52 protein-coding genes and 1 tRNA gene (2 of these 53 only partly in view) are annotated in these 57,549 nt (G+C 61.9%); 27 read left to right on the forward strand and 26 right to left on the reverse strand.

The window, feature by feature from the left end; all coding sequences use genetic code 11:
• From SOP85_RS03690 to SOP85_RS03705, 4 genes are all read left to right on the forward strand, one after another.
• Positions 1-764, forward strand: partial view of an amidohydrolase gene (locus tag SOP85_RS03690; RefSeq protein ID WP_323626146.1) — the 3' end only. 1,084 nt of this gene lie to the left of the window's left edge; only the last 764 of its 1,848 coding nucleotides appear in the window; its start codon lies beyond the left edge, outside the window; the stop codon is at positions 762-764.
• 221 nt (positions 765-985) lie between these two features.
• Positions 986-1,849, forward strand: a complete 864-nt coding sequence (locus SOP85_RS03695) for a LysR family transcriptional regulator (protein ID WP_323626101.1) — start codon at positions 986-988, stop codon at positions 1,847-1,849.
• A gap of 178 nt (positions 1,850-2,027) precedes the next feature.
• Complete coding sequence (locus tag SOP85_RS03700) at positions 2,028-3,179, forward strand: sterol desaturase/SRPBCC family protein (protein ID WP_323626102.1); 1,152 nt, start codon at positions 2,028-2,030, stop codon at positions 3,177-3,179.
• A complete protein-coding gene (locus tag SOP85_RS03705; protein ID WP_323626103.1) occupies positions 3,176-4,267 on the forward strand; it encodes an SMP-30/gluconolactonase/LRE family protein in 1,092 nt (363 codons plus the stop codon). The genes SOP85_RS03700 and SOP85_RS03705 overlap by 4 nt, the downstream gene beginning before the upstream one ends.
• Positions 4,268-4,390: 123 nt before the next feature.
• Here SOP85_RS03705 and SOP85_RS03710 read toward each other — a convergent pair whose 3' ends face one another.
• Together SOP85_RS03710 and SOP85_RS03715 are read right to left on the reverse strand one after the other, a co-directional pair.
• Positions 4,391-4,633 (reverse strand): hypothetical protein, encoded by a 243-nt coding sequence (locus tag SOP85_RS03710; RefSeq protein WP_323606387.1) that lies wholly within the window; start codon positions 4,631-4,633, stop codon positions 4,391-4,393.
• Between the two features lie 97 nt (positions 4,634-4,730).
• Positions 4,731-4,961, reverse strand: a complete 231-nt coding sequence (locus SOP85_RS03715; RefSeq protein ID WP_274075923.1) for a DUF465 domain-containing protein — start codon at positions 4,959-4,961, stop codon at positions 4,731-4,733.
• A gap of 218 nt (positions 4,962-5,179) precedes the next feature.
• On the opposite strand from SOP85_RS03715, the gene SOP85_RS03720 reads away from it, so the two are divergent.
• Positions 5,180-5,701, forward strand: coding sequence for a DUF4142 domain-containing protein (locus SOP85_RS03720; RefSeq protein ID WP_274075922.1), 522 nt, complete (start codon positions 5,180-5,182; stop codon positions 5,699-5,701).
• Positions 5,702-5,761: 60 nt separating this feature from the next.
• Here SOP85_RS03720 and SOP85_RS03725 read toward each other — a convergent pair whose 3' ends face one another.
• Positions 5,762-5,950 (reverse strand): hypothetical protein, encoded by a 189-nt coding sequence (locus SOP85_RS03725; protein ID WP_274075921.1) that lies wholly within the window; start codon positions 5,948-5,950, stop codon positions 5,762-5,764.
• Between the two features lie 213 nt (positions 5,951-6,163).
• On the opposite strand from SOP85_RS03725, the gene SOP85_RS03730 reads away from it, so the two are divergent.
• From SOP85_RS03730 to SOP85_RS03755, 6 genes are read left to right on the forward strand one after another with little or no spacing between them, the layout of a single operon-like run.
• The gene (locus SOP85_RS03730; protein WP_274075920.1) at positions 6,164-7,015 is read left to right on the forward strand and encodes an STAS domain-containing protein; all 852 of its coding nucleotides are present in this window, start codon (positions 6,164-6,166) and stop codon (positions 7,013-7,015) included.
• Between the two features lies 1 nt (position 7,016).
• Complete coding sequence (locus SOP85_RS03735) at positions 7,017-7,379, forward strand: STAS domain-containing protein (RefSeq protein ID WP_274075919.1); 363 nt, start codon at positions 7,017-7,019, stop codon at positions 7,377-7,379.
• Positions 7,376-7,780 carry an anti-sigma regulatory factor gene (locus tag SOP85_RS03740; protein ID WP_323606389.1) on the forward strand — a complete coding sequence of 135 codons (405 nt, stop codon included), beginning with the start codon at positions 7,376-7,378 and terminating at the stop codon, positions 7,778-7,780. Before SOP85_RS03735 ends, SOP85_RS03740 begins: the two co-directional genes overlap by 4 nt.
• The gene (locus SOP85_RS03745) at positions 7,777-8,787 is read left to right on the forward strand and encodes an ATP-binding protein (protein WP_323626147.1); all 1,011 of its coding nucleotides are present in this window, start codon (positions 7,777-7,779) and stop codon (positions 8,785-8,787) included. The genes SOP85_RS03740 and SOP85_RS03745 overlap by 4 nt, the downstream gene beginning before the upstream one ends.
• Positions 8,780-9,655, forward strand: coding sequence for a sensor histidine kinase (locus SOP85_RS03750; RefSeq protein ID WP_323626104.1), 876 nt, complete (start codon positions 8,780-8,782; stop codon positions 9,653-9,655). The genes SOP85_RS03745 and SOP85_RS03750 overlap by 8 nt, the downstream gene beginning before the upstream one ends.
• Positions 9,645-11,588 carry a response regulator gene (locus SOP85_RS03755; protein WP_323626105.1) on the forward strand — a complete coding sequence of 648 codons (1,944 nt, stop codon included), beginning with the start codon at positions 9,645-9,647 and terminating at the stop codon, positions 11,586-11,588. Before SOP85_RS03750 ends, SOP85_RS03755 begins: the two co-directional genes overlap by 11 nt.
• Positions 11,589-11,672: 84 nt before the next feature.
• Here SOP85_RS03755 and SOP85_RS03760 read toward each other — a convergent pair whose 3' ends face one another.
• The 3 genes from SOP85_RS03760 to SOP85_RS03770 all read right to left on the reverse strand — a co-directional run bounded on the left by SOP85_RS03760 (position 11,673) and on the right by SOP85_RS03770 (position 17,443).
• On the reverse strand, positions 11,673-14,306 hold the full coding sequence (locus tag SOP85_RS03760) for an excinuclease ABC subunit UvrA (RefSeq protein ID WP_323626106.1): 2,634 nt from the start codon (positions 14,304-14,306) through the stop codon (positions 11,673-11,675).
• 128 nt (positions 14,307-14,434) lie between these two features.
• Complete coding sequence (locus SOP85_RS03765) at positions 14,435-16,546, reverse strand: hybrid sensor histidine kinase/response regulator (RefSeq protein WP_323626107.1); 2,112 nt, start codon at positions 16,544-16,546, stop codon at positions 14,435-14,437.
• Between the two features lie 207 nt (positions 16,547-16,753).
• Positions 16,754-17,443 (reverse strand): GntR family transcriptional regulator, encoded by a 690-nt coding sequence (locus tag SOP85_RS03770; protein ID WP_323626108.1) that lies wholly within the window; start codon positions 17,441-17,443, stop codon positions 16,754-16,756.
• Between the two features lie 140 nt (positions 17,444-17,583).
• On the opposite strand from SOP85_RS03770, the gene SOP85_RS03775 reads away from it, so the two are divergent.
• From SOP85_RS03775 to SOP85_RS03805, 7 genes are all read left to right on the forward strand, one after another.
• On the forward strand, positions 17,584-18,669 hold the full coding sequence (locus tag SOP85_RS03775; RefSeq protein WP_274075913.1) for an ABC transporter ATP-binding protein: 1,086 nt from the start codon (positions 17,584-17,586) through the stop codon (positions 18,667-18,669).
• A 1-nt stretch (position 18,670) separates the two neighbouring features.
• Entirely contained in the window at positions 18,671-19,588 is a 918-nt protein-coding gene (locus tag SOP85_RS03780) for an ABC transporter permease (protein WP_323626109.1), read from the forward strand.
• Positions 19,585-20,373: an ABC transporter permease gene (locus tag SOP85_RS03785; RefSeq protein ID WP_274075911.1), complete on the forward strand. Its 789-nt coding sequence runs from the start codon at positions 19,585-19,587 to the stop codon at positions 20,371-20,373. Before SOP85_RS03780 ends, SOP85_RS03785 begins: the two co-directional genes overlap by 4 nt.
• Before the next feature lie 18 nt (positions 20,374-20,391).
• Complete coding sequence (locus tag SOP85_RS03790; protein WP_323606393.1) at positions 20,392-21,444, forward strand: extracellular solute-binding protein; 1,053 nt, start codon at positions 20,392-20,394, stop codon at positions 21,442-21,444.
• A 131-nt stretch (positions 21,445-21,575) separates the two neighbouring features.
• Entirely contained in the window at positions 21,576-22,772 is a 1,197-nt protein-coding gene (locus SOP85_RS03795; RefSeq protein WP_323626110.1) for an amidohydrolase family protein, read from the forward strand.
• On the forward strand, positions 22,769-24,256 hold the full coding sequence (locus SOP85_RS03800; protein ID WP_323626111.1) for an amidohydrolase family protein: 1,488 nt from the start codon (positions 22,769-22,771) through the stop codon (positions 24,254-24,256). Before SOP85_RS03795 ends, SOP85_RS03800 begins: the two co-directional genes overlap by 4 nt.
• Positions 24,257-24,268: 12 nt before the next feature.
• A complete protein-coding gene (locus tag SOP85_RS03805) occupies positions 24,269-24,931 on the forward strand; it encodes a flavin reductase family protein (protein WP_323626112.1) in 663 nt (220 codons plus the stop codon).
• A 133-nt stretch (positions 24,932-25,064) separates the two neighbouring features.
• On the opposite strand, the gene SOP85_RS03815 is transcribed toward SOP85_RS03805, so the two are convergent.
• The 5 genes from SOP85_RS03815 to SOP85_RS03835 all read right to left on the reverse strand — a co-directional run bounded on the left by SOP85_RS03815 (position 25,065) and on the right by SOP85_RS03835 (position 31,866).
• Positions 25,065-28,163, reverse strand: coding sequence for an error-prone DNA polymerase (locus SOP85_RS03815; protein WP_323626114.1), 3,099 nt, complete (start codon positions 28,161-28,163; stop codon positions 25,065-25,067).
• Complete coding sequence (locus SOP85_RS03820; RefSeq protein ID WP_274075904.1) at positions 28,139-29,554, reverse strand: Y-family DNA polymerase; 1,416 nt, start codon at positions 29,552-29,554, stop codon at positions 28,139-28,141. Before SOP85_RS03820 ends, SOP85_RS03815 begins: the two co-directional genes overlap by 25 nt.
• Positions 29,555-29,561: 7 nt before the next feature.
• The gene (imuA, locus tag SOP85_RS03825; RefSeq protein ID WP_323606398.1) at positions 29,562-30,179 is read right to left on the reverse strand and encodes a translesion DNA synthesis-associated protein ImuA; all 618 of its coding nucleotides are present in this window, start codon (positions 30,177-30,179) and stop codon (positions 29,562-29,564) included.
• A complete protein-coding gene (gene lexA / locus SOP85_RS03830; protein ID WP_274075902.1) occupies positions 30,179-30,796 on the reverse strand; it encodes a transcriptional repressor LexA in 618 nt (205 codons plus the stop codon). Before lexA ends, imuA begins: the two co-directional genes overlap by 1 nt.
• A 119-nt stretch (positions 30,797-30,915) precedes the next feature.
• Positions 30,916-31,866: a LysR family transcriptional regulator gene (locus tag SOP85_RS03835; protein ID WP_323626115.1), complete on the reverse strand. Its 951-nt coding sequence runs from the start codon at positions 31,864-31,866 to the stop codon at positions 30,916-30,918.
• 103 nt (positions 31,867-31,969) lie between these two features.
• Between SOP85_RS03835 and SOP85_RS03840 the strand changes: the two genes are divergently transcribed.
• Positions 31,970-33,712: an amidohydrolase gene (locus tag SOP85_RS03840; protein WP_323626116.1), complete on the forward strand. Its 1,743-nt coding sequence runs from the start codon at positions 31,970-31,972 to the stop codon at positions 33,710-33,712.
• 126 nt (positions 33,713-33,838) lie between these two features.
• A complete protein-coding gene (locus tag SOP85_RS03845; RefSeq protein WP_274075899.1) occupies positions 33,839-34,576 on the forward strand; it encodes a TorF family putative porin in 738 nt (245 codons plus the stop codon).
• A 154-nt stretch (positions 34,577-34,730) separates the two neighbouring features.
• Here SOP85_RS03845 and SOP85_RS03850 read toward each other — a convergent pair whose 3' ends face one another.
• The 9 genes from SOP85_RS03850 to SOP85_RS03890 form a co-directional block, all read right to left on the reverse strand.
• A complete protein-coding gene (locus SOP85_RS03850) occupies positions 34,731-35,009 on the reverse strand; it encodes a DUF971 domain-containing protein (RefSeq protein WP_323626117.1) in 279 nt (92 codons plus the stop codon).
• Positions 35,006-35,968: a HEAT repeat domain-containing protein gene (locus SOP85_RS03855; RefSeq protein WP_323626118.1), complete on the reverse strand. Its 963-nt coding sequence runs from the start codon at positions 35,966-35,968 to the stop codon at positions 35,006-35,008. The genes SOP85_RS03850 and SOP85_RS03855 overlap by 4 nt, the downstream gene beginning before the upstream one ends.
• Entirely contained in the window at positions 35,965-36,813 is an 849-nt protein-coding gene (locus SOP85_RS03860; RefSeq protein WP_323626120.1) for an ABC transporter ATP-binding protein, read from the reverse strand. Before SOP85_RS03860 ends, SOP85_RS03855 begins: the two co-directional genes overlap by 4 nt.
• Positions 36,813-37,595, reverse strand: coding sequence for an ABC transporter permease (locus SOP85_RS03865; protein ID WP_323626121.1), 783 nt, complete (start codon positions 37,593-37,595; stop codon positions 36,813-36,815). Before SOP85_RS03865 ends, SOP85_RS03860 begins: the two co-directional genes overlap by 1 nt.
• Positions 37,596-37,728: 133 nt before the next feature.
• Entirely contained in the window at positions 37,729-39,135 is a 1,407-nt protein-coding gene (locus SOP85_RS03870; RefSeq protein WP_323626122.1) for an ABC transporter substrate-binding protein, read from the reverse strand.
• Between the two features lie 236 nt (positions 39,136-39,371).
• Positions 39,372-39,617 (reverse strand): 4Fe-4S dicluster domain-containing protein, encoded by a 246-nt coding sequence (locus SOP85_RS03875; RefSeq protein ID WP_008060065.1) that lies wholly within the window; start codon positions 39,615-39,617, stop codon positions 39,372-39,374.
• 26 nt (positions 39,618-39,643) lie between these two features.
• On the reverse strand, positions 39,644-41,374 hold the full coding sequence (locus SOP85_RS03880) for a fumarate reductase/succinate dehydrogenase flavoprotein subunit (RefSeq protein ID WP_323626123.1): 1,731 nt from the start codon (positions 41,372-41,374) through the stop codon (positions 39,644-39,646).
• Complete coding sequence (locus SOP85_RS03885; RefSeq protein WP_274075892.1) at positions 41,371-42,138, reverse strand: GntR family transcriptional regulator; 768 nt, start codon at positions 42,136-42,138, stop codon at positions 41,371-41,373. Before SOP85_RS03885 ends, SOP85_RS03880 begins: the two co-directional genes overlap by 4 nt.
• Before the next feature lie 179 nt (positions 42,139-42,317).
• Positions 42,318-43,205 carry a Dyp-type peroxidase gene (locus tag SOP85_RS03890; RefSeq protein ID WP_323626124.1) on the reverse strand — a complete coding sequence of 296 codons (888 nt, stop codon included), beginning with the start codon at positions 43,203-43,205 and terminating at the stop codon, positions 42,318-42,320.
• A 260-nt stretch (positions 43,206-43,465) separates the two neighbouring features.
• Here SOP85_RS03890 and SOP85_RS03895 point away from each other — a divergent pair, with 260 nt between their 5' ends.
• Both SOP85_RS03895 and SOP85_RS03900 read left to right on the forward strand, forming a co-directional pair.
• On the forward strand, positions 43,466-45,091 hold the full coding sequence (locus SOP85_RS03895) for an NADP-dependent glyceraldehyde-3-phosphate dehydrogenase (RefSeq protein WP_323626126.1): 1,626 nt from the start codon (positions 43,466-43,468) through the stop codon (positions 45,089-45,091).
• Positions 45,092-45,135: 44 nt separating this feature from the next.
• Positions 45,136-46,158 carry an FUSC family protein gene (locus SOP85_RS03900; RefSeq protein ID WP_323626149.1) on the forward strand — a complete coding sequence of 341 codons (1,023 nt, stop codon included), beginning with the start codon at positions 45,136-45,138 and terminating at the stop codon, positions 46,156-46,158.
• 5 nt (positions 46,159-46,163) lie between these two features.
• Here the strand turns inward: SOP85_RS03900 and SOP85_RS03905 are convergent, their stop codons facing one another.
• Complete coding sequence (locus SOP85_RS03905; RefSeq protein ID WP_323606410.1) at positions 46,164-47,057, reverse strand: DMT family transporter; 894 nt, start codon at positions 47,055-47,057, stop codon at positions 46,164-46,166.
• Between the two features lie 136 nt (positions 47,058-47,193).
• On the opposite strand from SOP85_RS03905, the gene SOP85_RS03910 reads away from it, so the two are divergent.
• Positions 47,194-47,631: an Lrp/AsnC family transcriptional regulator gene (locus SOP85_RS03910; RefSeq protein WP_007987480.1), complete on the forward strand. Its 438-nt coding sequence runs from the start codon at positions 47,194-47,196 to the stop codon at positions 47,629-47,631.
• Positions 47,632-47,697: 66 nt separating this feature from the next.
• On the opposite strand, the gene SOP85_RS03915 is transcribed toward SOP85_RS03910, so the two are convergent.
• Positions 47,698-48,369, reverse strand: coding sequence for a Bax inhibitor-1/YccA family protein (locus SOP85_RS03915; RefSeq protein ID WP_034147218.1), 672 nt, complete (start codon positions 48,367-48,369; stop codon positions 47,698-47,700).
• 123 nt (positions 48,370-48,492) lie between these two features.
• On the opposite strand from SOP85_RS03915, the gene SOP85_RS03920 reads away from it, so the two are divergent.
• Together SOP85_RS03920 and SOP85_RS03925 are read left to right on the forward strand one after the other, a co-directional pair.
• Positions 48,493-48,580, forward strand: a tRNA-Ser gene (locus SOP85_RS03920).
• A 221-nt stretch (positions 48,581-48,801) separates the two neighbouring features.
• The gene (locus SOP85_RS03925) at positions 48,802-49,524 is read left to right on the forward strand and encodes a zeta toxin family protein (protein WP_323626127.1); all 723 of its coding nucleotides are present in this window, start codon (positions 48,802-48,804) and stop codon (positions 49,522-49,524) included.
• A gap of 703 nt (positions 49,525-50,227) precedes the next feature.
• Here SOP85_RS03925 and SOP85_RS03930 read toward each other — a convergent pair.
• On the reverse strand, positions 50,228-51,052 hold the full coding sequence (locus tag SOP85_RS03930; protein WP_323626128.1) for a MinD/ParA family protein: 825 nt from the start codon (positions 51,050-51,052) through the stop codon (positions 50,228-50,230).
• Between the two features lie 177 nt (positions 51,053-51,229).
• On the opposite strand from SOP85_RS03930, the gene SOP85_RS03935 reads away from it, so the two are divergent.
• Complete coding sequence (locus tag SOP85_RS03935) at positions 51,230-53,089, forward strand: ABC transporter ATP-binding protein (RefSeq protein ID WP_323626130.1); 1,860 nt, start codon at positions 51,230-51,232, stop codon at positions 53,087-53,089.
• Positions 53,090-53,343: 254 nt separating this feature from the next.
• Positions 53,344-54,801, forward strand: coding sequence for a sensor histidine kinase (locus SOP85_RS03940; protein ID WP_323626132.1), 1,458 nt, complete (start codon positions 53,344-53,346; stop codon positions 54,799-54,801).
• Positions 54,802-54,819: 18 nt separating this feature from the next.
• On the opposite strand, the gene SOP85_RS03945 is transcribed toward SOP85_RS03940, so the two are convergent.
• The 3 genes in view from SOP85_RS03945 to SOP85_RS03955 are tightly spaced (at most 33 nt apart) and all read right to left on the reverse strand, a layout consistent with a single transcriptional unit that may run on beyond the window.
• Entirely contained in the window at positions 54,820-56,478 is a 1,659-nt protein-coding gene (locus tag SOP85_RS03945) for a hypothetical protein (protein WP_323626134.1), read from the reverse strand.
• A 33-nt stretch (positions 56,479-56,511) separates the two neighbouring features.
• Positions 56,512-57,003, reverse strand: coding sequence for a hypothetical protein (locus SOP85_RS03950; RefSeq protein WP_274075882.1), 492 nt, complete (start codon positions 57,001-57,003; stop codon positions 56,512-56,514).
• A gap of 10 nt (positions 57,004-57,013) precedes the next feature.
• Positions 57,014-57,549, reverse strand: partial view of a hypothetical protein gene (locus SOP85_RS03955; protein ID WP_274075881.1) — the 3' portion only. Its footprint extends 187 nt past the window's final position; 536 of the gene's 723 nt are visible here — the last part of the coding sequence; its start codon lies off the right edge, out of view; it ends in the stop codon at positions 57,014-57,016.

A 57,549-nucleotide genomic window follows, 5' to 3' on the forward strand; every position in this document is an offset into this window, starting at 1 on the left:
ACCGCGACATTCCGTTCGACGGCCTGCCGTGGTTTTTCGACCACGCCGAAACCATCACCGCGCAGAACATCGAGCGGGTCAAGGCGCTGGGCGGCGGCATCGCCATCCAGGATCGCATGGCCTTCCAGGGCGAGTACTTCGTCGACCGCTATGGCGCCAAGGCGGCCGAACACACCCCGCCGATTGCCCGCATGCTGGCCGAAGGCGTACCGGTGGGTGCCGGCACCGATGCGACGCGGGTGTCGAGCTACAACCCCTGGACTTCGCTGTACTGGCTGGTCAGTGGCCGCACGGTCGGCGGCCTGGCGTTGTACCCGCAGGGCTTGAGCCGTGACACCGCGCTGGAGCTGTTCACCCATGGCAGCGCCTGGTTCTCGTCCGAGCAAGGCAAGAAGGGTCAGATCAAGGTCGGGCAACTGGCGGACCTGATTGCCTTGTCAGGGGACTATTTCCATATGGAGGCCGAAGGCATCAAGGGGATCGAATCGGTGCTGACCCTGGTCGATGGCAAGATCGTCTACGCCAGCGTCGAGTTCGAAAAACTCGGGCCGCCGCCCATCCCCGTGGTACCGGAGTGGTCGCCAGTGACCAAGGTGCCTGGGCACTGGAAAGCATCGGCGCCGCTGACGGCCCAGGTGCATCAATGCGTCGGGGCGTGTGCGGTGCATGCGCACAGTCATGAGCGGGCGCGCTTGTCGAATGCGCCGGTCAGTGACTTCCGTGGGTTCTGGGGGGCGTTTGGCTGTTCGTGTTTCGCGTTCTAACCGACAATCTCGCGAGCATCGCAACCCAATGTGGGAGCGGGCTTGCTCGCGAAGGCGGTAGTTCAGTCCACATTTCCGTTGATTGACATGACCCCTTCGCGAGCAAGCCCGCTCCCACATTGGATCTGCGTGGAAGGTGCACTCTTCATCGCTGAACACCACCTGTGACAGCTGGCGAAGCCTGCTCTTACAATGCGAGCATTTCCTGCACCGGCCACCCCATGGACATCGACCTCGCCCGCACCTTCCTGGAAATCGTCCGCCACGGCAGCCTTGCCGCGGCCGCCGAGAAACTCCACGTCACCCAGACCGCGATCACCGCGCGGGTACAGAAGCTCGAAAGCCACCTGGGCAGCACGCTGTTCGTGCGCAACCGCGCCGGGGCCCGCCTGACGCCCAATGGCGAGGCCTTCGTGATCTATGCCAATCAACTGGTGGAAACCTGGGAGGCCGCGCGCCGGGACTTGCCCTTGCCCGAGGGGTTCCACGACGTCCTGCACATCGGTGGCGAGGTCAGCCTGTGCAATCCGTTGATGCTCCGTTGGGCCGGCGTGCTGCGCGACAGGATTCCCGGCCATGCGCTGCGCATGGAAATCCGCGACGGCGAAAACCTGCTGCGCCAACTGGAGCTGGGCGTGCTCGATGCGGCGCTGGTCTATCAACCCGAATACTGGCCGCGCCTGCAGGTCGAGCAGATCCTCGAGGAAAAACTCATCCTCGTACGTCACCCCGAGCGCCCCGAACCCTATGTGTACATCGACTGGGGCCAGCACTTTCGCCGCCAGCACGACGCCGCCCTGCCGGAAAAAGCCAAGGCGGCGCTCAGTTTCAACCTTGGCCCCCTGGGGTTGCAGTACATCCTCGAACACGGTGGCAGCGGCTACTTCCGCACCCGGGTGGTCCAGAGCTACCTGGAAAGCGGCATGCTTGAGCTCGTGCCCAAGGCCCCGGAATTCAGTTACCCGACCTACCTGGTCTACTCCCGCGACCGCGACTCGCCGGCGCTGCAACGGGCCTTCGACCTGCTGCGCGAGGTGATCAGGAGCGATGATGATTGGTCGCAGCGGTGGAATCCGCTGACGTGAGTACGGGCGCGAGGGATGGGGTGGTTGTGAGGCCGTCATCGCTGGCAAGCCAGCTCCTACAGTATGTGGATCGGGTACAGCCCCTAGAGATGGGGCGGCAATAAAATCCAGCGGTCACCAGCCAAAACGCCGGGATCGGCTAATCTGCTGGAGATAACAAAAAAGACAGGTGATTGCAGTGAGGCAGACCACCGAAGCATTCCGCGCCCGTTACCGTTGCGACATTCATCCCCGTTATAACCCCTGGCTGCATGGCACCTTCGTACTGGTGTTCGGCCTGGTGGCGATCGGCGTTTTCTGGAGCACCGTGCACCAGGTAACGCTCCTCGAATGGCTGTCGGTACCGGTGGCCTTGCTGTTCTTCAATCTCGTCGTGTACCTGGTGCATCGGCACCTGGGCCATCACAAAAAAAGCTTCGCGCGGATGTTCTATGCCCGCCACGCCGGCGACCACCACAGCTTTTTCGCCCCCGGCCACATGACCTACGAGAGTGCTCGCGACTGGCGGGTGATCCTGTTCCCGGCCTGGCTGATCGTGCTGCACACACTGCTGGTCACCCTGCCCCTGTGGTGGCTGCTCAAGCCCCTGGATGCGAACGTTGCCGGACTGGTTGGCGGCTGCCTGGTCCTGGGGTACCTGACCTATGAAGTGTTCCATGCCTGTGAGCACTTGCCGTCGCACAACCGGATCACGCGCCTGCCCTGGATCCGCCAGATGCGGCGCCTGCATGAACTGCATCACCGCCGCGAAATGATGCAGCAGCGCAATTTCAACATCGTTTTTCCGTTGATGGATTACCTGTTCGGCACCCTCTATTGGGAGCCGGAACCGGAACCGGACTTCCAGCACCTGAAGAGAACGCCCATGATCCGCATGCAACATAAAGTCGATATCGCCGGTGATCCCATTACCGTGCTGGCCTATGCCAGCACCGTGATCCACTGGCCGGATTGGCATCCCTCTTCCCTCAGGATCGATGGCCAGAACGGGCCCTTGCATGCCGGCGCGCGGTTCGAGGAGGACATCCGCGCCGGTGGGCGTGACGGACACTTGAGCTGGGTGGTCGATGAGTATCTGCCTGGACGCCGCTGGATTGCCCGGGCCCATGGCGATAATGGTCTGTCATTGTTGCTGACCTACGAATGCGCGGCCGAGGGCGATGGCACGCGCTTTGTTCGCACGCTGGAATACCGGTTCAGTGGATTGGCGATGCGCATGGCCAACCAGTTGCTGCTCAAGCGACGGATCGAACGGGAATCGGCGGCGTCGATGCTGGCACTTCGCGAAACCGCAGAAAGATACCTGGCGTCGACAGGAGTGCGTGCGTGAGCCGAACGATCAGGTTTCATCATTGGCTGTTGCTGCTGATCGTTGCCCTCGTCGCCTTCCTGCTGTTGATGCCGACCAAGGTCAAGCCCGTCGCCTGGACCCCGCAACCGGCGCCGTCCCTCAGCAGCGGCCCGTACGCGGACAACCAGCGCCTCAAGGGCGTGGAGCGCGTCGGCGCCGCAGACATCGACGGCCCCGAAGCGCTGCTCATGGAAAACAACGCGCTGATCACCGGCTTGCATGATGGCAGGGTCATTCGCACCAGCCTGGACGGCCAGGACACCAAGGTCTTGGCCAATACCGGCGGCCGCCCCCTGGGTTTGGCCCGCCACCCCAATGGCTTGCTGGTGATCGCCGACGCCGTGAAGGGCTTGTTGTCGCTGGACGCCCAGGGTCGCCTGGTGGCCTTGACCACCGACGCCAATGGGGTGCCGTTTGGTTTCACCGACGACGTGGCCATCGACAAGCCCGGGCACTACGCCTACTTCAGCGACGCCTCCAGCCGGTTCGGCTACGGCAAGGACGGCCAGGCCATCATCGAACATGGCGGCGACGGGCGCTTGCTGCGCTATGACTTCCAGACCGGCAAGACCTCGGTGCTGCTGGACAAGCTGGAGTTTGCCAATGGCGTCACCCTGGGGCCGGACGATGCCTATGTGCTGGTCAACGAAACTGGTGCCTATCGCATCACTCGCTACTGGCTGAGCGGGCCGAACGCCGGCAATCATGACCTGTTCATCGACAACCTGCCGGGGTTTCCCGACAACCTGGCCTTCAATGGTCGCGACCGCTTCTGGGTGGCGCTGTATGCGCCGCGCAACGCCCTGCTCGACAAAACGGCGGCGCACCCTTTCGTGCGCAAGATGATCGCCCGAGCGATGACCCTCCTGCCCAGGCCGGTGGAAAAAAGCGCCTTTGTGCTGGGGCTGGACCTTGAGGGCAAGGTGATCGCCAACCTGCAGGACGGCAGCAGCGACAGCTACTCGCCGATCACCACCGTGCGCGAGTATGGGGAGTGGTTGTATCTGGGCTCGTTGAAAGCGAAAAACATGGCGCGATTGCCACTGAGCACGGCGTTGCAGAATTAACGCAGATCCAAATGTGGGAGCGGGCTTGCTCGCGAAGAGGCCATTACATTCAACTTCTATGCTGAATGGGACACCGCTTTCGCGAGCAAGCCCGCTCCCACAAGGGGATCTGTGGTTTCTGGGTTATCGCGGATCGGCCTCGTCATCGCGCACCGCATTATCGGTTTCTTCCCGCACCCGCTCCCGATCGATGTCAGTGCCGTCGTCCTGATCCATGGGAATGGCACCTTCATTGTTCGGCAGTTCATCAATGCCCGGCTCGTCCTCCGGATTGACCGCAGTACGGCCGGGGCTCAAGGGTTCGGGATGGGTCGGAATGGGGTCGTAGCCCCCTTGTTCTTCGCTGGGAAATTTTGGGTCGGACATGAGGCACCTCGCATGAAGCCGCGTCATCGGGCTCTAGACATTCGAGGTGCCGGTCAATATCGCCGTTCCAATTATTCAGCCACCGATTGTCGGTGGCTCACGGCAACTGGAGTTGCTTGACGATCTTGTCCTTGACCTCCAGGCGCTTCGCCTTGAGCTTTGTCACCGTGTCATCACTGGATTTGGCTTGCTCTGCCTTCACCACTTCGGCGTCCGCCTGGGAGTATTTGTTGATCAGTGAATCCAGTAACGGATCCTTGGTGCGTTTCTGCTGGATATCTTCCTTTGTGCAACTCAAATCCTGATAAAGGTCATGGGGCACCGGCATGGAACACCTCCGTTTGTTAATCGGTAGCAAACGCGATTGATTGCGTTCGCCAACTATCAGAATGGCCTTGGTTGGCCCGTTCTGTCGACCACCTGTCAGACCAGCGGTGTCCGTTCGTCGTCCTGTCGCAAATGCGATAAAACCTTTGCCCTACCCGCGACCTCCACAGCATAACGATCAACTCGATCGCCCATGAACTACCGTGTGGAGAAGAACCAATGGACGGATTTAACCTGCGCCACCTCACTCTGGCCATCGCCCTGAGCACCACCATGGGCGCGGCATTCGCGGCAACCGATAACGATTTTGTCGACAAGGCAGCCGAAGGCGGCATCGCCGAGATCGAGACCAGCCGCCTGGCCCTGGAAAAAAGCCAGTCAGCCGATATCAAGGCGTTCGCCAACATGATGATCACCGATCATTCCAAGGCCAACGATGAACTGGCGACCATCGCGAAAAAGAATGACATCGAAGTGCCGGACACCACGACACTGGTGAAACAGGCCAAGGAAAAGCTCCTCGACATGCGTGACGAGTCCTTCGATTCGGCCTACGCCAACAACCAGGTCAAGGCACACGAAAACACCATCGAACTGTTCAAGAAACAAGCCAATACCGTGACCGACGACAAGACCAAAGGCGCCACGGAGCTCAAGGGCTTTGCGCAAAAAATGTTGCCGGGGCTGGAAAAACATCTGGAAATGGCGAAGAAGCTTCAAGCCGCGCATCCGGACAAGTAATCCGCTCATCAAACAAAAAGACCGCATGAATCCATGCGGTCTTTTTGTTTGGGGCCGAGCCTAACCGCCGTCGGTATCGATATCGGCATCCGTGTCATCGCCAGGCTTGGGGCGATCAGGATCAGGTTTGAAGCCCGGGCTGAACTCGTTGTCGTTATCGCTGTGCACATTTTTCTGATCGACCGCCTTGTCGGCACTTTCCGGCTCGGGGGTCTTGGCGTTTTCGTCTAGTTCATTTTCATCTTTCATAAGTACCTCGTGCGTCGCGTTCGAAACCGTCGGGTCATAACCGTTCGAACTCCACCACGCGACCAACGTTCCCTTCGTCTTTGTCCTACAGTCCTTGTGTATCGGATGAAAATACCTGTCGAACGCAACAACTATTTCATCCGCCAAATGTCATTGCATTGCGCCGGTCATTTTTTGCGGAATCGGCCGCACACATTCAAGGAGACAAGTCCCATGGCGGCACTGCAAACCAGCACGCTCGATGCGATGAAGAACAACCAGGCACAACTGCTGACCGAATGGAAAAATGGCCTGGAGTCCAGCGGCGCCACGCGCAATCTCAAAGAGCAGGACCTGCAGCAGCAGGCCTCGGAATTCCTGCAGTTGGTCATCTCGGGCCTGCAAAATGGCAACGGCCAGAACATTGCCACGCCCGGCTGGGATGAAATTCGCCAGTTCCTCGACAAGCTCTCCCAGAGCCGTGCCCAACTCGGCCAGGATTCTCACCAGACCGCCAGCTTCATCTTCTCGCTCAAGGGTCCGCTGTTTGCCCTCCTGCAGAACCATTACCAGGACAGCCCGGCGCTGTTGGCCGAGCAACTGTGGGAAATCTCCGAATTGCTCGACGCCCTGGGCATGCACACCATCCGCACCTTCCAGAAATCCCGCGAGGCGGTGATCAAGCGCCAGCAGGAAGAACTGCTGGAGCTGTCGACCCCGGTGGTCAAGCTGTGGGACGGCGTCCTCGCCCTGCCTATGATCGGCACGCTGGACTCGCAACGCACCCAGGTGGTGATGGAATCACTGCTGCAGCGGATCGTCGACACCGGCTCGGAGATCGCCATCATCGACATCACCGGTGTACCGACCGTCGATACCCTGGTGGCCCAGCACCTGCTCAAGACCGTCACCGCCATCCGCCTGATGGGGGCCGACTGCATCATCAGCGGCGTTCGCCCGCAGATCGCCCAGACCATCGTGCACCTGGGCCTGGACCTGCAAGGCGTGGTGACCAAGGCCAACCTGGCCGATGCCCTGAAACTGGCCCTGACCCGGCTGGGACTGACCGTCAGCAAGGCGCATTGAGATGGAGCGCATTCCGATTCTGCAAATGGGCGACTTCCTGCTGGTGACCATCCAGGTGGACATGCATGACCAGTTGGCCCTGACCCTGCAAGACGACCTGTCCGAGCGCATCAGCCGGACCTCCGCCCGCGGCGTGCTGATCGATATCTCCGCCCTGGACATGGTGGATTCGTTCATCGGCCGGATGATCGGGACCATTTCCGGGCTGTCGAGCATCATGGACGCCCAGACCGTGCTGGTCGGCATGCAGCCCGCGGTGGCCATCACCCTGGTGGAGCTTGGCCTCACCCTGCCCGGTGTGAGTACCGCGCTGAACGTCGAGCGCGGGATGAAACTGCTTCAGGCACGAGTACGCGAACAATGACTGTGCGCAGCAGCGGCACTCATCCGATTCACATCGAGCAGGACGTGGTCCTGGCCCGACAACTGGCGCGCAAACTCGCCCAGGAATGCGGCATGCGCCTTATCGACCTGACCAAAATGGTCACCGCAGTCAGCGAGTTGGCGCGCAATACCATGGTGTACGGCGGTGGCGGCGACATGGACTGGCAGATCCTCGATGAAGACCCGCGCGTGGGCCTGCGCCTGGTCTTCCGTGACGAAGGCCCGGGCATCCCCGACATCAAGCTGGCCATGACCGATGGCTGGACCTCCGGTTCCGGGCTGGGCCTGGGCCTGACCGGCGCCAAGCGCCTGGTCAATGAATTCGAACTCGACACTGCGCCAGGAAAGGGTACTCGCGTGACGATTACCCGATGGACATGAACTTCGGTGGAACGATGACCCAAGTGCTGGTCATCGAGGACAACAGCCAGATCGGACATGCACGGCGCACCGCGCAAAAACTCGCAGAGCTTCATGGCTTCGACACCACGGACGCGGGACGGGTAGCGCTGGTCGCCACCGAACTTGCCAGCAATATTCTCAAGCACGCCACCCGCGGCGAATTGCACCTGAGGGTCTTGCCCCGGGTTAGCGGTGCCGGCATCGAGATGCTCGCCATCGACCGCGCCCAGGGCTTTGACCTGCAGGCCTGCCTGGCCGACGGGTTTTCCACCGGCGGCACCCAGGGCATCGGCCTGGGCGCCGTGTCGCGCCAGACCGAGGTGTTCGATGTGTATGCCGATTCACGGGGTGCCGTGCTGCTCACGCGCTTGTACCCACGCTCGGACAAGGCCCGGGACCTGCGCATCGGTGTCAGCCAGCATTCGTTGCGCGACGATCCCGCCTGCGGCGATACCTGGCACCTGGCGTTCGACGGACCACGCATCAGCGCCCTGGTGATCGATGGCCTGGGCCATGGCGAAGAAGCCGAACTCGCCGCTCGCGCTGGCGAAAAAGCCTACGCGCTGCAGCCCTTCGCCTCACCGTTGCTGGCGCTGGAAGACATTCATCAGGCCATGACCGGTACCCGTGGCGGTGCGCTGGCGATTGCCCAGTTCGACGCTGGCCGCGATGCGTTGCAGTTCGTCGGCATCGGCAACATCGGCGCCTGCCTGGTCGCACCGGACAAGTCCCGCGGCCTGGCCTCTCACCCCGGCATCGTCGGCGGGCAATATCGAAAGGCGCAACCCTTTGACTATGCTCAAGTGAGCGGACAATTGCTGATCATGTACAGCGACGGCCTGCAGTCGCGCTGGAACCTGGCGGACTACCCCGGCCTGGGGCACCGCCATCCGGCCGTGATTGCCGCCATCCTGCACCGCGATTTCTGCCGTGGACGAGACGATGTCACGGTACTGGTCATTGCCCTGGAGGCAGCCCATGGCTGAAATGCCCATGAGTCAAATCGACGAAAAAGCCGCCATGATCGCGCGCTTGCAAGGTGAAGCCAACGCCCTGCGCGCCGAGCTGGATGAAACCAACCAGGGCGTTTTGGCGCTGTATGCCGAACTCGACAACCAGGCCGAACAGCTGCGCCAGGCTTCGGACCTGAAAAGCCGCTTCCTGTCCTACATGAGCCATGAATTTCGCACGCCCCTGGGTTCGATCCTGAGCATCGCCAGCCTGCTGAGCGATGAACTCGACGGCCCCCTCAGTGACGAGCAGCACAAGCAGGTGGCCTTCGTCAGCAATGCCGCGCGGGAGCTGAGCGACATGGTCGACGACCTGCTGGACCTGGCGAAGATCGAAGCCGGGCGCATCACCATTTCCCCGGCCTGGTTCGACATGTTCGACCTGTTCGCCGCCCTGCGGGGCATGTTCAGGCCAATTGTCGATACCAGCGCCGTGGACCTGATCTTCGAGGAGCCCGTGGGCCTGCCCCGGTTGTACACCGACGACAAGAAGCTCGCGCAGATCCTGCGCAACTTCATTGCCAACTCGTTGAAGTTCACCACCCGCGGCGAAGTGCGGGTCTCGGCGCGACTGGAAAACGATGACTACGTGCGTTTCGCCGTCAGCGACAGCGGAATTGGTATCGCTCCAGAGCTACATGGCACATTGTTTGAAGACTTCTCCCAGGTCGACTCTCCGCTGCAAAAACGCCTGCGTGGAACCGGGCTCGGGCTGTCGCTGTGCAAACGCTTCGCGCTGCTGCTGGGGGGCGAAGTCGGGGTCCAGAGCACACCGGGCGTGGGCTCGACCTTTTTCGTGATCATCCCGCTGGCCATCGCCATGGAGCCTGCCGATGAAACGTGACCTGCGCTTGCTGATCGTCGACGACAACGTCGCCACGCGCTATGCCTTGCGCCGGCGCCTGGAACGCCACGGCTATGAGGTGCTGGAGTCCGGCACCGGCAGCGAAGGCCTGGAGTTGATCGCCAGCGTGGCGATCGACGCCTTGATCCTCGACGTCAACCTGCCGGACATGAGTGGCTTCGACATCGTTCGTAAACTGCGCTCGGAGCCTGCTACCGCCCTGCTCCCGGTAATTCATGTGTCCGCAGCGTCGATCCAGACCGGCGACATCATCACTGGCCTCGACGCCGGCGCCGACGCCTACCTGATCCACCCGGTGGACCCGGATGTGTTGCTGGCGACCCTGCGCACCTTGCTGCGGGTGCGCGAAACCGAGAATGCCCTGCGGGAAAGCGAGGCGCGCTTTCGCGAGATTTTCGTCAATGTGTCGGCCCCCATCGCCGTGCTGGATGCCCAGCTCAAGGTCCACGAATGCAACCATGCGTTCGCCCAACTGATCCAGGACAACCTCGACCCCGATACCCTACGCCAGTGTTTCGCCGACGACCAGTGCGCGGTCATCGAGGAACTGCGTCTGCGCCTGGCCTATGGCGAACGCTGGAAAGGCACCTTGAGCATGAGCGTGCAGGGGGAGATTCGCGAAACCGAGTGGCAGATTTCACCCTACCGCACGCCAGAATTGAGCCTGGTGTTCGTCGAAGACGTCACCGAACACCGGCACCGCGAACGCTCGCACCTGGCACGACTGGACGACGCCACGACCCAACTGGCCAACGAAGTCGCCGAACGCGCGCGCACCGAAGCCCAGCTGTTGCAGGTGCAGAAAATGGACGCCCTGGGCAAGCTGACCGGCGGCATTGCCCACGACTTCAACAACCTGCTCACCGGCATCATCACCAGCCTGGAACTGATCCAGAAGCGCGTTGCCGAGTCACGCACCGACAAGGTCGCGTTCTATGCCGAAGCGGCGCTGAACTCGGCCATGAGTGCCGCCTCCCTGACCCATCGCCTGCTCGCGTTCGCCCGTCAGCAACCCCTCGATACCCGGCCCGTGGACATCAACGAGCACATCCGCTCCCTCGAGGAACTGCTGGTGCGCACCATCGGCGAACGCATTGCCCTCAAGCTTGAACTGACGAGCAAACCCGCCATCGCCCTGGTCGATCCGATTCAACTGGAAAGCGCTGTGCTCAACCTGGTGATCAACGCCCGGGATGCCCTGCCCCAGGGCGGCAATATCTGGGTCAACACCTATGCCGCCTATTCCCACGGCGACCCCAACCTGGCCGATGGTGCCTATGTCGCGCTGTCGGTGCGCGACGACGGTACCGGTATCGAACACCATGTGATCGACAAGGTGTTCGACCCGTTTTTCACCACCAAGCCCCTGGGCCAGGGCACCGGGCTCGGCTTGTCGACCATCTACGGTTTCGCCCGCCAGTCAGGCGGCGATGCGCACATTCGCAGCGTGGCGCGACGCGGGACCGAAGTCACCATCATGTTGCCGGCCAGCGCCGACCCTACCGCCGCCGCCGTCGAAGCGGCGACGCAGCCTGCCGAGGGTGGCGGTGAACATGTGCTGATTGTCGAGGACACGCCGTCGGTGCGCATGTTCGTCGCCGAAGTGCTGGTGGATGCCGGCTATCGTTGCACCCAGGCGGCCGACATCGAGGGCGCCCTCGAACGCCTGCAGAACGACGAATCCATCGACCTGTTGCTGACCGATGTCGGCCTGCCGCGCATGAGCGGCCGGGAACTGGCCGACATCGCTCGGGGCTGGCGCGAGCACCTGCCGATCCTGTTCATGACCGGCTATGCCGAAACCGCGATCAACCGCCAGGTGTTTCTCGGCGACGGCATGGAGATACTGATCAAGCCGTTCCAGATCAATGAGCTGCTGGACAAGGTACGGCGCACCATCAACGGCGCCTGATTAAAAGATCGCAGCCTGCGGCAGCTCCTACAGGGGTACGCGTTTCCCTGTAGGAGCTGCCGCAGGCTGCGATCTTTTGATCTTTCAATGCCCAAGAACCCTGGCGAGAAATGGCGCTGTTCGGCTCTTTTTGCTGCTCGCGACTTTCCGCGGCTCCCCCGCCACCACAACCTTGCCCCCCTGATCCCCCGCCCCCGGGCCGATATCGATCACCCAATCACACTGCCCGACCACGCGCATTTCATGTTCGACGACGATCACCGTGTGCCCAGCCGTCACCAGGTTGTTCAACTGCTCGAGCAGACGATCGACGTCGCGCGGGTGCAGGCCCGTTGTCGGTTCATCGAGCACGTAGAGCGTCGCCCCGCGCTGGTTGCGTTGCAGCTCGGTGGCCAGCTTGATGCGCTGGGCTTCACCCCCGGACAGCTCGGTCGCCGGTTGGCCGAGGCGCAGGTAGCCCAGGCCGATATCGCGCAGCACCTCCAGGGACCGGCGCACCGCCGCTTGTTCTGCGAACACGTCCACGGCCTGGTCCACGGTCAGTTGCAGCACCTGGGCAATGGTCAGGTCCTGCCAGGTGATCGCCAGCGTCTCGGGGTTGTAGCGCGCGCCGTGGCAGGTCGGGCATGGCGCGTAGACGCTGGGCATGAACAGCAATTCGACGCTGACAAAACCTTCGCCTTCACAGGTCGGGCAGCGGCCCTTGGCGACATTGAAGGAAAACTGCCCGGCGTCGTAACCCGCCGCCTGCGCCTCGGGCGTGGCGGCGTAGAGCTTGCGCACATTGTCGAACAGCCCGGTGTAGGTCGCGAGGTTGGAGCGCGGCGTACGACCAATGGGCTTCTGATCGACCTGCACCAAACGCTTGATCGACGCCAGCCCCGCCGCGACCTGCCCGCCACTGACGGTCGGCGCTTCATCTTCAAGGCTCAGTTCCTGCGGCTCGCTCTCAGTGCCCGGGCGCCCCAGATGCGCACCGACCAGCTCCAGCAACGCCTGGCTGACCAGGCTGGATTTCCCCGAGCCCGACACCCCGGTCACCGCCGTGAAACAGCCCAACGGAAACTCGACGCTGAGGTTGTCCAGATTGTTGCGCGTGACGCCTTCAAGACGCAGCCAGTCGCTGGCCTTACGCGGACGACGGGATTGGTTGGCGTGTTCGGCGAACAGGTAGGCGCGGGTCTGCGAATCCTTCACTGCTGCCAGCCCCGCCGGCGCACCGCTGTACAGCACCCGGCCGCCATGCTCGCCCGCCGCCGGGCCGACATCGATCAACCAGTCGGCGCGGCGCATGGTTTCCAGGTCGTGCTCGACCACGAACAGGGTATTGCCCGCCGCTTTCAAGCGTTGCAGGGCTTCGAACAGTGCTTCACCGTCGGCCGGGTGCAAGCCGGCCGAGGGCTCATCCAGCACGTAGATCACGCCGAACAACTGCGAGCCCAGCTGGGTCGCCAGGCGCAGGCGTTGCAATTCGCCAGACGACAGCGTCGGCGTACTGCGCTCCAGGGCCAGGTAACCCAGGCCCAGGTCGGTCAGGGTGCTGACCCGCTCCAGAAGATCCTGGGCAATGCGTTGCGCGGCGAGGCGTTTTTCCACTGAGAGATTCGGCGTGTGGCGTACATCCGGGGCGTTGGCATGGCCACTGGCACCGTGGGCCACGCGCTGTTCACGGGCCTCGCGGGTTTGCTGGTGAGTTAATACCTCTCCCGCCTCATCGCCCTCTTCGAGGTAATGCCGGGCCGCCACTGGCTTGAGTACTTCTGCCACTTGCAGCAAGGGCATTTGGGACAGTTCGCCGATGTCGTAGCCGGCGAAAGTCACCGACAGGGCTTCGTGCTTGAGGCGCTTGCCGTCGCACAATGGGCAAGGGCTACCGAGCATGAAGCGCGAGACGCGCTTCTTCATCAACGCACTTTGCGAATGGGTGAAGGTGTGCAGGATGTAGCGCCTGGCGCCGGTGAAGGTGCCCTGGTAACTCGGTTCCATCTTGCGCTTGAGGGCGACCCGGGTTTCCTTCGGGGTGAGCCCGGCGTACACCGGCACCGTCGGGGTTTCTTCGGTGAAGAGAATCCAGTCACGCTGCTTCTTCGGCAGGTCGCGCCAGGGCACATCGACGTCATAGCCCAGGGTCACCAGGATGTCCCGCAGGTTCTGGCCCTGCCAGGCCATGGGCCAGGAGGCCACGGCGCGCTGGCGGATGGTCAGGCTCGGGTCCGGCACCATCAGTGCTTCGGTGACCTCATACACCCTGCCCAGGCCGTGGCATTGCGGGCACGCGCCCTGGGGCGTGTTCGGAGAAAAGTCTTCGGCGTAGAGCATCGGCTGCCCCGGCGGGTAACTGCCGGCACGGGAATACAGCATGCGGATCAGGCTCGACAAGGTCGTGACGCTGCCCACCGAAGAGCGCGTGCTCGGCGTGCCCCGTTGTTGCTGCAAGGCCACCGCGGGCGGCAAGCCCTCGATGGAATCGACATCCGGCACGCCCACCTGATCGATCAGGCGACGCGCATAAGGCGCCACGGATTCGAAATAGCGGCGCTGGGCTTCGGCGTACAGGGTCGAAAACGCCAGGGACGACTTGCCCGAGCCGGACACCCCGGTGAACACCACCAGGGCATCGCGGGGAATGTCGACATCGACGTTCTTGAGGTTGTGCTCCCGGGCGCCACGCACCCTGACCATGCCGGAGGGAGGGTTGGAGGTGCGTTTGTCAGTCATGGCCCAGCCTGAATTCAAGAAAGTCACGAAACACCTGTAGGAGCTGCCGCAGGCTGCGATCTTTTGATCTTGTTTTGAAAAATCAAAGTCAAGAGATCGCAGCCTGCGGCAGCTCCTACAGGACATGTTCAGCCGTTGAGAACAGTACGAATCATCTGCGTCAACGCTTGCGGCCCATAGGGCTTGCTCAGTAAATGGGTATCCGGGCTGAGCTGGTGGTTGCGCGAGATGATGTCACGGGTGTGGCCGGAGGTGAACAACACCGCCACCGGGGGTTCCTGTACCTTGGCCCATGCCGCCAGGTCCGAGCTTTTTATCAGGCCGGGCATGACCACGTCGGTGAAGATCAGGTCCACCGCCGCGCCCTCCAGCAACATCTGCATGGCAACGTCGGCATTGGCGGCGGTGAGCACCTGATAGCCTTCTTCGCGCAACAACTCCACGGTGGAAACGCGCACCGCCTCATTGTCCTCGACCACCAGGATCCGCTCGTTGGCGCCCTGTTGCGGCACTTCGGCACGGGGCGTTTCACTGTCCATCGAACGCAGGCTGCGCGGGAAATACATCTGCACCCGGGTGCCCTGCCCCTCAACGCTGGACATCTCGATGTGCCCGCCACTCTGCTTGACGAAACCGAACACCATGCTCAACCCAAGCCCCGTGCCCTGGCCGTCGGGCTTGGTGGTAAAAAACGGTTCGAACGCCTGGGCCAGCACCTGCGGCGGCATACCCGCACCGCTGTCAGCCACGGACACCCGCACATAGTCGCCGGCGGCAATGCCCTTGCCGGCGCAAAATCCCTGGTCAAGGCCGATGTTGTCGGCGCTGAGGTCGATGGTCCCCTCACCCTTCATGGCGTCACGGGCATTGATCGCCAGGTTGAGGATGGCGTTTTCCAGTTGATTGCGATCGACGAAGACCTGCCAGGAATCCGGTGGCGCGCTCATATGGACGTGGATGGTTTCCCCCAGCGCACGCTGCAACAGTTCGCCCAGTTCGTCGAAGATCTGCTGCGGCGTACAAATGGCCGGGGACAACGGCTGGCGACGGGCAAACGCGAGCAATTGCGCAGACAATTTTGCCCCGCGCTCGACGGCGGCAATCGACGCCGCCACCCGGCGCTGCACATTGGCGTTCTGCGGCTCATGCCGGGCCAGCAGGTGCAGGTTGCCGGCGATCACTTGCAGCAGATTATTGAAGTCATGGGCCACGCCCCCCGTCAGGCCGCCAATGGCCTCGAGTTTCTGTGACTGGCGCAATTGCTCTTCCGCCGCGAGACGTGCCTCGACTTCGTCGGCGACCCGCTGCTCCAGGTTGCGGGTGAACCTGAGCAAGGATTCTTCGGCGCTCTTGCGTTCATGGATGTCGATCAACACCCCGGGAAACCGAAACGGTTCGCCCTGCTCGTTGAATTCGCAGCAGCCACTGGCGAGTACCCAACGGTAGCTGCCGTCGGTACGCAGCACCCGGTACTCGGCATTGAAGGGCTCGCCGGTTGCCACCGATTGCCGCACCTGTTCCTGCAGCCAGTTCAGGTCGTCGGGGTGAATCCGTGCTTCGGCGATGTCCGCAGGCAGGTCGGCCAGATTGTGCTCGACCGGGTAGGAAAAGGTCCGGGCGAAACGCTCGTCGCCGCTCAGCACATTGGCCTTGACGTCCCAGACGAACGAACCGAGCAAGGCGCCCGCATTCAATGCCAGGCGCACCCGCTCGTTATCGGCGCGATAAGCATCTTCGGCCACCTGCCGAAGGCGTTCGGAAATCACATGCTCCGTGGTCTCGACGACCATCGCCATGACCCCGGCCGGTTTGCCGTCATCGTCAGCCACCGGGCTGTAATAGAGGTCCATCCAGACGTCTTCGGGCACGCCGTCGCGCAGCAGCACCAGCTCTTTGCCACGGTAGGACAAGGTGCCGCCGGCCAGGCAGGTATCGACCACATGCCGATTGAATTCGGCCACTTCCGGCCAGCCCAGTTCCACCGGCGCCCCCAACAGATAGGGATGGCGCCCGCCGGCAAATTTCGAATAGGCGTCGTTGTAGATCATGTAGCCGGGCCGCCCCCACAACATCACCATCGGCAACGGCGAGGCCAGCATCAACTGCACCGAACTGCTCAGGCTTCTCGGCCAGGCATCGAGGCTGCCCAGCTCGGTCCGGCTCCAGTCGAACGCACGAATACGCTCGGCCATTTCGCCGTCCCAGCCGGCACACCCGTGGCTATCTTCTAGAAACTGCATCGACTGGCTCTGCGTCCCGGTTATTGCACCCGTTTGATTCGAGCATCGCGGATGGCAATGGTTTCATAGAGGTATAGCTGATTCGAGAAATTGACGCAGCCCCCCTGTAGGAGCTGCCGAAGGCTGCGATCTTTTGACTTTGATTTTCTCAAAGCAAGATCAAAAGATCGCAGCCTTCGGCAGCTCCTACAAGGTGTGCGGGGAGCATTAGACCTCGATCAGGTGCTTGAGCGGGTGATAGCCAGTTTTCAAAGTCGCCGCCACATCCAGAATCGCCTTCTCGATCCCATTCAGATGGATGCAGGTCAGCTCGATCGCCGCGCTCTGGTTGCCCGCCTCGATGTACTCGATCAACCGCAGGTGTTCGTCGTCGCGGCAGGCTTCGTGGCTGTCGTCGTCCAGCGCGGCGGCGTACAGCGAGGCTCGGGAGATCAGCTTCTGGAACCAGTCGAGTAAGACCGGGTTGTTCAGGCTGCGGGCCAGCTTGATGTGGAACTCGCCGAGCAGGTGGATCAAGCGTTCGTGGTCACCGTTGCGATGCGCCTCGTCCTCCAGCAGCAAGTGATCGCGCAGATCCCGGGTCACCGCCGTATCGCGCCGGCGACACAGTTCGCTGACGATGCCGATCTCGACCAGGCGCCGGGTTTCGAACAATGAACGGATCTCTTCGTCGCTCGGCAGTGACACCGACGCACCTTTATTGGGCTCGATGGTGACCAGTCCATCGGCCTCCAATTGCTTGAGCGCGGCACGCACCGACGTGCGGCTGACATTGAAAAGTTCGGCCAACGAAGCCTCGCCCAGCTTCATGCCGGGCCGCAGCGAGCGTTTGCTGATCGCCTCGTAAACCCCTTGGTAGACGCGGTCGACCGTGGTTTCCAGTTTCTTTTCCGCCATTCGATGACTCCTTGATCGCTACGCAACCCACTCCAGGCGAATCCACAGCCTTGCAAAAGGGGGTTGCACAAGCAGGTTAATCCGGGTATTTCTAAATTGCATCCAGATTTTGCATACAATAATTAGAGGAATGCACCATTATGGGTCATCCAGTTGCAATTGAAGTGCGAAACGTCTCAAAACGTTATTCCGACGATCCCGGACTGGCGCCAGCCCTGGACAATGTGTCTGTCGACATCGCCGACAACGAATTCTTCACCCTGCTCGGCCCCTCCGGCTGCGGCAAGACCACTCTGCTGCGCACCATCGCCGGTTTCGAGCACGTCAGCGAAGGCGAGATTCGCCTGGCCGGGGAACCGGTCAACGATCTGCCGCCGTTCAAGCGTAGGGTCAACACGGTGTTCCAGAGCTACGCGCTGTTTCCGCACATGAGTGTTGCGCAGAATATCGCCTTCGGCCTCGAGATGCAGGGTCTTGATCGCAAGCTGATCCCGCAACGGGTCGATGAGATGCTGGCGCTGGTGCAAATGCAACACCTGGCCCAGCGCAAACCGGCGGAATTATCCGGTGGCCAGCAGCAGCGCGTGGCGCTGGCCCGGGCCCTGGCGCCGAAGCCCAAGGTGCTGTTGCTCGACGAGCCGTTGTCGGCTCTGGACCTCAAGCTGCGCAAGGAAATGCAGGTCGAACTCAAGCGCGTGCAGAAGGAAGCCGGGATCACCTTCATCTTCGTCACCCACGACCAGGAAGAAGCCCTGACCCTGTCCGATCGCATCGCTGTGATGTCCGCCGGCAAGATCCTGCAGATCGGCACCCCGAACGACATCTACGAAAACCCCCAGCATCGGTTCGTCGCCCAGTTCATCGGCGACATCAACTTCCTTCCCGGCCATATCAAACGTGGCCAGCAGAACGAAAAGCTCTTCGTGCCCAACGGCATGCCGGTGGAAATCCCCTGCCCGGCCCAGGGCTTCGACGGCTCCAGCGTGCAACTGGCATTCCGCCCGGAGCGTTCGCAACTGGTCGACCCGACGCAACCACACCACCTGCGCGGGGTGATCGAGGCGGTGTTGTATGTCGGCACGGCGACCCTCTACCAGTGCCGCCTGAACAACGACATCAAGGTCATGCTGCGCGAGAACAACGAAGGCCTGAACCGCAATCGCGGGGTCGGCGACCGTGTCGCGGTCAACCTGCCGCCCCACGCCTGCCTGTTGATGGAGGCCTGAGATGAGCGTCAGCAGCACTTCCCCAGCCCTCAACCGCGCGCTGTTGCTCAGCCCGGTGGTCCTGACCCTGCTGTCTCTGATCGCCATTCCGCTGGGCATCATGGGCTACATCAGCCTGTTGCCGCGCAACGTCTATGGCGGCGTCGACTGGCAGGCCGACTGGCAATTGCAAAGCTACGTGCAGCTGTTTTTCCAGGAAGGTTTCGAAGGCGAACTGGAGCTGAACTGGGTCTACGCCCAGGCGCTGATCCGCTCGGTGTTCCAGGCCGGCGGCACCACGGTGCTGTGTTTCCTGTTCGGCTTTCCGGTGGCGCTGTGGATGTCGAGCCTGACTCCGCGGCGGCGCAACCTGATGGTGTTGCTGATCACCATCCCGTTCTGGACCAACCTGTTGATCCGCAACTACGCCTGGCTGATCATCCTGCGTGAACAGGGCTGGGTCGCCCAGAGCCTCAACGCGCTGTTTCCCCAGGCCGGCGGCATCACCCTGCTCTACAACGACTTCGCGGTCAGCGTCGGGCTGGTCTACAGCTTCCTGCCGTTCATGATTTTGCCGATCTACTCGACCCTGGAAAAACTCGACTGGCGCCTGGTGGAAGCCGCCTATGACCTGGGTGCCAATCGCTGGCATGCGTTGAAGCGGATCATTTTGCCGCTATCGATGCCGGGGGTGATTGCCGGCTCATTGCTGGTGTTCGTGCCGAGCCTCGGTGCCTTCATCACCCCGGCGATTCTCGGCGGCGGCAAGACGCTGATGATCGGCAACCTGATCCAGCAACAGTTCGGCACGGCGCGTAACTGGCCACTGGGCAGTTCGCTGTCGTTCCTGCTGCTGGGGATTCTGCTGCTGTCTCTGGTGCTTTACGCCCTCTATAGCCGCAGCGCCGCCAAAACGCTTCGCCGAGGAGCCACCGCATGATCGCCCTGCACTTGAAAAAACTGCCGATGACCCGGGAAGTCAGCCTGCTGATCCTGGCCTACCTGTACCTGCCGATCTTCGTGCTGATCGCCTACAGCTTCAACGCCAACCGCTCGGCGACGGTGTGGACCGAGTTCTCGTTCGCCTGGTACGGACGGATCCTCGCCAACCCGTCGATCCAGACCGCGGCGCTGAACTCGATCATCGTCGCCAGCATCGCTACGGTGTGCGCCACGGCGATTGCGCTGCTTGCGGCACTGGCGACCTACCGGCCGTTCTATGGGCAGAAGATGGTCGAAGGCGGGATCAACCTGCCGCTGATCCTGCCGGAGATCGTCACCGCCGTCGCCACCCTGCTGCTGTTCATGGCGCTGGGGATCAAGCTCGGCTTGCTGACGGTGATCGTCGCGCACGTCGGCTTCTGCATTCCCTTCGCCTACCTGCCGATCCGCGCGCGGCTCAATGACCTGGACAAGAGCCTGCTGGAAGCGGCGAACGACCTGTACGCCAATCCGTGGCAGGTGTTTCGCCGGGTGACGCTGCCGCTGTTGTGGCCGGCGGTGCTGTCCGGGTCGGTGCTGGCGTTCGTGGTCAGCCTCGACGATTTCATCATGACTTTCTTCGTCGCCGGTCCCGGTTCGACCACGTTGCCGGTGTACATCTTCTCCGCGATCAAGGCCGGCGTGACGCCGGAGATCAACGCGATCTCGACCCTGATGCTGGTGATTTCCATCGTGCTGGTGGTGCTGGCCTTCTGGCTGGGACAGCGCGGCAAAAACCAATAATCCTGGAGCGCTTCAACCATGAAAACAAAAAGCATGTGCTTCGCTGTTGCCGGTCTGGCCCTGAGTTGCTTCACCGCGTTGAGTACACAGGCCGCTGAGCCCAAGGAACTGTTCTTCTACAACTGGACCGACTACTACCCGGTCGACCTGCTGGCCAAGTTCGAAAAGGAGACCGGGATCAAGGTCACCATGGACGGCTACGACAGCAACGAAACCCTGCTGGCCAAGTTGCAGGCCGGCGGCGCGGCGTACGACGTGATCGTGCCGTCGCAATCGATCATGCGCACCCTGATCAACCAGGACCTGCTACTGGAAATCGACGCCTCGGCCCTGCCCAACTTCCAGCACGTCAAGCCGGCGTTCCGCGACCCGAGCTTCGACCCCGGCCGCAAGTTCTCGGCGCCGTACCTGTGGGGCACCACAGGGTTCTCCTATGACAGCGCGCGGGTGCCGGGCGGCAAATTGGACGACTCGTGGAAAGAGTTCTTCGAGCCGCGCAAGGAACTGCAAGGCCAACTCGCCGCCCTCGACACCTCCAGCAGCGTGATCAACGCCGCCAGCCACTATCTGAATGTCGACGAATGCAGCGAAAACCCCCAGGACGCCAAGCGCATCCTGGAGCTGCTGCAAAAGCAGAAGCCCTTCCTGAAGATGTACAGCTCGGACAACACCGTCGATCGCATGGCCTCCGGTGAAGTGATCATGATGCAGAACTGGAACGGCTCCACGGCCCGGGCCACCTTGCAGAAGAGCACCATCAAGTACGTGTACCCGAAGGAAGGCCTGGCGATGTTCCAGGACAACTTCGCCGTACCGAAAAGCGCGCCGCACCCCGGCAACGCGAAGATTTTCATCGACTGGATGATGAAACCGGAAAACGCCGCGGCCGTGTCCAACGCCATCGCCTATGACAACGGCATCCAGAGCGACAAGCTGATCGACGCCAAGTGGCGAGTGATGGACGCCATCAACATGCCCGACGAATTCGCCTCGCGCCTGCGCCCGGAAAAGGAATGCAGCAACAAGGCGCGGGAGCTGCAGGACCGCATTTGGGCGAAGCTCAAGGGCTGATCCAGGACCGAGTCGCGGCCTTCGCGAGCAAGCCCGCTCCCACAAGGGATCTCCAGTGTTCACACGGACAATGTGGGAGCGGGCTTGCTCGCGAAGAGGCCCTCCTTAACAACACAGAATTCGAGGTTTAAATGACCCAACCCCGCTGGCTACGCAACGTACGCCCCTACGGCGCCCCCGCCGAAGACCTGCTGATCGAAAACGGCCGCTTCACCCAACGTCGCCCGGCCTCGACCACCGAGTTGCTGGCCACCGACATCGACGGCCAGAACCAGCTGCTGACCCCCGCCCTGGTGGAAAGCCACGTACACCTGGACAAGACCCTCTGGGGCCAACCCTGGCGCCCGAACAGCGCAGGTCCCACCCTCAAGGACTACATCGCCAACGAACGCCGAATCCTGCGGGAAGTCACCGCCCCCATCGCACATCGGGCCGGCGCCCTGCTGGAAAACTGCATTGCCCGCGGCTCGCTGACGATGCGTTGCCACGTCGACATCGACCCCGAATTCGGCCTGCGCCATGTCGAAGCCATGCAGCAACTGCGGGAAAAATACCGAGACCTTATCGACCTGCAACTGGTGGTGTTCCCGCAAACCGGCCTCATCAGCCGCCCCGGCACCGCCGAGCTGATGCGCGAAGCCATGGCCCTGGGCGTGGAGAACGTCGGGGGTCTTGATCCCTGCGGCATCGACAACGACCCCGTGGCGCAGCTCGACTTCGTGTTCAACCTGGCCAGCGAGTTCGAGCGTGGCGTCGACATCCACCTGCACGACAAGGGCGAGCTGGGCCTGTGGCAGATCGCGCTGATCGCCGACTACACCGAGCGCTTCGGGCTGCAAGGCCGGGTGATGATCAGCCATGCCTATTGCCTGGGCATGTTACCCTGGAGCCAGGTCAACCCTGTGGCCGAACGCCTGGCGGCGCTGGGTATTTCGCTGATGAGTTCGGCGCCGGCCGACTGCGCAGTGCCGCCGTTCCTGGCGTTGCGCGAGGCCGGTGTCAACGTCTGCCTGGGTTCCGACGGGATTCGCGACGCCTGGTCGCCCATGGGCAACGGCGACATGCTGGAGCGGGCGATGCTGCTGGCGTTTCGTTTCGACTTGAACAAGGACGAAGAACTGGCGGCGGCGTTTGCGGCGGCGACGGACAATGGCGCTCGGGCGCTAGGCTGTGAAAACTATGGCCTGGAAATTGGTCGGCCAGCGGATTTCCTGTTGATGCCGGTTCAGACCCTGGGCGAAGCCGTGGTTTCGCGGCCGGTTCGCCAGGTGTATCGCGGTGGTCAACTGATCGCGTCTGGCGGTCGTCTGCTGGAAAGCCGCCGGTGAAACGCATCGGCTTGCGGGCCAGCTGCGTAGTCGGCTTCGACGGCGCGCAACATGTGCTGTGGCGCGACGGCGAAGTGGTGTTCGAAGGCGCGCGCATCCTGTTTGTCGGGCGAGATTACGCCGGGCCGGTGGATCAGTGGATCGACCATGGCAACGCGCTGATCGGCCCGGGTTTCATCGATCTGGATGCGCTGGGCGATCTCGATTCCACGGTGCTGACCCTGGACAACGGCGACGAGCGCGCCATGGGCCGGATGTGGTCGGCGCAGTATCTGGCGCGCGGCCCACGGGAAAGCTACAGCGCCGAAGAAGAAGTCTTCAAATACCGCTACGCCTTCACCCAATTGATCCGCAACGGCATCACCACGGCCATGCCGATCACCTCGATGTACTACCGCGAGTGGGCCGAAACCTACGACGAGTTTGCCGCGGTGGCCGGGGTGGCGGCCGAGCTGGGGCTGCGCACTTACCTTGGCCCCTGCTACATGAGCGGCATGAGCTACTGGCAGGCAGACGGCACGCTGGCCCATCACTGGGACGAAGCCCGGGGCATGGCCGGGCTCGAGGCGGCCGAGCGGTTTTTCCGGAATTTCGATGGCGCTCATGGCGGCCTGATTCGCGGCGCGCTGCTGCCGGATCGCATCCAGACCTGCACGCCGGCGCTGTTGCAACGCACCGCGGCACTGAGCCGCGAACTCAACGCGCCGATGCGTTTGCACTGCTGCCAGGGGCTCGGCGAGGTGGCGATGGTTGAACAACTGCGCGGTTTTTCGCCGCTGGCTTGGCTGGAGGATCTGCACCTGCTGACCCCGCGCAGCCTGTTGCCCCATGGCATCTACACCCGGGGCGATGATGATCTGCAACGGCTGGTGGATAGCGGCGCCAGCCTGGTGCATTGCCCGGTGGTGTTCGCCCGGGATGGCGAGGCGCTGAATTCCTTTGGTCGCTATCGCGCCAAGGGCATCAACTTCGCCCTGGGTACCGACACCTGGCCGGCGGACCTGCTGGACAACATGCGCCAGGGTTTGAACATCGCGCGCTTGATGGAAGGCGGCAATGCACTGACCAGCACCCTGGACCTGTACAACGCCGCCACCCTCGGCGGCGCCAAGGCCTTGGGCCGCGACGATCTCGGGCGCCTGGCACCGGGGGCCAAGGCCGACATCACCGTGTTCAACCTGCGCGGCCTGCACCTGGGACCGCTGTTCGACCCATTGAAAAACCTGGTTTTGGCCGGGCGCGGTGACGATTGCATCGCCAGCTACATCGACGGTCGCTGCGTGATGCAGGACCGTCAGGTGCAGGGCGTCGACTACCCCGCCCTGCAGCGCCAGGCCCAACGGCAATTCGAAAAACTGATGCGCAGCCACAGCGACCGAGCCTTCGGCCAACCGGACTGGAAGACCCTGTTCCAGCCGGCTATCCCGTTCGCCGACGACTACAGCGCACAGGCGCCGCTCTGCGCCATCGATCCACTCCTTTAGAGAATCCTGCCTATGCAAAGCTTCGATTTCAGCACGCTGAGTGCGCGAGACAAATACAAGATCCTGATCGGCAGCGTGGTGCCACGGCCGATTGCCCTGGTCACCACCGTCGACGCTGAAGGCCGCGTCAATGCCGCGCCGTTCAGCTTCTTCAACGCGCTGTCTGCCGATCCGCCGATCCTGGCGCTGGGCGTGGAAAACTACGGCGACCAGAGTCCCAAGGACACCACGCGCAACATCCAGCTCAACCAGGAGTTCACCGTGAACATCGTCAGCGATGCCCTGGTGGAAGCCATGAACGTCTGCGCCGTGCCCTTCGCTCCGGGTTTCGACGAGCTGACCGCCGCCGGCCTCACCGCCATCCCCGGCACCACGGTCAGATGCCCACGCATTGGCGAAGCGCCGGTGGCCCTGGAATGCCGACGGATGATGGCGCTGTCCATCGGCCAGTCGCGGGAGATCATCCTTGGTGAAGTGTTGATGGCGCATGTGCGCGATGAGCTGATCGACCCGAAAACGCTGTACATCGATCAACTGGGGCTTGATGCGATCGGGCGGATGGGTGGGCATGGGTATGCGCGCACGCGCGACTACTTCGACCTGCCAACCCGTTCTTTGCAGGCGTGGACGGATGCACCAGGTGGTGGCGAACGCTTCTGGCCCGCCACCAAATAACCAGACACACCCCAAAACCTGTAGGAGCGAGCTTGCTCGCGATGGTCGTCAACGATAACGCTGATAACCTGACAGCCCGCGGCGCTCTCAGGTCCATCGCGAGCAAGCTCGCTCCTACAGGGGGTTGCGTGTGTCAGTGGAAGTCGCGGCTGCGCACGGTGATGCCGTCCAGTAACGGGCTCAGATCGCTCAAGCGCCCGGCTATCAAATGCCGCACATCCCCCTCCTTCTCCCAGCGCCCATCGACCTTGAGCAGCTGCGACCCCACCAACACCTGGCGCTGGCGCTCGGCCAGGTCGCGCCAGACCACCACGTTGACGTTGCCGAACTCGTCTTCCAGGGTGACGAAGGTCACACCGCTGGCGGTGCTCGGCCGTTGGCGACCGGTCACCAGCCCGGCGACGCTGACCGGTCGCCCGTGCTCAACCTCCAGCAACTCCCTGGAACTGCGGCAGCGACGGGCTTTCAATTCGCCGCGCAACAAGGCCAACGGATGCGGCCCGAGGGTGGTGCCCAGGCTGTTGTAATCGGCCAGCAGGTCCTCACCCACCGTGGGTCTGGGCAACGCCACCGCGTCCTCCTCCTGACGGGGCAGACCGGCAAACAGGCCGAGCTGTTTTTCCACCCCCGCCACTTCCCAGCGCGCCCGATGCCGGTCGCCGGCCAGCCCGCGCAATGCACCGGCATCGGCCAGTTGTTCCTGGGCGCGGGCATCCAGGCGGGCCCGTTCGCCCAGGTCGGCGATGTCGGCAAACGCGCCCTTGGACCGCGCCGCCTCGATGCGCCGGGCATCGTCCTCGCGAAAGCCCTTGATCATGCGTAACCCCATGCGAATCGCCGGCTGCGCGCCGGCAATCGGCTCCAGGCTGCAATCCCAGTCGCTGGCCCGCACGTCCACCGGGCGGATCTGCAAATGGTGGCGACGCGCGTCCTGCAGAATCTGGTCCGGGCTGTAGAAGCCCATGGGCCAACTGTTGATCAGGGCACAGGCGAAAGCCGCCGGTTCGTGGCATTTCAACCAGCAACTGGCGTAGGTCAGCAAGGCAAAACTGGCGGCGTGGGATTCGGGAAAACCGTAGCTGCCAAAGCCCTTGATCTGCTCGAAGATCTGCGCGGCGAAGTCGGCGCTGTAGCCTTTTTTCTTCATCCCGGCGGCCAGGCGTTCCTTGTGTGGTTCCAGTCCGCCATGGCGTTTCCAGGCGGCCATGGAGCGGCGCAACTGATCGGCTTCGCCGGGGCTGTAGTCGGCGGCGACGATGGCGATCTGCATCACCTGTTCCTGGAACAGCGGCACGCCCAAGGTGCGTTTCAACACCTCGCGCAATTCTTCGGAGGGATAGCTTTCCAGCTCTTCCTTGTTTCGTCGGCGCAGGTACGGGTGCACCATGCCGCCCTGGATCGGCCCGGGCCGCACGATGGCCACCTCGATCACCAGGTCATAGAACTCGCGCGGCTTGAGCCGGGGCAGCATCGACATCTGCGCCCGGGACTCGATCTGGAACACACCGATGGTGTCGGCGCGGCCAATCATGTCGTAGGTCAGCGAGTCCTCGGAGGGGATGGTCGCCAGGCTCAAGTCGAGGTTGCGATGACGCCGCAGCAAATCGAGACAACGGCGAATAGCACTGAGCATGCCCAGCGCGAGGATATCCACCTTGAGCAGGCCGACCGCATCGAGATCGTCCTTGTCCCACTGGATGATGGTGCGCTCGGCCATGGCGGCGTTTTCCACCGGCACCAGGTGGTCCAGCGGCTGCTCGGAAATCACGAAGCCGCCAGGGTGCTGGGACAGGTGCCGGGGGAAACCGATCAACTGCTGGGTCAAACTCAACACCCGGCGCAGCACCGGGCTCTCGGGATCGAAACCGCCTTCACGCAGGCGCTCCACGGGCGGTGTTTCATCACTCCAGTGTCCACAGCAATCGGCCAGGGCATTGATCTGGTCCGGCGGCAGCCCCAAGGCCTTGGCCACATCGCGCACGGCGCCGGCCGCGTGGTAAGTGCTGACCACGGCGGTCAAGGCCGCGCGGGTGCGGCCATAACGCTGGAATACGTACTGCAGGACTTCTTCGCGGCGTTCGTGCTCGAAGTCCACATCGATATCCGGCGGCTCGTCGCGTTCCTTGGAAAGAAAGCGTTCAAACAGCATGTTCATCCGGTCGGGGTCTATCTCGGTGATGCCCAAGGCGAAACAAACCGCCGAGTTGGCCGCCGAGCCCCGGCCCTGACAGAGGATTTTTTCGCGCCGGGCGAAGGCGACGATGTCCTGGACGGTGAGGAAATAACTCTCGTAACCGAGCTCGGCGATCAGCCCCAGTTCCTTGTCGATCAGCCCGCGCACTTTCTCGCTGGCACCCTGGGGCCAGCGCTCGCGAATGCCGCGCTCGGTCAATTCCCTCAGCCAGGAGGTTGCGCTGTGTCCATCTGGCACCAGCTCCCGCGGATACTGATAACGCAGCTGGCCAAGATCAAAGGTACAGCGCCGGACAATGTTCAGGGTTTCGTCGAGCAAGGCAGGCGGATAGAGCTCGCGCAGCACATCGAAGCCGCGCAGGTGCCGCTCGCCGTTGGGGTGCAGGCGCAGCCCGGCATCGGCCACGGGCAGGTGATGGCGGATCGCGGTCATGGTGTCCTGCAGGGCCCGGCGTCCGCGCGCGTGCATGTGCACATCGCCGCTGGCCACCGCAGGTATCCGCAGTTCCCTGGCCAACGCCAGCAGATCACGCAGGCGCCGGCTATCGTCCTGGCCGCGATGCAGCTGGACCGCCAGCCACAGGCGCTCGGCGAAGACCTGCTGCAACCACTGGCCTTGTTCAACGTCATCGACCGCGTCCGGGATCCACAGCGCCAACAGCCCTGGCAAGGGTTCGTCGAAGTCTTCGCGCAGCACTTGATACTGGCCTTTCTGTGTACGGCGTCGGGCGCGGGTGATCAGTCGGCACAGGGTCTGGTAACCCTCGAGGTTTTCCACCAGCAACACCAGTTTCGGGCCATTTTCGATGCGCACTTCACTGCCGATGATCAGTGGCAACTCCACCGACTTCGCCGCCTGCCAGGCACGGACGATACCGGCCAGGGTACATTCGTCGGTGATCGCCAGGGCCTGGTAGCCCTGTTTTTTCGCCCGCTGGAACAGCTCGAGGGCACTGGAGGCACCGCGCTGGAAACTGAAGTTCGACAGGCAGTGCAGCTCGGCATATCCGGCGTTCATGCGAACCAGCCCTGCAGCCACAACGGACCACCCTCGCCCACCGCGCGATAAGCCCAACCCTGCTGGCCGGCGCGGGTTTCGATCAGGTAGTAATCGCGGCGCACATCATCGCCGTCCCACCAACCGGATTCGATGCGCTCCGGCCCCATGAGGATGCGCGCCGAGCCTTCGTGCACCGCCAGCGGCTCGGTCAGCAGCCAGCCCGGCCGCTGCACGGTCGGCAAGCCCGTACAGGGCTGGTTGTCTGCACTGGCCTGCCACGCGCACTCGGGGCGGTGATCGGCCTGAAAGCCCAGGCCATGCACGGCGTCATCCCCCAGCCGCGCGCGCAGGCGCTCGCGCAGTTGCGCCCAGGGCAAGGTCTGCTGCGGGCGATCGTCGAACAGCTCCTGAAACTGCGGAACGAAGCTCGGCAAGTCTTCGGCGCGCAGGCGAAAACCGCGCACCGGGGCCTCGACCTGGACTTGCTCCAGTCGCCCCCGGGCCAGTTCGAACAGCATGGCCGGATCGCGCTCGGCGCTGAGCAGGCCGACCTTGATCAGCGTGTCGGGCAGCCCGGCGTGTTCCAGGTGCAGGTCGAAACGCTGCACGCCGCTGTCCCGACCGCAGAGGAACGCCGACAGGTCACCGGTCAATCGGCGCAATGGAAACAGCAAGGCCTGATGGGACTGCACATCGAAATTGAGCTCGATGCGCACATCAAAACGGTCCGGCGGCAGGTAGAACGTCAGCGCCAACCGCCGTGTGCCCAGCAAGGCATCCAGGTGCTTGAGCACCTCGGCCTCAAAACGCCGGGCCAGGCTGTGCCGGGGCAACGCCTGCACTTGGCTCAAGGTGCGCAGGCCCATGCGCGACAACGCCGTGGCCACGCTGGCTTGCAACCCGATACGGTCGACGGGCAATTGCCCGAGGTGATGCTGCAAGGCTTGCTCGTCCGGCACCACCAGGCCGTCATGGGCGTTGGCCAGCATCCGCGCCGCCACCGGGTTGGGCGCGGCGACGATGCGGTGACGAAACCCCAGCTCGCCGAGTTCTGCCCGCAAACGCGCCTCGAATGGCGCCCAGCCGCCAAACAAACCCAGGCTGGACTCGATTTCGAACACCAGCGCCCGTGGGTAATGCACGCTGACCTGGGAGCTGAAGCGATAGGCCCAGGCGGCGAGAAATTGCTGCCAGTGTTCGATGGCGGCGACGTCGTACTCGGCGGTGGCAAAACCCTTGCTCAAGGCCTGGGCGGCGCTCATGGACTGGCCGGGACGCAAGCCCAGGGCCCGTGCCGGACCATTGACCGCCTGCAACACCCGACGCTGGGCCGGGCCGGTCAACAGCGCCAGCGGTTCGTCGGGGTCGGCGCGCTGACGCAGTACCGCGTCCAGCGCCAATTGCGGGAACAGAATACACACCCAGCGCATGGCAACCTCAATGCCCCACGGCGAAGGCAATCGGCGCCGAACGGGCCAAGCCGCCCCGGCACTTGAGCACCCGCAACTGTGCCGGCCTGGCATCGATGGCGATGCGCAGGGCCGCTGGCGACGGGTTGATCGCTTCACTGAGCGAGCGATAGGCGAAGGCCAGGGTCGAGCCGGTTTCCGCGGCCACCTGCAAGCGGCGCAAGGCGCGGTCATCGGCCTTGTGCGGCCAGCACAGCACCGCGCCGCAACTGCCCGAACGCAGGCACTGTTCCGCCGCCCACAACGCATCGCGCTCGCTGGCCTGGATGATCGACAATTGGCGCAGATCGACCCCGGCGCTCTGCCAGGCCTGGGGATACGGCACATACGGCGGCGCCACCAGGACGATGCGTTCGCCCGCCGCCGACAGCCGCGCCAGCGCCGGCCACACCAGTTGCAATTCGCCCACACCCTGCCCGGCCAGGAGGATTTCCGTCAGGGCCGCCTCCGGCCAGCCGCCCGTGGGCAACGCCGCATCCAGCGCGGCATGCCCGGTGGGTTGCGGGCTGACGGCCGGCGGCGCAGGTCGGCCTCGCCAGACCTGGCCGCCATTGAACAGCGTATCCAGCGCAACGACGGCACCCATCAGCCTTGCCTCACCAGACCGCAGAACACCCCTTCGATGGCCAGGTCTCGATCACTTTCGACGATGATCGGCTGATAGGCCGGGTTGCGCGGCAACAGGCGAACACGGTCGCCGACCCGTTCGAAGCGCTTGATGGTGACTTCGCCGTCGAGGCGCGCCACGACGATCTGGCCGTTCAGCGCCTCGGGGCTGCGGTGCACGCCCACCAGGTCGCCGTCGAGAATGCCATCCTCGATCATCGAGTCGCCGCGCACACGCAGCAGGTAGTCCGGCACCCGGGAGAACATCGACGGATCGAACAGCAAACGGCTGTGGACCTCGGCATCGGCACCGATCGGCGCACCGGCCGCCACCCGGCCGAGTACCGGGATGTCCAGCAGCTCAGGGCGCGGCGGCTGCCCGAGCAGGCGAATGCCCCGGGCCTGATGCGGGTTGACCTCGATAAACCCGGCTTCGGTCAGCGCCAGCACATGTTTGCGCGCCACGCTGCGGGAGGCGAAACCGAACGCCTCGCTGATTTCAGCGAGGCTCGGGGACTGACCGTGCTCGGCGATACGTTCGCGGATAAAGGTCAGGATGGCGGTACGGCGGGGAGTCAGGGTTGTCATGGAGTACATTTGTACTCCTGTGGGAATTATCTGACAAGCACCTGTGTGTAGGAGCTGACGAGTGAAACGAGGCTGCGATCTTTTGATCTTGCTCTCTGAAAACAAAATCAAAAGATCGCAGCCTCGTTTCACGAGACAGCTCCTACAGGGGGAATCACGGGTACGCCCAAACCACGGGATGCCAGGAAACCTGCGATGTAATCGATGAACGCCAGCACCTTGGCCGTGGCCCGTCGATGGCTGGGATACACCGCCAGGATGTGCGGGCCGAAGCTGTCCGGGTCTATGTCGTAGTCGGCCATCAACCGCACCAGCCGGCCATCGGCGATGTACGGCGCCGCGCTCCACAAGGGCGTATGCAGCAGGCCGCGTCCGGCCAGGGCATTGGCCAGCAGCAGGTCGTAGTTGTCGCTGCGCAGGCGTGGTGCCTGAGGCTGCGGCAGGGTCAGGCGCTGGCCGTCGCGCTCGACCCACCAGAATTCGCGGCTGAGCAACGGATGCCAATACAGCAACCAGTCATGCTCGTCGAGGGTTTGCGGGGTGACGGCGAGCCCCTTGCGTTCGAGGTATTGCGGGCTCGCGCACAGCGCCAGGCAATTGCTGCCGACCACGCGCGCGATCAACCCCGGCAAGTCGTCGTGCCCTTCGCGCAAGGCCAGGTCATGGCCGCTCTCCAGCAGATTGACGAAGTCGTCGCACAGGTCCACCTGCAGGTTGATCTGCGGGTACTGGTCAAGAAAACCGCCACAAACCTGATCGAGAAAGGCCTGCCCATAGGCCAGCGGCGCGGTGATTTTCAGGCTGCCGCGCAAACCATGCTGCAATTGCTCGATCTCCTCGCCGGCCTCGTCCAGTCGCTGCAACACCTGGCGCGCAGTTTCAAGGTACAGCCGCCCGGATTCCGTAAGCAGGATCCGCCGGGTGCTGCGTTCGAACAAACGCGCGCCGAGTTCCGCCTCCAGGTGGTTGACCGCTTTGGTCAGCGCCGACGGGGTTTTGCCCAATTGCTCGGCGGCGCGGCTGAAGCTGCCCAGTTGCGCCGTGACCACGAACATTTTCAGTGCACCCAGTTTGTCCATACTTTTTCCATTCAGGCAAAAACGTTTTTCGTGAGTGAGGCGTTCTACCGAGCGCGGCAAGCCACTAATCTGGCCATCAGACGCAATAACAAGGAAACATTCAATGAAAAGATTCATCCCGAATCTGTTGATGGTGGCAGTCAGTTTTGCCTCGTTGGAAGCCATGGCAGCGACCGACCTGGTGCTGTTCAACGGCAAGATCTTCACCGCCGACCGCAACCTGCCCAAAGTCCAGGCACTGGCGGTACAGGACGGCAAGGTGTTGCAAGTGGGCAGCGATGCCCAGATCAAGGCCCTGATCGAGTCGGGCACCCAAGTCATCGACCTGGGCGGCAAGACCCTGATGCCCGGCCTGATCGACAGCCACTCCCACGCGATTTTCGGGGGCCTGGAAATGGTCTCGGCCAATATGCAAGACGAGGTGGTCGATCTCGACGAACTGGAAAAACGCCTGCGCGCCTGGCGTGACGACGGCAAGGCCAAGCATGGCGATGTCCTGAGCGTGGCCGGCATGAGTTCGGCTTACTGGGCCCAGGCCGAAGCGCTGGGCAAGAAATTCAACAGCGGCGAATGGGCCGACGTCGGCGTGGTATTCACCGGCAGCGACCACCACACGGCCTGGGCCAACAACGTGATGCTCAAGCGCGGCGGCATCGATGCCGCGCTGCTCAAAACCCTGCCAGACGCCGAGAAAGACACCATCGGCAAACTCGCCGACGGCAGCCCCAACGGCTTCCTGGTGGACGCCGGGTGGGACCGGGTGGCCTCGAAAATGCCATCGCCGAGTGCCGCCGACATGTTGAAAGCGGCGCAAACCGCCGTGAGTTACAACAACAGCCTCGGCATCACCGCCTGGATGGACCCCGCCGCCAACGCTGCGCCCGGCGAGCCGGTTTTCGCCCTCAAGCCCACGGAGAAAACCGTCGGCGTGCTGCCGGTGTACAAGGCCCTGTCAGAAAGTGGCGGCATGACCGCCCACGTCGCCGCGCTGCTGGTGGCCAACGGCAAGAGCGTTCCGGCCGATCTCGACACCCTCGATAAGGTCCGCCAGCAATTCCAGGGCATTCCCAACCTTACGCTGCCCGGCATCAAGATCTTCGCCGATGGCGTGATCGAGTACCCGGCACAAAGCGCAGCGATGATCGACCCCTATACCAACTCGCACAAACCGGGCGAACTGCTGATCGATCCGAAGCACTTCGGTGAGCTGGTCAGCGCCATCGATCAGCGCGGCTGGCTGGTGCACATCCACGCCATCGGCGACCGTGCGGTGCGCGAATCGCTGAACGGCATTGCCCAGGCGCGCAAGGACCGGCAGAGCGGCGTGCCCCACTCCATCACGCACTTGCAGATCGTCAACCCGAAAGAGTTCGCCCGCTTCAAACCCCTCGACGTCATCGCCTCGATGCAACTGCTCTGGGCCAGCGCCGACGACTACACCACGGACATGATCAAGCCGTACGTCAGTGCCCAGGCGTTCCGTTACCAGTACCCGGCGCACTCGCTGCTCACACAGGGCGCGACCCTTTCCGGGGCCAGCGACTGGCCGGTGTCCACGCCGAACCCGTTCAACGCCATGGCCCAGGCCATGACCCGGGTCGGTCCATTGGGCGTGCTCAACGCCGAGGAGCGCATCGACCGCGAAACCATGCTCTATGCCTACACCCTCAACGCCGCCCGCACCATTGGCCTGGACAAACAGATCGGCTCGCTGAGCGCCGGTAAACAGGCCGACTTCATCGTGGTCGACCGCGATGTATTCAGCGTCGACGAAAAAGCCCTGCACGACACCCAGGTGCTGCAGACCTGGTTCGCCGGTCGGCAGGTCTACGCAGCAACCCTCTAACAAAATCCTGCAAAACCCCTTCTGCCCGACCTCGTGTTTTACGACACGAGGCCCGGCGCAGCCTTGCTTGAAATCTGCCCATAACAATCCTGCCCTTAACAATAAAAAGCAACGGGACGTACCCCCATGAAAGCTTTCACCCTGTTCGCCCTCGGTTCCTTGAGTTTGCTGCCCTTGTGCAGCCAGGCCGTGCCCTTGAACGATGATTTCTCCTTGCTGCTGGACGTGACCCTGGCCAGCGACTACCGCACCCGCGGCATCTCGCAAACCCAGAACGACCCCGCCTTGCAGGCCGGTGCCACCCTGCAACACAGCAGCGGCCTGTACCTGGGCGCATGGACGTCCAACGTCGATTTTGGCTACGGCCTGAAGACCCGGCAGGAAGTCGATTACTACGCCGGTTGGTTCTGGGAGGCCACAGACGCCATCAACCTCGACCTGGGTTATCTCAAGTATTCATATCCGAAAGAGAGCCAGTTCAACCAGAGCGAGGTCTACGGGATTCTCAGCGTCTATGGGGTGAAACTCGGCGCCTATTATTCCGACGATGCACCGGGCATCGACAGCGAGCAGAACTCGCTCTACAGCTATGTCGGCTACGAGACCGAATTGCCCTACGACACCGGCCTGAAACTGCGCTACGGCTTGATGGACTTCAAGGACCCGCACCTGTATTCGAGCTCGGGTGAAGCCGAGGATTCCTACCGTGAATGGGAGGTCAAGCTGACCCACGAACTGGCGGGTGTGATGCTGGGCCTGAGCTATATCGACACCGATTTGTCCAAGAGCCAGTGCACCAGCAACTGGGGCTTCGACGACGTGTGCAGCGCGACGGTGGTGGCAAGCATCAGCAAATCCTTCTGAATGCCCACTCTGTATTTGGCCTTTGAATCTTGTGCTGAATTTGAGATTGCCTTCGCTGGCAAGCCAGCTCCTACAGGGACCCAGGCGACCACATTATTGGTGGCAACACCGATAAATTGTAGGAGCTGGCTTGCCAGCGAAAGCGGCATTCCATTCACCGACCAAGCCCGGCGAGGTAAGCCCACGGGTAGATCCCCCGCTCATGCCCATCACTGAACACCAATTGCAATCCGTACCCCTGGGAATTCACTTCGATCACCTGAACGCGTGAACCCACCAGCGGTGTCATCCCCCGCAATCGAAACGCCCGGCACTGCGAACACGGGCATTGCCGGCGCAACTCTGCGTGATTGAGCAACTGCTCGCGGCCATCCGGCCAGTTCAAGCGCAGCTGTTGTTTGCTCCGGGAATTGCCCACCGCCACCGGGTTCATTGCAGCTGACTCAGGGCAATGCGTACCGCCTTGCGCACTTCCGGATCGCCATCGTCCTGCGCCGCCTGCAACGGCGCGATGGCGCCTTTATCGTTCAACTCACCAAGGGCCAGGGCGGCTTCCTTGCGCAGGTTGCTGATGCGGTGGCCAAGGGTGTCGATCAGCGCGTCTAAAGCCTGGGCGTAACGCAAACGACCCAGGCTGCGGGTCGCGCGCAGGCGCACTTGCCAGTAATCGTCGCTCAAGGCTTGGACCAATGCCGGGCCGGCGTCAGCGTGCCCAACCTTGCCCAGGGTGGTGGCGGCTTCCTCGCGCACTTGCCAGGCCTGGTCCTGCAAGGCCTGGCGCAGGGCCGGCAGCACCTGCGCGTCGGACGCCAGGCCGAGGGCGCCGGTGGCGGCGCGGCGCACTTCGGTGTCCGGGTCGGCGCTGGCCAGGCGCCCCAGGGCCGGCAAGGCGTCGAGCTGTTTGAGCCAGCCCAGCACACCCACCGCTTCACGGCGGACATTGGCGTCCTGATCGCCCAACGCCAACAGCGCCGCCGAAGCCGCCTGTGGATAGCGCAATTCGCGCAAGGCCCTGAACGCGGCGATGCGCACGCCGATGTCGGCATGCCCGGTCCACGGCAGGATCACCCGGCCCGCCGCTTCGCTCTTGAGCAGGCTCAGGCTTTGCGCGGCAGCAGTTTGCACCGTGGCGGATGGATCGGTCAGCGCCTGGCACAGCGCCTCGACCACCGGTTCATCTTCCCAGGCCTCCAGCAAGCGTGCGGCTTCGGCACGGACCTCTTCGGCCGGGTCCTCAGCCAGTCGATTGACCAGCCACAGCAGGCCGTCCGGCTCTTCCAGGTCGGCCAGTTCGATCAATGCAATGCGGCGCACGCCGGCATCGTCATCGGTCAGTCGCGGTTGCAGGGCGAGAATGTCGTCGTTGTCGGTTACATCGAATAGTGAGGTCATAGGGCAAATCGCGGCAGTTTGTTTTCAGGGGGCAGTCCGAGAGGGTTCAGGCGCGGTAATTGCCGACCATCTTCGTGACGCAATAATTCGAGGCAGTGTCGCTTCAAGCGGGAAAACTCATGGCTGGTCACCAGTTCGCTCGTGCGTGGCCGGGGGAAATCCAGGCGCAAGTCTTCGATGATCCGCCCGGGACGCGAACTCATGACGAGCAGGCGGTCAGCGAGGAACAGCGCTTCGTCGATGTCATGGGTGACAAAGACCACGGTGGTGCGGATGCGCGTCCAGATGTCCAGCAACAGCTCCTGCATGTTCAAACGGGTCAGGGCATCGAGGGCACCAAAGGGCTCGTCCATGAGCAACAGCCGTGGCCGATTGACCAGCACCCGGGCGATTTCCACCCGCTGCTGCATGCCGCCGGAGAGCTGATCCGGCCAGCGCTCGGCGAAGTCTTGCAGGCCCACCAGGGCGAGGATTTCGTCGGCGGCCTGGTGCCGTTCTGATTTGCCGACACCGCGCATTTTCAGGCCGAAAGCCACGTTGTCGCGCACGGTTCGCCAGGGGAACAGCGTGTGATGCTGGAACACCATGCCGCGTTGCGGCGACGGTCCCGAGACTTTTGCACCGTCGACATTCAGGGTCCCGGTGTACGTTGTCAGATGCCCGGCCAGTGCGCCGAGCAAGGTGGACTTGCCGCAACCGGACGGCCCGAGGATGCACACGAACTGCCCCGGTTCGATCAGACAGTCCAGGCCCTGCACGGCTTCGAATGCTGCACTGCCCTCGCCCAGGCTGATCGACAAAGCGCGGATATCGATACGCCCTTCAGGCTGTTGAAAAACGCTCATCAGGCTTTTCCTCGTGGTCGGTGCCAGGGCGTGAACACGCCGCCCAGGCGTTTGATCAGCAGGCTGCTGCCCATCCCGAGTACGCCGATCAGCAGCATGCCGACCACGATGTCGGGGTAGTTCTGGATGGTGTAGGACTCCCAGGTGTAATAACCGATGCCGTATTGGCCGGAGATCATCTCGGCCGTCACCAGGCAGAACCACGAGGTGCCCATGCCGATGGCCAGGCCGGTGATGATGCTCGGCGCGGCGCCCGGCAGGATCACTTCCAGCAACATCGCCCGGCGCCCTGCCCCGAGGCTTTTCGCCGAGGCGATCAGCCGCGGGTCGACGCCTTCGACGCCGTGCACGGTATTGAGCAGGATCGGGAACAAGGCGCCGGTAAAGGTGATAAAGACCATCGACAGCTCGGACGAGGGAAACATCAGGATCGCCAGGGGAATCCAGGCCACGGCGGGGATTGGGCGCAGTACTTCCAGGGGTGGCAGCAACAAATCTTCGGCCCACTTCGAGCGGCCGATGGCCAGGCCCAGGGCGACGCCGATGACCAGCGCGGCGAAGTAACCGGCAAATACCCGGCTGAGGCTGCTGCCCAGGTGCCGGGCGAGCTTGCCGGAGTCGCCGAGGCCCAGCGCCGCTTCAATGACGGCCACGGGGGTGGGGACGTTGGCGAAGGTCACCAGGCCAAGGTTCCAGTGTTGGCTGGCGGCGACGTGCCAGAACAGCAGGCAGAGCAGCAAGGATGCTGCCCTCGGAATCCAGCGTAAAAATGATCCGTACACAATATTCCCTCTCACCGGGAAACCTGTAGGAGCTGGCTTGCCAGCGATTGCGGTGTGTCAGTCAACATTGATGTTGGCTGGTCGGGCGCCTTCGCTGGCAAGCCAGCTCCTACAGGTTCGAGGTGTTTTGCGGTTAGCGGACCGCCACGGCCTGGGTAGTGGCGTCGGTGAAATCGAACACCTTGCCGCCCTGTGCCGTGGCGAATTGTTGGGCCTGGCCTTTGAGCAGGAATGCACTCAAACGCCCCTTGGCATCACTGGCAAACCACGCCTGGTCCGCCAGCAACTTGATCCCGCTGTCAGCGGCCTGGGCATACACCGCGCGGATGTTCTTGCCTTCCTGCTTCAGCGCGGCCAGCGCGGTGAATGCCGCTTGCGCCGAAGCGTACTGACGGACTTTCGGCTCGCCGCGCACCCAGATCTCGGCCACATGGCTGAAGTCGGTGATGGCTTCGCCGCTGGAGGCATCGACGGCTTTAAGCGGCGTCTGCTGGTAGTTCGCAAGCTGCGCGTTGTAGTCCAGCTTCGAGGCCTTGAACGCGGCGCGGATGTACTGGTCGTCGATAAAGGTATTCAGGTCGAGCCCGCGATCGGCTTTCTTCAACAACTTAAGGGTATCGATAGCGGTACCGACGGCCTGGCGGTATTCAGGTTTCCAGGTGAGGTCGCGAGTCTGTACGCCGAGGGGGCCGTGGAACAGGTAGTTGACCTCGGCGTCGACCCCGGTGACCTTGGCGATCAGTTCGCTGTACTTCTCAGGCTCGGCGGCGAGTAGCTGATTGGCTTCGAGGCTGGCGCGCAGGTAGGCGACGACGACTTCCGGGTATTTCTTCGCATAGGCCTGGTCGACCAGCGCCCCGTGGAAGGTCGGCGCGCCGGCCTGGGAACCGTCGTAGATCTTGCGCGCGAACCCGCGGCTCGGGAACAGTTCGGCGAACGGCACGAAGTCGGCATGGGCGTCGATCTTGCCGGCCTGCAACGCGGAACCGGCGACTTCCGGCGGCTGGGCGATGATGTTCACGTCCTTGAGCGGGTCCCAGCCCTGGGCCGCCACCGCGCGCAGCAACATGCCGTGGGCGGTCGAGGCGAACGGCACGGAGATGGTCTTGCCCTTGAGCTCGGCCAGCGACTGCACACCCGAGGCGCTCGGCACCACGATGCCGTTGCCACTGCCCTGGGTGCTGCCCGACAGCACGCTGATGAACAGGCTGTGCTTGCCGGCGGTTTCAAATGCCACGCCGTTGAACGAACCGGGGAAATCGGCCATGGCGCCGAAGTCGAGCTTGCCGGCGACCATCTCGTTGGTCAGCGGCGCGCCACTGGTGAAGTTCTTCCACTCGATGTCGTACTGGGCGTCTTTGTACTGGCCGTCGTGGGGCAGGTATTTGTCCAGCAGGCCCAGTTCGCGAATCAACAGGCCGCCGGCGGCGCAGTTGATGGTGGTGTCCTGGGTGCCGATGGCAATGCGGATGGTTTCGGCCTGGGCCGACAAGGTGAATGAAGCCAGTACCAGACCGGCAATCGCTGCACGTAAGAGCATGAGTGTTTCCCCTCGAATCATTTATAGGATGTTCGTCTCCGCCACGATCAGGGCGTGGTGGGAAACGAGGGGTGTCTTGAAGCAAGCGTCCGGGGGTGGCCGGATGGCGTTTTGATTTGTCTGTACGCGATCCCCTGTGGGAGCGGGCTTGCTCGCGAAAGCGTCCTTTCAGTCAATGGAGATGCCAGCCATGCCGGCGTCTTCGCGAGCAAGCCCGCTCCCACATTGATTGTGTTTCAACGCAGCAAATAAGGGATGTCCACTTTCACCGCCCCGGTCGGGCAGTCCTTTTCACAGGGCATGCAGTACCAGCATTCATCAAAGGCCATGTAGGCCTTTTGCGTGGCCGGGTTGATTGCCAGCAGGTCCATCGGGCAGACGTCGACGCACACGGTGCAGCCTTTGTGGGCGATGCACAGGTCCTCATCGACGGTGACCGGTGCATTGGAGCGAAAGAATATTTCCTGGGGTTGGTAGGCCATTTCACGGTCTCTCTCTAGTGTCATGCTCAAGCCGCATCGGCACCGACCCGCAACCGGTCGTAGGCCTGCATTTCATCGGCGTCCAGCGGGATGATGTAAGGCTCGACGGATTTCTTGAAGCTGGTCATCAAGCCGTTTTCACCCTTCTTCAGATGGCAGTGACAGAACCAGTCGCTGTCGTTGCGTTGCGGATGATCGACCCGGTAGTGGTAAAGCCCCCAGCGACTTTCGGCGCGGAACAGCGAAGCGCGGGCGGCCATTTCGGCGCAGTCGCGGATCATGCTGACTTCCATGGCACGCATCAGCTCATGGGCGTTATGGGCCTTGATCTGATCGAGGTCGCGCTGGATGTCGCTGAAGCGTTGCAGGCCGATCTGCATCTTCCTGGTCACTTTCGGCGGCTGCAAGTAGTCGTTGACGAAGCGGCGCAGCTTGTACTCGACCTGGGCCGGTGGCAGGCCGTGTTCGCGATCAAGGGGTGCATAGACCCGCTGTTTCTCGATTTCGATCTGCTCGGCATCCAGCGCTGAAAACTCGCGGCCGGCGACGAAGTCCGCCGCATTGTTGCCGGCAAACCAGCCATAGGTGAACGCACCGAGCATGTAGTTGTGCGGCACCGCAGCCATGTCACCCGCCGAATACAGGCCCTTGACCGACGTCTCGGCCTTCTCGTTGACCCACACCCCCGACGCCGAATGCCCGCTGCAAAAGCCGATCTCGGAGATGTGCATCTCGACCATCTGCGTGCGGTAATCGGTGCCGCGATTGGCGTGGAACTGACCGCGGCTCGGCCGCTCGTTGCTGTGCAGGATCTCTTCGATGTTCTGGATGGTTTCCTCGGCCAGGTGATCGAGCTTGAGGAACACCGGGCCGTTGCCGCTTTCCAGTTCCTGGTGGAACTCCCACATCATCTGCCCGCTCCAGTAGTCGCACTCGATGAAGCGCTCGCCCTTGTTGTTGGCGGTGTAGCCGCCCAGGGGACCCGTAACATAGGCGCAGGCCGGGCCGTTGTAGTCCTTGATCAGCGGGTTGATCTGGTAGCATTCCAGGTTCGCCAGTTCCGCCCCGGCGTGATAGGCCATGGCGTAACCGTCGCCGGCATTGGTCGGGTTTTCGTAGGTGCCCATCAGGTACCCCGAGGCCGGCAGGCCCAGGCGCCCGGCGGCACCGCAGGCGAGGATCACCGCCTTGGCCTTGATCACATGGAAGTCGGCGGTGCGGCAATCGAACCCCATCACGCCGTTGACCGCCCCCTCGCTGTCAGTCAGCAAGCGGGTGCAGACCAGGCGGTTGGTGATGCTCACCCGTGCCCGCTTCAACTGCCGATAGAGCACTTTCTTGATGTCATGCCCTTCCGGCATCGGCAGCACGTAGGCGCCCATGTGGTGGACCTTCTTCACCGCGTAGTCGCCGGTCTCGTCCTTCTCGAACTTCACGCCCCAGCGGTCCAGTTGCTCGATGGTCTCGAAACTGTGGGTCGCGTAGGCATACACAGCGGCCTGATTGACGATGCCGTCGTTGGCGATGGTGATTTCCTTGGTGTACTGCTCCGGCGTCGAGTGGCCGGGGATGATCGCGTTGTTCAGGCCGTCCATGCCCATGCTGATCGCGCCGCTGCGCTTGACGTTGGCCTTGTCGATCAACAACACGCGCAGATCGCGGTTGCGCTCCTTGGCCTTGATCGCCGCCATGGGCCCCGCGGTGCCGCCGCCGATCACGACGATGTCGTATTCCTGTTCCAGTGTCGTTCGGGTCATGCCTGATCCCCTTTTTGCCGGTCGATCCGCAGGCGGTACTGGAAGGCATCGCCACGGTAGTAAAGGTGTTCGAAGTCCACTGGGCGGCCTTGGGCGTCGTGGGTCAGGCGCTCGATGCGCATGATCGGCGAGCCGGCCTCGACGTTCAGCGCCTGGGTCAGGTCGCTGTCGGCCAGCACCGCGTCGATGGCGAGGTCGGCGTGACCCAGGGCCAGGCCGCAGTCGTTTTCCAGGATCAGGAAGATGTCGCGGGTGACCAGGTCGGCCTTCTCCAGGCGTTCGCCAAGGGCTTTGGGCAGATAGGTGATTTCCAGCGAAATCGGCTCGCGGTTGATCAGCCGTACCCGCTTGATCTGCGCCACGGTCTCGCCTTCGGCGACCTGCAAGCGTTCGGCGACCAGCTTGTCGGCGGCGATGAATTTGAAGCTGCGCAGGCGGTTGATCACCTCATAACCGCGACCGGTCATGGACTCGGCGAGGCCTTGCAGGGTGCTGACGTTCTGGAAGGTTTTCGGCTTGGCGACGAAGGTGCCCTTGCCGTGGATCTTGAAGATCAGCCCTTCCTTCTGCAGATCGCCGAGGGCCTGGCGCACCGTGATGCGGCTGACCTTGAACAGCGTGCCGAGCTCGCTTTCGGAAGGCATCTGGCTGTCCTGCGGGTATTCACCGTCGAGGATGCGCGCACGGAGGATGTCGCGCAGCTGGGTGTGCAGCGGGACACTGCTGTGTGAAAGAGGGCTGAGGGCTAGAACGTTATCGGTCATGAGGATCACTTGTCATAACGAGTTATGACGTGATCTTATGGTTCTAAGTACGGGGATGAGAAATACCGTTTGAGCATAAGGTTAGATTCACTGTAGGAGCTGGCTTGCCAGCGAAGGCGGTATGCCTGACTCACCGCCTCGCCCTATTCGCCGGCAAGCCGGCTCCTACAGATAATGTCTCAGCCGATGCGCAGCGCGCGCAAATCGAGATGGCCATCCTTCAACGGCGGGCACCAGTAATAACCGCCAGTGATCGGCCGGCTGATGCGGTACAAGCCATCGGTAATACCGTCCTCCAGCCCACTCATGCGTCGCAGCTGAACCTCGAAGGCATCAAGGGAAAAACCGAAGGCCAGGAACATCAGCCCGGCGCGGTCGCCTTCGATCCATGGCATCGAGCGGCGGACCACGAACGCCTCAGGGGCAAAGCTCTCCTGGGCGGTGCGTTTGACGTGGGCAGAGATCGGTGCGTCGTCGAGTTCTTCGTTATCGCTCAGGCGACGGCCCATGATGTCATCCGTCTCATGGGACGCCAGCGCGCGAAAACCCTTGAGGTCATGCTGCCACTGCTGCAGCGCGGCAAAACTGCCACCCACCGTGCCCTCGACGCCCGCCCCCACCAGCGCGGCGGCCGCGGCGGCTTCGTCACGGGGGTTTTCGGTGCCGTCTTCGTAGCCGGTCAGGTCATGGCCGTCACGGTGGCGGAAACCCTCGGTCACTTGCACCAGGCGCAGGGCGGGCGCCAAGGCCGCCTCGAAGGCGTGGCTGCGGTTGAGCAGTTCGCCACGGTCGGTACCGTGCAACCAGCACCACAGCGCCTGTTGCGTCGACGGGTTATCGACACCGACACCGGCCAGCGCCGGAAACGGCCGCAAGCCTTCGATATGCCCGTCGAGGGCCTTGACCAGGGACTCACCGAAACCGACCACCGCCGATTTGCCGTCCACCAGTTGCATCAGCTTGTCCAGCGCAGCCGGCAGTGCAGCCACCGATTCCAGGGCGAAAAACATATGACGAGCGAGAGGCGGAACAGGGGTGGCGAGGATGCCCGGCTGGTAGAGACTCATGTGAACTCCTTATGAAAGAGCGCGAAGTTTAACCTCGACACCCGCCATTGTGTGCTCCCAGGTCAAAAGATCGCGTTTCACCCAACGCCGTTTGCGGTCTACGCTTGAAGCACAACAACCACAGCTTCACCCCCTCTATTCTGCCCATCAGCGCTCGATTGCAGCTAAAACACCGCATCAACAAGGCGTATAACCCTTGAACCGGATTCTTCAACGGCTAGCCATAAGCGCACGGCTGACACTACACACGGGGTAGCGACATGACCACAGCACAGATCCTTGGCAACCTGTTTCCCGATGCCGCCAGCATCCCGGAAAAATACCGTCTCGACGGCCCGACCGAACAACGTGAGTACCTGGTCGACGGCGTCCTCAAGACCTGGCCAGGTCCCCTCGCCCAGGTCCGCAGCCCGGTGTACCTCGCCGGACCCGGCGGCGATGAACAAGTCATCCTCGGCAGCACGCCGCTGCTGGATGCCGCCACCGCCCTGACCGCCCTCGATGCCGCGGTGCGCGCCTATGATCGCGGCCAGGGTTTGTGGCCGACTATGCGCGTGGCCGAGCGCATCCAGCACGTCGAAACCTTCCTCGGCCAGATGCGCGAACAGCGCGACGCGGTGGTCAAGTTGCTGATGTGGGAAATCGGCAAGAACCTCAAGGACTCGGAGAAGGAATTCGACCGCACCTGCGACTACATCGTCGACACCATCAACGCCCTCAAGGAACTCGACCGTCGCTCCAGCCGCTTCGAGCTGGAACAGGACACCCTCGGCCAGATCCGCCGCGTACCGCTGGGCGTGGCGCTGTGCATGGGGCCCTATAACTATCCGCTGAACGAAACCTTCACCACGCTGATCCCGGCGCTGATCATGGGCAACACCGTGGTGTTCAAGCCGGCCAAGCTTGGCGTGCTGTTGATTCGCCCATTGCTCGAGGCCTTCCGCGACAGCTTCCCGGCCGGGGTGATCAACGTGATCTACGGCAGCGGGCGCGAGACGGTCAGTGCGCTGATGGCCAGCGGCAACATCGACATCTTTGCCTTCATCGGCACCAACAAGGCCGCCAGCGACCTGAAGAAACTGCATCCACGGCCCCATCGCCTGCGTGCGGCGCTGGGGCTCGATGCGAAGAACCCCGGTATCGTCCTGCCGGAGGTGGACCTGGACAACGCGGTCAACGAAGCCGTCACTGGCGCCCTGTCCTTCAACGGCCAGCGTTGCACCGCGTTGAAGATTCTGTTTGTCCATGAAGACGTAGTCGATGCCTTCATCGAGAAATTCAACGCCAAGCTCGCCACGCTCAAGCCCGGCATGCCCTGGGACAGCGGCGTGGCCCTGACGCCGCTGCCGGAGTCATCCAAGGTCGATTACCTGCACTCACTGGTGGCCGACGCCGAAAGCAAGGGCGCCAAAGTGGTGAACCCCCATGGCGGCGAGGCCCGCGCGTCGTTCTTCTACCCTGCCGTGCTGTACCCGGTGACGCCGCAGATGCGGGTCTACCAGGAAGAGCAATTCGGCCCGGTGGTGCCGATCGTGCCCTATCGCCATCTGGACACGGTGATCGATTACGTCCTCGAATCGGACTTCGGCCAGCAACTGAGCATCTTCGGCACCAACCCGGTGGCGGTCGGCCGACTGGTCGATACCTTCGCCAACCAGGTCGGGCGCATCAACCTCAACGCCCAATGTCAGCGCGGCCCGGACACCTACCCGTTCAACGGCCGGAAAAATTCCGCCGAGGGCACCTTGTCGGTCCATGACGCCCTAAGGGTGTTTTCGATCCGCACGCTGGTGGCGACCAAGTTCCAGGAGACCAACAAGGATCTCATCAGCGAGATCATCAGCGGCCGCAGTTCCAGCTTCCTGACCACTGATTACATCTTCTGAGGAGAGCCAACCTGAGCGCATCCACGGCCCTTCGCCTGCCACCGCTGCTGCGTCGGTTACTGCGTCCGTTGCTGGACCCGTACCGGCGCTATCGCCATGCGCGGATGATCCATGCGGTACGGGTGTCCCTCGGGTTACTGGCGTCGATCCTGCTGACCACCGGCATCAACCTGCCCCACGGCGAGTGGGCCTCGGTGACGATGCTGGTGGTGATCGGCGGCTTGCAGCACCATGGCAACATCGGCAAAAAAGCCGCCGAGCGCGCCATAGGCACCCTGGTCGGGGCTGCTGTCGGCCTGGTGCTGGTGGTGCAACAGTCCTGGCTCGGCCTGCCGTGGCTGACCTATTTCGCCATGGCGGTGGTGTGCGGATTTTTCTCGTACCACGCCATCGGCAAAGGCGGCTACACCGCGCTGCTGGCCGGCATTACCGTCTTCATCGTCGCAGGCCATGGCGACAATCCAGTCTCCGACGGGCTGTGGCGTGGGGTCGACATCCTGATCGGCATTGCCCTGGCCCTGGCGTTTTCCTTCGCCCTGCCGCTCTATGCGGTCTATTCCTGGCGTTACAACCTGGCTGACGCCTTGCGAGATTGCGCGACGCTCTACGGGCGCATCATCAGCGGCCAATCGGTGACGGCCGACGAACACCTCAAGCTGATGGGCCGCCTCAACACCGTGATGGTGCAGCTGCGCTCACTGATGCCATCGGTGTCCAAGGAGGTGAAGATTTCCATGACCGAACTCGATGCCATCCAGCGCCAACTGCGTCTGTGTGTCAGCACCCTGGAGATACTGGGCAACACCCGGCCGGACGCCAGTGACCTGCAAACGGCATTGAAAGCGGAGCATCGGCTGATTCGCGTGCAATTGATCGGCATGGCTCGGGCGCTGAAGTCCGGCGTCACCGAGCGGCTGAACCGCCCCATGGCGTTACCGGTCGTCAGTCTCGAAGCACCGGTGTACAACGCCCTGGACGGTTACCGTTTATTGACTGAGCAACTGGCCGCCAACATCGGCGATATGCGCCAGCGCCTGGCCAGGACCGCGCCGAACTGGAACATCTGACGGGCTCATGGGGTCACTGTGCGCCGGAATTTCAAACTCCAGCCCTGCTGCATGCCGGCAGCGGCCAGCAAAATCGCGGCAACCCCAATCCATTGCAGCGGTTCCAGGCGATGGCCAAAGGCAAACCAGTCGACGAAAATCGCCGCAATCGGGTAGATGAACGACAGCGCGCCGGTCAGCGCCGTCGGCAGTTTCTGGATCGCGCCATACAACAACACATACATCACGCCGGTGTGCACGATGCCCAGCGTCACCAGGCTGCCCCACTCGCCCGGCGCTTGCGGCAGCGCCGAAAAATGCGCGAATGGCGCGAGCAGCAGCACGCCGGTGCTGACCTGGATCAGCGCAATCAGATGCGGTGGCGTCCCGGTCAGGCGCTTGATGATCAACGCCGCGATCGCGTAAAGGAACGCTGCCCCCAGCGCCAGGACAATGCCGATCAGGTACTGGCTGCCGCTTTCGCCCTGCCCGCCATGGGCACTGACGATCGCCAGCATCCCGAGAAAGGAAACCGCCAGCCAGGCCAGTTTCTGCAGGGTGATTTTTTCGTTGAGAAACAGCGCCGCCAGCCCCACCAGCATGAACGGCTGGACGTTGTAGACCGCCGTCCCGATGGCTATCGAGGCCCGGGAATAGGAGGCGAACAGCAGCACCCAGTTGCCGACAATCGCCACGCCGCTGAGCACCGCCAGCAGGAAGGTGGTGCGGGTCAGGATGTCCGCACGCAAAAAACCGAAGGCCGCGCAAATCAACAGCAAGGTGCCGGCGCCGAACAGGCAGCGCCAGAACACCACATCCAGCACCGGTTGCCCGGACACCAGCACGAACCAGCCGATGGTTCCGGAGATCAGCATGGCGGCGGTCATTTCGAACGAGCCGCGACGTATCGAGTTGTCCATCATCAGACTCCTGTGATTGATGGGCAAAGTATGCCAATTGACCGGGGCGCTGCTCCAGTGCAGAAAGCAGGCTAAACTACGAATCTGCCTTTAATGCGAAGGCCATTGTGCAAAACTGCCTAATTGAGGTTTCACCATGACCGATGACATCGACCAGGTACTGATCACCGCCTTGATGGAAGACTCGCGACGTTCGCTCAAGGCCCTGGCGCAGATCAGCGGCCTGTCCTCGCCCAGCGTCGCCGAGCGCCTGCGCCGTCTCGAGGAACGTGGGGTGCTCAAGGGCTACACCGTGGAAATCGACCCGAAGTGTTTCGGTTATCAGCTGCAGGCCATCGTGCGCATCCGCCCGCTGCCCGGCCAGTTGCAGGAAGTGGAACGGCAGATCATGGCCATCCCCGAGTTCACCGAGTGCGACAAGGTCACCGGCGACGACTGCTTCATCGCCCGCCTGCATGTGCGCTCGATGGAACAACTGGACACCCTGCTCGACCGCCTCAACACCCACGCCGAAACCAACACCGCCATCGTCAAGAAAACCCCGGTCAAGCGCCGCCTGCCACCCATGGCATAGCCGCCGGTACAGAAGCCGGGCATAAAAAAACCCGCCGAAGCGGGTTTTTTCAATCATGGCTGGCGATCAATCATCGCGGCTCATGATGCCAAACAGCTGCAACAAGCTGATGAACAGGTTGTAGATCGATACATACAGGCTGATGGTAGCCATGATGTAGTTACGCTCGCCGCCATGGATGATGGCGCTGGTCTGGAACAGGATGCAAACCGAGGAGAACAGCACGAAGCCCGCGCTGATCGCCAGTTGCAGGCCGCTGATCTGGAAGAAGAAGCTCGCCAGCGTCGCACCCAGCAGCACAAAGAAGCCCGCCGTGATGAAACCGCCGAGGAAGCTCATGTCCTTGCGGGTGATCAGCACATAGGCCGACAGACCGCCGAACACCAGGGCCGTCATCGCAAACGCCGAACTCACGACCTCTGCACCGCCCTGCATGCCCAGGTAACGGTTGAGGATCGGGCCGAGCAGGAAGCCCATGAAACCGGTCAGGGCAAAGGCGGACACCAGGCCCCAGGCGGAATCACGAAGCTTGTTGGTGAGGAAGAAAAGGCCGTAGAAACCGATCAGCACCACGAAGATGTTCGGGTAGCCGACACGCATCTGCTGGGCGACAAACGCCATCACGCCGCTGAATGCGAGGGTGAGAGCGAGCAAGCCGTATGTGTTGCGCAGGACGCGGCTAACCTCTAGCTGCTCAGCCTGCACGCTGTTATTAACTGCGTAATCCTGTTCGCGCATGGCGACACTCCTGTTGGTTTGAAACGTTCAGTCGCAAAGATCATAACAGACGCCCTGTAACAAGCTATGCAGAGAGTTTGACAGTGTGTTTCATTCAGGTATTATGGCGCCCGCAACACAAACGGAGGTGTGGCCGAGTGGTTTAAGGCAACGGTCTTGAAAACCGTCGACTGTAACAGGTCCATGAGTTCGAATCCCATCGCCTCCGCCATATTTGATACGACAAAGCCCTGATTATTCAGGGCTTTGTCGTTTCTGGGGTTTGGTGATTGATGATCTCGCTTTACCAATCATCTGCGCATCTATTCAGCAATCTCCGCAACTCCCCCTCCCCCGGCATCCTGCCAATCGAACAAAACCTTACCTGAATATTACTGTGGGCACCCCCACTGCTACTCCTAGGCTAGACTCGCGACTTGAATGGAGGTGGCGATGACCGAAGAGGAATTGGCAATTGAGGCGCGAGCAATAGCCTTTGCCAAGGAGCACAGGACTCGAATAGCCAGGGAGCTAGCGTGCGTACAGACCTATCCTGGAGAGGACCACCCGGTTTCGATCTTCATGGCAGGATCACCTGGCGCAGGGAAGACAGAGGTTTCCAAGGCCCTGATCGGCGGAATGGACGGCATGGGATCTAAGGCGTTGCGCATAGATCCAGATGACCTTAGGGGATTTTTTCCTGAATATCGTGGCAATAACTCCCGCCTATTCCAACGAGGAGTGAACACCATCGTTGAGCGCTTGCATGACCTGGTCTTGTCTCAGCGCCAGTCGTTTTTGCTCGATGGAACGATGTCCAACGCAGAAGTCGCAAAACGCAACGTTGAGCGCTCTCTGCGGCGCAATCGGTTTGTAGGCATTGTTTATGTCTACCAGCAACCACTACTCGCATGGGAGTTTGTGAAAGCGAGGGAACTGACTGAAGGCCGGAGCATTCCAAAGGCTGAATTCATTCGCCAGCTATTTGCAGCGAAAGAAGCTGTTCTGGAGCTGAAAAAAACATTTCGACTGCAAATCCGCGTCGACGTGATCATAAAAAATACTGACGGCACCCATCAAAGCGTCGAACTGAATGCCGATGTGGCAAAAATTGACGCACTCGTCACCACTGTTTACTCTCCAGAGCAGCTCGATCAAATTTTAACCGAGGCATAACTCATGAAATCATCTTCGGCGAACGCCAGTCCTCTTTCGAGCTTTTTCAGAAACAACTCAGAATCTGACAAGCACGCAGCCTATAGCTCGGCTTCATCGAAAGCGATTGAGAGCCAACGTAAGGTTATCGAAGAGGCGAAGAACATCAAAGAGGCGAAAAATACCGCCTGCTCTTAACCGTTGCCCTTTGTTAAAACCCGGCCTCGAGCCGGTTTTTTTTGTTCGTCCGTCTCGTCCCGTGGAATTGCCTCCACCTCCGTGAGCCGCACCCGTCCTTTACGAAATATCCTTAAAGAAAAGGTACTGGCCGTTTAATGGCCACCGCCACCGCAACCCCCTAGCCCCTTCTAAGGAAAAAAAGCCGCCATATAGGGCATTGCCCTACAGACAGCAGTTTGCCCACGTGGCTTAAATTCGCTCCCCAGCAAGGACGCATCCCAACCATACACTCGCACCAAAAAGGCAGCCGAGTACGATGCGTTATCTGATCTTCATCCTGATAGCTATGATCGTTGTCATCCTTGTTGCTTCGCTGTATGGGTGGTACTGCCACCTGCGAGATGACGAAGACGACCTGTATTACTAACCTGAAAAATCCCGGCAAGGCTGCGACAGCGCGAAACGGGACGGATTATTTCCAGAAAAAAATAAATCCGGAAAAAGACATCTGCCCCCCCTTCTTGTCTCCATCTCTTGAGGCTCTTTACGGCTTTCTCGAATGTTCGACAAGTCGCTCGACGAAGAACTCCATATGCCCTCCAGGGGAATCCGGTAAAGGCCAAGCGTCAACCTTCAAAGCGATTTCCTGAAATGCCTGGGCGCACTTCGAGTGCGGAAATTGTTCGTAGACCGCTCGCTGCTTGCGCACCGCCCTACGCGCATATTCATCGTACGGCACCATTCCCACATACCGCAGGGAAACGTCGAGGAAGTGATCGGTGACTTTGGCCAGTTTGGCGAACAGGGCGCGACCCTCCTGAGGGCTACGCGCCATATTGACCAGCACGCGGAAGCGGACTAAGCCGTAATCACGATTGAGCAGTTTGATCAGTGCGTAGGCATCGGTGATCGAAGCCGGTTCGTCGCAGACCACCAACAGGACTTCGTGGGCCGCCCGGACGAGACTGATCACCGACGCGCCGATGCCTGCAGCCGTGTCAATGACCAGCACATCGAGACTGTCCCCGATTTCACTGAAGGCCTGGATCAGGCCTGCGTGCTGGGCCGCAGACAAATGAGCCATGCTCTGGATGCCTGAAGCCGCGGGGGCGATTCGTACCCCGCCCGGACCGTGCACAAGCACATCGGACAGCTCACAGCGACCTTCGATCAAATCGGCAAGCGTGTACTGACGGGAAAGCCCCAACAGCGTATCGATATTGGCCAAGCCAAGATCGCCATTAAGCAATACCACTCGCCTTCCAAGTTTCGCAAGCGCCAACGAAAGATTCACCGCGACAGTCGTCTTGCCGACGCCGCCCTTTGCGCCGGTCACGGCAATAACCTGCACAGAATGCACACCATCCATGTTTATTGATTCCCTTCCATGTGGAACGCTTGCGAGTAGTCGCTAACTATTCCCTTATACCAATGGTAACTGATTAGTGCAGAGGCATGGCCCCTAGCCATATTACTCAACCTGCAAACCCGCAAAGCAACCATTAAATGGCAGAATCCCCTCACGCTGACCAATTCGGAGACCACAATGCTTCGCGTGTTTGAACAAAGGCTCGACCCATTTCCCCCCGACGAAGCTCCACCACCGCCTGTCGGCCTGATGCGGTTCCTGTGGGCCTGCATGCGAGGCGCCCGCGGTTATGTCTTTTTGCTTGCGCTGCTCAGTGCCAGTGTGTCGATCTACGAAGCCTGGCTGTTTTCCTTTCTTGGGCAGGTCGTGGACCTGCTCTCGACATGGCAGGCTGGTGGCGATGCGAACGGGCAGGAAAGTCGAGTGCTGTGGGGGATCGCGATCGTGTTGCTGACCAGCATCGGGCTGGTGGCGCTGCGCACCATGGTGCAGCACCAGATATTGGCGATCAATCTGCCGCTACGCCTGCGCTGGGACTTCCATCGGCTGATGCTGCGTCAAAGCCTCTCATTCTTTTCCGATGAATTCTCAGGCCGGGTCACGACCAAGGTGATGCAGACGGCATTGGCCGTGCGCGAAGTCCTGTTCACCCTCATCGAAATCGCCCCCGGCATCGGCGTTTACTTCATTGCGATCATCGCACTGGCCGGCGGCTTCGCCCTGAAACTCATGCTGCCTTTTATTGCCTGGGTCGCGTTGTTCGGGCTGGCCATGCTGTACTTCGTGCCTCGCCTGGGGCAAGTCGGGCAGGAACAGGCCCATGCGCGATCGTCAATGACGGGGCGTATTTCCGACGCCTACACCAATATCACCACAGTGAAACTGTTCTCCCACTCCAATCGTGAAGCGCATTTTGCGCGCGCGACGATGGAGGATTTCAAGCAAACCGGCTTTCGCCAGATGCGCCTGGTCAGCCAGTTCGAGATCGTCAACCAGGCGTTGGTGGTGGCGTTGATCATGGCAGCAGGTGGCTATGCCCTGTGGCTATGGCACCAGGGTGAGGTCGGTGCAGGTGCCGTGGCGGCAATCACGGCCATGGCGTTGCGTATCAATGGCATGTCGCACTGGATCATGTGGCAAATGACTTCGCTGTTCGAAAACATCGGCACCGTGCAGGATGGCATGGCCACCCTGACCCGGGGCCCCAAGGTGCAGGACGCGCCGAACGCCAGCGTGCTGGTGCCCTCTGGCGGCGCGGTGACCTTTGACAAGGTGAGCTTCAACTACAACGGTGAACGCCAGGTGCTCGACGGCTTGAGCCTGAACATCCGCCCAGGCGAAAAGATCGGCCTGGTGGGTCGTTCCGGTGCAGGCAAATCGACGCTGATCAACCTGCTGCTGCGTTTCTATGACGTAGACAGCGGCGAGATTCGCATCGACGGGCAAAACATCGCCCAGGTGACCCAGGACAGTCTGCGCAGCGCCATCGGCATGGTCACTCAGGACACTTCCCTGTTGCACCGCTCCATTCGCGACAACATCGCCTACGGTCGCCCGGACGCGACCGACGCGCAGATACGCAGCGCCGCGGCCAATGCCCAGGCCGACGGTTTCATCAGCCAACTGAGCGATCGGCAAGGCCATAGCGGCTATGACACCCTGGTGGGCGAGCGCGGCATCAAGCTCTCGGGCGGCCAGCGCCAACGCATCGCCATCGCCCGGGTGATGCTCAAGAACGCTCCGATCCTGTTACTCGACGAGGCCACCAGCGCCCTGGACTCCGAAGTCGAAGTCGCCATCCAGGAAAGCCTCGATGAAATGATGCAGGGCAAGACCGTCATCGCCATCGCCCATCGGCTGTCGACGATTGCAGCCATGGATCGGCTGATTGTCATGGATGAGGGACGCATCATCGAACAAGGCACCCACGCTCAACTGCTGGAAAGAAACGGCACCTACGCGCGGCTCTGGCAGCATCAGAGTGGTGGTTTTCTGGGTGAGGACCAGGGGATGGCCGAGGCGATGGATCAGGCGTGAGCGTGAACGCCTCCTGAGCAATCGCTATCCCAAACGCAGGGGAAATCCCCCCGAACATGGGTTGTGAAACCCGCTGGGTGCCTGGCGTTTTTCCTGGCGAAATGATTGCAAGGCGCACCACCAAGCGCGGCGTTGCACAGGTGTTGGGCATGTCATCCGGACAAATCATTGGCATGGATAGTGCTGCTCCTGCAGGGCTTGGATGAGTGGTTGAAGTTGCTGGAACTTCCACAGCATACCCAGGAGTACGCCCTATGCCGGCAATCGACGTATTGCATAAACGCTTTCACCGTAGAACGGCTGACGCGATTGCACCCACTCGACAATTCAATCTCCTGCGCTGGTTTTCGATCGCCAGTTTCCTGCTCATCAGCGTCATAGCGTTTGGGTTGGGTTCTTTTTCGACAAACTTCCTGGTCGCGGAAAGTCTTGAACGCGATGCCCTGATGTCGGCGCAGTTCATCCAGACCATTGCAAAAGGCGAGATACGTCATCGCGGGCTGGCGGCCATGCAGATCGAGGAAGGCCGGCCATTCGTTCAACATGAGAGGACGTCAGAAGAAACCAGGCAGAGCAGCCAGGCTGTCAGCTCCGAGCTCGTGGATTATCTATCGCGTCTGCCAAACTCGCTCCTGATCTCCATTTACTCTCCCCTTGGAACCGTCATCTGGTCCACCAACCCGAAGTTGGTTGGGCAAGTATTTTTGAATGACGAGCTGGAAGAGGCATTCAACTCCAAAGAACGTATATCCACTCGATACAGTAAGGTTGATGCAGGCCGCAGCGAGCAGAAATTCCTGCACCCGCCGAAAAAGTTCTTCATCGAGAGTTACATCCCTCTCGCCGATGGCCAGGGCAACATTCTGGCGGTGGTTGAAATTTACCGGGAGCCCTTCGACCTGATTGAACGCCTCAATCGCGGGCACTGGATAATCTGGCTGACCACGATGGGCGGCCTGCTGCTTTATTTCGCGATTTACCGGATTGCTCGACGAACCTCGGTTCAATTGGCCTCGCAAGAGGAGCAAGTCGTTGCCAACAAGACCTACGTTGGCTTGGGTGAAATGTCCACCGCCGTCGCCCACAGCCTTCGGAATCCACTGGCCTGCATCCGTTCCAGCGCAGAGTTGGCGAAAGACATGGAAGGCCAGCCTGCAAAGAAGCAGATCGAAGACATCGTCGGCCAGGTGGATCGGATGTCGCGCTGGGTGCAGGAATTACTGCTGTGCCTGGGCCCGATCCGCGGCGAGGCAGAACGGGTGGATCCGATGCCGATGCTACAGGCCACACTCGACAGTTTCAGCGCGCAACTGCGTCATGCAAAAATCCAGGTCGAGTTCAAGAATGAGCCCTCGCCCTGGATAATCAGTCATCCGCTTTTGCTTTCGCAGATTTTCAATAGCGTCATTGCCAATGCCATAGAAGCGATGCCGACAGCAGGAAAACTGACCATCCAGACGAGCGTGGATGAAGCCCAACAGTGGCTGAACCTCACCATTGAAGACACCGGGGGTGGCTCTGCACGACAACAGCAAATGATGGCCTACAAGTCTTTCTACACCACCCGACACGGCAGGCTCGGTATAGGGTTCATCATGGTCAAGCAGATCATGGAAAGCTTCGGCGGCGAAGCGAGTCTGACCATCCAGGAAAAACAGGGCACATCCGTGCACTTGAGGTTCAGGGTTCTGGACAGGAGAACGCTCTGCTGAAGCGTTACCCCAAGCCCGTCAACGCTTGCAATGCTCGGGGACCATGACGTCTTGAGCCGCGCGCGTGGTCATCGAGGACAACTCGTTGACGTTATTGGCCGTGAAAACCTTGCCGCCAGTCAGCTGCGCCAGGCAGTTACCCGCGCCGGTGCCGAGAATGTCGATCACATTGATCTTCAAGTGGGGTTTGCTGCGGGCCAGGGCGCGTGCCACGGTACAAGGGTCGCGGCCGCAGCTTTCGACGCCATCGGAGACGACCAGCATCACCGACTCACGATTGACGCCATCGAGCATCTGCCCGGCCTTGGCGATGCCATCCGCCAGAGGCGTGCTCTTGACGGGTTGAATGGCCGCAATGCGCGACAGCAGATTGCCGCGCTGCCCCGGGGAGAAGTAACCCACGCTCGTGGCCTGTGGGCAGTCCTCGACCAGCACCAGGCCGACATTGATGTCACTGGACAGTTGCCGCACGACGGCGCTGGTGGCCTGCTTGGCTGCCGTGATGCGCTTGGGCTCACGCACCACATACTCCCGGGCCCTGGTGTCTGACGTCCCGGTCATCATCCGGGCGAACCTGTCCATCTTCTCCTCCATACCGGCTCTTTCGAGATCTTCATCGGTGGCCAGCAGGCTGATGTCCATCGACCCGGATGCATCGAAGACAATCAACAATTCCGGGGCCAGTTCCTTGGGGCGTTGATCCGGACAGAGATTCTTCGCATTGGTGATCATCTGTTCTTTGCAGTGACGCTGGAGCTGCTCGGTAACCCGGGTCTTCAGGGCCGGGTTGCTCTTGAGCAGCGGCTCCTGGGTCAACATGCCCTGCAAGGTGGCGCAGTTGCTGCCGGCCGCATCAACACGCTTGGCCAGTGCCTCGACTGGATCAGGTTTAGGCGGGGGTACTGGCTTGGGTGGCGGTGGCGGCGGTGCTGGCGGCGGCGCAGGCTTGGGCTCCGGTTGAGGCTCAGGTACCGGTTGAGGCGCAGGCTCAGGTTCAGGTTTAGCCACTGGTTCAGGTTCTGGTTCAGGCGTCGGCGGCACTTGCCTGGGCTCCTCGACTTGAGGAGGCACCACGGGCGGCGGCACTTCCACCGGCTTCTCGCGGCAGAACAGCCACCACCAGAGCGCTGCCAGGAGCGCGAGCAAAAGCAGCAGCAATAATGCCCAGAGCCACCAACGACGGGGCGGCCGCCCCTCAACCGCGGCGTTCGCCTGTGCGCCCGCACCCTCTACAGCCGCGACGGACCACCCTGGGATGATCGCTGGCGGGGGCTGTCCACCGCCCCAGAAGGTCAGCACCGGTTGCCCGTTCAGGCTGAAGAGGTTGCTGTCGGCCGGGTAGCGAGCGGCCTGGCGCAACAGGCTTGCCTGCCGCTGGCCATCTGCGCCCTGCCCTTGGAGCTGCGTTGCCAAACGCTCCACCGCTGCAAGACGTTCACCGAGCAGGTGGCGAACCTCGGCCGCCTCCCTGGCCGGCAACTGGGCGAAAGGCAAAGGCTGCCCACCCAGGTCGCTGTACCACTCGATAACGTCCCCTTCAACCGCTTTGGGTTTGGCAAACAGGGTCGCCGTACTCGGCGGCAAGTGGCGTTTCAGAATGCCGATCAGTTCCTCGTGGCCGGCCAGTACATCGGCGGCACTCTGGTTTTGTGTGGACTGACGAGCGATTCGTTTCATGTTCGAGTGATTCCTGCCTTGGCTTCAGGGTACTCAACGCAATCCCAGGCCGCTTTCCAGATCGGCCACGTTGTCGCGCAAACGCTGCAACTCATACTGCTTCTGCATCACGGCTTTTTCGTCAGAGTCGTTGACCTTGGCCATGTCCTTTTCCAGTTGGCTGATCTGCGCCTGGACGCGCTGGTTGCCCTTGGACTTCTCGTTGAGCCTGGCGAGCAAGGCTTTCAGCGAGCGGTTCAGCTCGTCGTTGGCCCGTTGCTGCTGGCCAAGCTCGCTGCTGACGCTGGCGCGCTCTTTTTCGATAGCCGCGTAAACGTTGCGGAACAACCGATTGGCCTCCTGTTCATCAAGCAGAACCTTCTCTTTCTCGGTGACTCGCTGGGCATAGACGCCTTGCACGTTGCAACCGAACTTGGTGTTGAAGCTGGCGTCTGCATTGTTCGGGTCACAATCGGCAGCAGTGACCGCGCACCCGCCCAGGCCGATCAGGCCAGAAGCCAGCGTGCAACGAATGAGTGCGTGCATGGCTCGATCCTCAGCCCAATCGAATGGAGGAACGCTGCTGGGACAGCTGGTCGATTTCGTTCTGCAAGGCAGTAATCTGCTGCTGCATGTTGTTGATTTCCGCGTTCAGGGCATCCATTCGTGCACCCGAGCCATGCTGGGAAACCGCCACCTTCTGCCACTCCTGGTGCTTGGCCTGGGCATTGGCCAGTTTGTCCTTGAGGAAGGCGGTGTTGGAATCGATTTCAGCCAGCTGTTGCTGGGCTCTGCTGCGCTGCTGTTGATTGGCTGTGTTGGCCTTTTTTATCTGGGCAATCTTTTGCTTGTCGTCGTTGATCACGCTGCGGGCAGACTGCGTGAGGGCGCGCAACTCCTGGTTGTCCTTGCGTACGTCAGCGGTCATGGCATCCAGACGCTGTTCGTCATTGGCGTATCGGGTGCGAAGGTAATCCAGATAGTAATTGGCGCCCATGCCGACGCCGCACATGACAGCGGCCGAGATCAGCATGCATTGGGTCTGGTTGCTCGGGTTGCCCAACATGCAACCGAGAATTCCGACCCCTGCAC

This window comes from Pseudomonas sp. YuFO20 (assembly GCF_035064975.1).
In the GTDB taxonomy this organism is placed as follows: Bacteria; Pseudomonadota; Gammaproteobacteria; order Pseudomonadales; family Pseudomonadaceae; genus Aquipseudomonas; species Aquipseudomonas putida_AE.

Bases quoted from the DNA above. Each gene is read 5' to 3' on its own strand.
- SOP85_RS03695 (WP_323626101.1), top strand. From the start codon at position 986: ATGGACATCGACCTCGCCCGCACCTTCCTGGAAATCGTCCGCCACGGC.
- SOP85_RS03710 (WP_323606387.1), bottom strand. From the start codon at position 4,633: ATGTCCGACCCAAAATTTCCCAGCGAAGAACAAGGGGGCTACGACCCC.
- SOP85_RS03715 (WP_274075923.1), bottom strand. From the start codon at position 4,961: ATGCCGGTGCCCCATGACCTTTATCAGGATTTGAGTTGCACAAAGGAA.
- SOP85_RS03720 (WP_274075922.1), top strand. From the start codon at position 5,180: ATGGACGGATTTAACCTGCGCCACCTCACTCTGGCCATCGCCCTGAGC.
- SOP85_RS03725 (WP_274075921.1), bottom strand. From the start codon at position 5,950: ATGAAAGATGAAAATGAACTAGACGAAAACGCCAAGACCCCCGAGCCG.
- SOP85_RS03730 (WP_274075920.1), top strand. From the start codon at position 6,164: ATGGCGGCACTGCAAACCAGCACGCTCGATGCGATGAAGAACAACCAG.
- SOP85_RS03735 (WP_274075919.1), top strand. From the start codon at position 7,017: ATGGAGCGCATTCCGATTCTGCAAATGGGCGACTTCCTGCTGGTGACC.
- SOP85_RS03740 (WP_323606389.1), top strand. From the start codon at position 7,376: ATGACTGTGCGCAGCAGCGGCACTCATCCGATTCACATCGAGCAGGAC.
- SOP85_RS03745 (WP_323626147.1), top strand. From the start codon at position 7,777: ATGAACTTCGGTGGAACGATGACCCAAGTGCTGGTCATCGAGGACAAC.
- SOP85_RS03750 (WP_323626104.1), top strand. From the start codon at position 8,780: ATGGCTGAAATGCCCATGAGTCAAATCGACGAAAAAGCCGCCATGATC.
- SOP85_RS03755 (WP_323626105.1), top strand. From the start codon at position 9,645: ATGAAACGTGACCTGCGCTTGCTGATCGTCGACGACAACGTCGCCACG.
- SOP85_RS03760 (WP_323626106.1), bottom strand. From the start codon at position 14,306: ATGACTGACAAACGCACCTCCAACCCTCCCTCCGGCATGGTCAGGGTG.
- SOP85_RS03765 (WP_323626107.1), bottom strand. From the start codon at position 16,546: ATGCAGTTTCTAGAAGATAGCCACGGGTGTGCCGGCTGGGACGGCGAA.
- SOP85_RS03770 (WP_323626108.1), bottom strand. From the start codon at position 17,443: ATGGCGGAAAAGAAACTGGAAACCACGGTCGACCGCGTCTACCAAGGG.
- SOP85_RS03775 (WP_274075913.1), top strand. From the start codon at position 17,584: ATGGGTCATCCAGTTGCAATTGAAGTGCGAAACGTCTCAAAACGTTAT.
- SOP85_RS03780 (WP_323626109.1), top strand. From the start codon at position 18,671: ATGAGCGTCAGCAGCACTTCCCCAGCCCTCAACCGCGCGCTGTTGCTC.
- SOP85_RS03785 (WP_274075911.1), top strand. From the start codon at position 19,585: ATGATCGCCCTGCACTTGAAAAAACTGCCGATGACCCGGGAAGTCAGC.
- SOP85_RS03790 (WP_323606393.1), top strand. From the start codon at position 20,392: ATGAAAACAAAAAGCATGTGCTTCGCTGTTGCCGGTCTGGCCCTGAGT.
- SOP85_RS03795 (WP_323626110.1), top strand. From the start codon at position 21,576: ATGACCCAACCCCGCTGGCTACGCAACGTACGCCCCTACGGCGCCCCC.
- SOP85_RS03805 (WP_323626112.1), top strand. From the start codon at position 24,269: ATGCAAAGCTTCGATTTCAGCACGCTGAGTGCGCGAGACAAATACAAG.
- SOP85_RS03820 (WP_274075904.1), bottom strand. From the start codon at position 29,554: ATGCGCTGGGTGTGTATTCTGTTCCCGCAATTGGCGCTGGACGCGGTA.
- imuA (WP_323606398.1), bottom strand. From the start codon at position 30,179: ATGGGTGCCGTCGTTGCGCTGGATACGCTGTTCAATGGCGGCCAGGTC.
- lexA (WP_274075902.1), bottom strand. From the start codon at position 30,796: ATGTACTCCATGACAACCCTGACTCCCCGCCGTACCGCCATCCTGACC.
- SOP85_RS03835 (WP_323626115.1), bottom strand. From the start codon at position 31,866: ATGGACAAACTGGGTGCACTGAAAATGTTCGTGGTCACGGCGCAACTG.
- SOP85_RS03840 (WP_323626116.1), top strand. From the start codon at position 31,970: ATGAAAAGATTCATCCCGAATCTGTTGATGGTGGCAGTCAGTTTTGCC.
- SOP85_RS03845 (WP_274075899.1), top strand. From the start codon at position 33,839: ATGAAAGCTTTCACCCTGTTCGCCCTCGGTTCCTTGAGTTTGCTGCCC.
- SOP85_RS03850 (WP_323626117.1), bottom strand. From the start codon at position 35,009: ATGAACCCGGTGGCGGTGGGCAATTCCCGGAGCAAACAACAGCTGCGC.
- SOP85_RS03855 (WP_323626118.1), bottom strand. From the start codon at position 35,968: ATGACCTCACTATTCGATGTAACCGACAACGACGACATTCTCGCCCTG.
- SOP85_RS03860 (WP_323626120.1), bottom strand. From the start codon at position 36,813: ATGAGCGTTTTTCAACAGCCTGAAGGGCGTATCGATATCCGCGCTTTG.
- SOP85_RS03870 (WP_323626122.1), bottom strand. From the start codon at position 39,135: ATGCTCTTACGTGCAGCGATTGCCGGTCTGGTACTGGCTTCATTCACC.
- SOP85_RS03875 (WP_008060065.1), bottom strand. From the start codon at position 39,617: ATGGCCTACCAACCCCAGGAAATATTCTTTCGCTCCAATGCACCGGTC.
- SOP85_RS03880 (WP_323626123.1), bottom strand. From the start codon at position 41,374: ATGACCCGAACGACACTGGAACAGGAATACGACATCGTCGTGATCGGC.
- SOP85_RS03885 (WP_274075892.1), bottom strand. From the start codon at position 42,138: ATGACCGATAACGTTCTAGCCCTCAGCCCTCTTTCACACAGCAGTGTC.
- SOP85_RS03890 (WP_323626124.1), bottom strand. From the start codon at position 43,205: ATGAGTCTCTACCAGCCGGGCATCCTCGCCACCCCTGTTCCGCCTCTC.
- SOP85_RS03895 (WP_323626126.1), top strand. From the start codon at position 43,466: ATGACCACAGCACAGATCCTTGGCAACCTGTTTCCCGATGCCGCCAGC.
- SOP85_RS03905 (WP_323606410.1), bottom strand. From the start codon at position 47,057: ATGGACAACTCGATACGTCGCGGCTCGTTCGAAATGACCGCCGCCATG.
- SOP85_RS03910 (WP_007987480.1), top strand. From the start codon at position 47,194: ATGACCGATGACATCGACCAGGTACTGATCACCGCCTTGATGGAAGAC.
- SOP85_RS03915 (WP_034147218.1), bottom strand. From the start codon at position 48,369: ATGCGCGAACAGGATTACGCAGTTAATAACAGCGTGCAGGCTGAGCAG.
- SOP85_RS03925 (WP_323626127.1), top strand. From the start codon at position 48,802: ATGACCGAAGAGGAATTGGCAATTGAGGCGCGAGCAATAGCCTTTGCC.
- SOP85_RS03930 (WP_323626128.1), bottom strand. From the start codon at position 51,052: ATGGATGGTGTGCATTCTGTGCAGGTTATTGCCGTGACCGGCGCAAAG.
- SOP85_RS03935 (WP_323626130.1), top strand. From the start codon at position 51,230: ATGCTTCGCGTGTTTGAACAAAGGCTCGACCCATTTCCCCCCGACGAA.
- SOP85_RS03940 (WP_323626132.1), top strand. From the start codon at position 53,344: ATGCCGGCAATCGACGTATTGCATAAACGCTTTCACCGTAGAACGGCT.
- SOP85_RS03945 (WP_323626134.1), bottom strand. From the start codon at position 56,478: ATGAAACGAATCGCTCGTCAGTCCACACAAAACCAGAGTGCCGCCGAT.
- SOP85_RS03950 (WP_274075882.1), bottom strand. From the start codon at position 57,003: ATGCACGCACTCATTCGTTGCACGCTGGCTTCTGGCCTGATCGGCCTG.